The sequence below is a fragment of the Maricaulis sp. D1M11 genome, assembly GCF_047308265.1.
GTDB lineage: Bacteria > Pseudomonadota > Alphaproteobacteria > Caulobacterales > Maricaulaceae > Maricaulis.
Genome location: NZ_JBKQWY010000007.1, coordinates 114224 through 171063, shown reverse-complemented (window position 1 = coordinate 171063; position 56840 = coordinate 114224). Strand labels below are relative to the sequence as shown.

Genomic DNA, 56840 nt, shown 5'->3' with positions numbered 1-56840 from the left:
GGACCCACATATCCTCGAAAAACAGCTCGGACGTGTCCTGGCCTTTCAGCCCCACCTTGTCGAGCAGACGCCCGCGGCGGAAACCTTCCACTTCATCGGTCTCGACGAGGAAGAGCGAGGTACCCTTATACCCTTCAGACGGATCGGTCTTGGCGACCACAATGATCAGATTGGCGGTGCCACCATTGGTGATGAAAGTCTTCGAACCATTGATCCGATATCCATTGCCATCTTTCACTGCGGTGGTTTTCACACCCTGCAGGTCAGACCCGGCACCCGGCTCGGTCATGGCAATAGCCCCGACCAGCTCGCCCGACACCATGCGCGGCAGAAGGCGCTGTTTTTGCTCTTCCGAGCCATAGTGCCAGACATAAGGCGCGACGATCGAATTGTGCAGGGAGGCTCCCCAGCCTTCCACGCCCATGTCCGATCCGGCCATGTGGAACACATAATCATGGCGCCAGTCACCGCCGGCTCCGCCATATTCTTCCGGACAGGAGGGCACAAGAAGACCGGCTTCGCCGGCCTTGGTCCAGACCTCGCGGTCGACCATTCCGGCCTTTTCCCAGCGGTCTGCGTGCGGTTTGCATTCTTTTTCGATGAAGCCGCGCACGGCATCTTCAAAAATATTGACGTCTTCACGGTCGAGCCATTCCGGCTTCGGCACGCCAACAGGATCGTTCAACATGACCAACCTCCCCAGGTTTTGTTTTCGATCATTCAGGAGATAAAGGGCCGGCCGACTTGTTTTTCTATCCGGTCCGGCCCCTGTATTCTTTGCCTCAGAACGCCTCGGCTTCAAGCGCCATCATTGAATCGGCGCCGGCCTGCAGCTTGGAGAGGTGCATCGCGCCTTCCGGCAGCCAGCGTTCCAGGAAGTACTGGCCGGTTTTCAGCTTGGTGGCGTAGATCGGATCGGTCTCGCCCGCCGCAATTTTGGCTGACGCGACCTTTGCCATCTTGGCCCACATATAGGTCAGGCAGGTCAGGCCGAAGAGGTTGAGATAGTCGTGGCTGGCGGCACCGGCATGATCGAAATTCTGTAGGGCATTATTCATCAGCCAGTCGGTGCCCTCCTTGAGCTGGGCCTTGGACGCAGCCAAACCGTTGATGAAGGGCTGGACCGACTCGTCGCCACCTTCGGCAATGAAGGCGTCCAGCTCGTTGAAGAAGCTGGTGATCGGGCGCATGCCGTGCATGGCCAGCTTGCGGCCCACCAGGTCGAGCGCCTGCACGCCATTGGTGCCTTCATAGATCAGTGTGATGCGGGCATCACGCAGGAGCTGCGAGGCTCCCCATTCTTCGGTAAAGCCGGAACCCCCATGGATCTGCAGGCCATTAGAGACCATGTCATAGCCCTTGCCGGTGAGGTAGGACTTCACGATCGGGGTCAAAAGCGCCATGTAGTCGCCGGCCTTTTCGCGAACCGCCGGGTCCGAGGCCTTCTCCTCCAGATCGCCCTGCAGGGCCGTCCACAGTGCGAACGCCCGCGCCCCTTCCACGAAGGATTTCTGGTCCATCAGCATGCGCCGCACATCGGGGTGCACAATGATCGGATCAGCCGGACCATCCTGGTTTTTCGGTCCCGTCAGGGAGCGACCCTGGATGCGGTCCTTGGCGAAGGCTAGAGATTGCTGGTAAGCGGCTTCGGCCAGCGCATAGCCCTGCAGGCCAACGCCGAGACGGGCTTCATTCATCATGACGAACATGATTTTGAGACCCTTGTTTTCTTCACCCACGAGCCAGCCGGTCGCTTCATCGTAATCCATCACACAGGTGGCATTGCCGTGAATGCCCATCTTGTGCTCCAGACCCCCGCATTTCAGCGAGTTGCGCTCGCCCGGATCGCCGTTTTCATCGGGGATGAATTTGGGAACCACAAACAAGGAAATCCCCTTCACCCCTTCCGGTGCGCCCTCGATACGGGCGAGAACGAGATGGATAATGTTCTCCGTCATGTCGTGCTCACCGGACGAGATCCAGATCTTCTGGCCGGTGATCTTGTAGGAACCGTCCGCTTGCGGAGCCGCCTTGGTCCGCAACAGACCCAGATCGGTACCGCAGTGCGGCTCGGTCAGGTTCATGGTGCCACCCCACTGGCACGAGATCATCTTGGGCAGATAGAGCTCTTTTTGCTCATCGGAACCACCCGTGTGCAAGGCTGCCGCCGCGCCCAGGGTCAGTCCCGGATACATGCCAAACGCCATGTTTGAGGACGAGACCATTTCATTGATCGCCAGATTCAGGACGTGTGGCAGACCTTGACCGCCATACTCCGGATCAGAGGACAGAGCGGTCCAGCCGGCTTCAGCCATCTGGTGAAAGGCCTCTTTCCAACCGGTCGGCGTGGTGACATTGCCGTCCGCATCCCGCGTACAGCCTTCCACATCACCCACTTTAGAGATCGGTGCCAGAACGCCTTCGGCAAACTTCGCACCCTCCTCCAGGATGGCATCCACCGTATCGGTGTCGGCGTCAGCGAATCCCGGCAGGTCGGAATACTGGGCAATATTGAGAACTTCGTGCAGCACAAAACGCTGATCACGGACAGGGGCGCGATATTGGCTCATGTGGGTCTCCCAGGGAGGATGATCTTGGCGATCTTTTTGGTCAATTGGTTCAGGATTGGTCGGCGGGCAGGCCCGTCCAGGGTTCAAGACGCGCCGCAGCCAGGGCTTCGAAAGCCCGGGCCCGACGTTTGACTTCATCCGGCGGCTCGCGGTCTTCCAGACGTTCACGCATCCATTCAAGCCCGGCCTGAAGCTCGGCAATGGCGCGATCAACATCTTCACGCTGACGCTGGAGTACGCGGATACGCTCTTCAAAACGGGTGATCGCCGGCTCCAAACGCTCGCGCCCACCTCGATCAATGGCCTCGAGGTCAAGGATTTCCTTGATTTCGTCGAGGGCAAAACCGACACGTTTCCCGCGTAGGATCAGGTCAACCCGCGCTCGGTCCGAAGCCGAGTAAACCCGGGCTGCGCCCCGTCGCTGTGGATGGATCATGCCCTTCTGTTCATAGAAACGAAGGGTTCGCGGCGTCACCCCGAATTCAAGGGACAGCTCGCGGATGGAAAATTCGGCGTCGGGCGTCACTGGCTTGATCATGCCCGGCATGTAACCTCGCGCTTACGCGAACGTCAACGTCAAATTTGAGCCTTTCAACATTTTCATGGCCACACCGGCACGGCAGACTTTTGGTTTGGCGTAAGACAGGGCAAACTGAAGCCCAAATTCAAAAACCGGTACCCGTTCATGCGTCTGACTGCCCTCGCCTCCACCGTCATCCTGGCACTGACCCTGATTGCGCCCGGTTCGGGTACTGCCCAGAGCCTTGTCCCCGCGCCTCGCGACACCAGCCCGCCGGACGAACCAGACTGGCCCGATCTGAGCGACCTCATCCTGCTCCCGCAAGAAGAGGCCCCCGAGCCGGTCGAACCCACTCCTGAAGACACGGCACGTCCTCCGGCAGGCCCCCATCTGGATCGCGAACAATATCTCGCTCGACGCGGCGAAAGCGCCCCGACCCACCGCCTGCGCTGGCGTGTTACCAGTTATTCGCTCGACAGTGTCGCCCAGAGCGAAACCATTCGAGATGTCATTATCGGTCCGGGTTATATTGCCGAGTTAAACGCGGACGGGCCAATAATCCTGGACTTCGAACTCGGTCGCCAACTAACCGCACACACGCGCACATCGCTGGACGAGACCGGTCGCGAAGTGCGTCAGACCGTGATGACCAATACCGCGCTCGGCGCCATCACTCATCGCAAGCTGAACGTCTTCTCGCGCATCACCGCCAATGGGGAGCTGGACGAGATTTCCGTCGGACCGGGCCTCAGCTTCGAACGCTTCTGGCTGGAAGGCGGACTCGGCATCAGCCTGACAGACACGGCACTGCACGAGACCGTGCTAGATGACAGCGCCCGCGAATATCGGCGCTCCGAGACCGGCAGCGTCATCTTTTCCATAACACCTGAAACTGGCCCCCAGACCGATACCCCGCGCACATCCAGCCCTGAAGCAGCACGCATGCTGCGAAGCTGGGTTCGGCACAACACGTCCATCCACCCGGCAGCATTGGGCCAGTGGCGCGCAACAGATGGCATCCCGCGGGAATTCACACTCTTGCTTTTCAGCCCGGCCAGTCCCGATGGCCGACGTGAAGTCTGGGAAAGACTCGATATGGACGCCGTTATCGACGACGGGTTCCCCTGGCCTGAGAATCTGCCCCTAGCCGGGCCGGACGCCTATGACATGCCGCAATCCCTATTGATTGCAGGATTCAGCGCCCTTGAGGCCCCCGACACCAGTCCGAGCCCGCAGGACTTTCTCGATGAAATGGAACGTCTGACAGGCGTCACCGACAAATCCGGCGCCTATCTGACCCTGAATCACGCGATGCAACACTATGGTCCGTGCAATCCGGGCACAGATACCGAGCTTTGCCAAGCGTATCGTCGACTGACCGTCAGTGGTTTGGGTGACAACCGCTTCGAGGGCGTCTTCACGGCAATCAGCGAAATCGGTCGCGATAGCTCGGCCGCCATGAATGGTCTGCAACCCTATCTCTACCGCCGGGACCTGGCAGGCGCCTCTGCCAATCTCCACGCCGCCCAGGCCCTGACCAGCCTGCGTCAGTCCGGATCGCGCGAGTTTGAAACCCTCAATCCGCTGACCTTGTTCAGCGAAGCCGCAGAAATCGACCCTTACGCCCCGATGACTTATTGGCATGCGGGCCGCTTTGCTGCGTCGGTTGATGATGTTGAAACGGCGTGGATGCTGTTTGACATTGCCCGCAACCTGCCCAACGCGGGAAATCTGCCCGCAACGGGTGACACAGACCTTCTGCTTGAGCAGATGCAGCTCCTGGCACCGGATTTCTACGCCGTGGAAACGGCGGACGAGTCGTTTGAGCCACTGCAACCCTGATCGGCAGTTATTAACAGGTTTAAGCCGCTATTAACCGAGTCGCGGACTCATAAAACCCGAGTCCAGACAGGGAGATCCCCGCCTGGGACTGAAGAAGGGTGTGGAAACACTACATTTAGCGTCTGCACCCTTGCTTTACACTATATTAACGCCCCGATAGCTTCGGGGCACTTGGTTAAGAGCGGGCGAATCGCATGTCCACCTCAGGGGGTCCCTGGAGCGTCAAAGGCATTGATCCACGTGCAAAGGCACGTGCGAAAACGGCTGCGCGCAAGGCTGGCGTCACCATGGGCGAGTGGCTCAACCGGGTCATTCTGGACGAAAATGGCGAGGCGATCCCCGATTGGGACGAAGCGCTGACGGCCTATCCCGGATTTGGTGGTCGCCAGGCGCTGGATACCGAGGAAGATCGCCTTCTGCGCTCCATGGTCAACCGGCTTGCCGACAAGGTGGAGAGCTCGGAGAACCTGTCCACCCAGGCACTCACAGAACTGGATGGCACGATCAACCAGCTCGCAGAGAAGGTCGCGCGTGTCGAAACCGATCGCCTGGCCGCCCTGGACGAAGCCCAGGCCAGTGTTGATCGAGTCAAATCCGCCCAAGATGACCTTAACTCGCGCGTCCGTGCGCTGGAGGCCTCAGACACCGGATCCGGCCTGTCCAGCGAGACGGCCAAGGCCTTTGAAACCACGCTGATGAAACTGGCCCGGCGGCTCTATCAGCATGAAAACGAGGTCTCCGGCCGTTTCCATGACGGCGAGGATACCGCCCGCGAACAGGCTGACACCACGCGGCGCATGGCCGAGAGTTTTGACGAACGGGTCAAACGTCTCGAGGAACGGGCCGCAGACTTCCGCGATCTGGCGAAAAAGCGCGATCTGCAAACCGGCAATGCCCTCAATGGTCTCCAGGAAGTAACCGAAAGCCTTCGCCGCCGTGTCGAGGGGGCCGAACGCGTCTCCCAGGACGCCGCGCGCACACTCGAGGACAGCGTCGGACGACTGGATGATCGCTTGCGGTCGCTGGAAACACGCAACTCCACCGACACGGTAGAGCTGGAACGACGCTTTGATCGCCTGTCCGAGGAGGTCGCGCGCATTGTGGCGCAGACCCGCGGACAGGTTGCCAACGCGCTGGGACAGCTCGCCAGTGAAAGCCGTGTAGACGGCCTCGAGAAAAACCTGACGGAGGCCCTCCAGAAGGTCGAGCGTGCCGAGCTGCGCCAAACCGATGGACTGCAGCGTATCGGTGATGAAATCACCCGGCTGGCCGGTGCTATTGATCGGCGTCTCACCGAGAGTGAGGAACGGACCCTGGCTGAGGCTCGCAAGGCCCGGTCGGAAGCTGAACTGGACCGGCGTTTCGACAGCATTCGCGAAGAAAACGAAGCCGCGCTGAAAACCCTTCAGACAGACAGCGATGTCGCGCTCAAGCGCATGGGCGAGGAGGTCTCGCGCATGGGCAAGACCCTGGCCGACCGCATTGCCCGCTCTGAAGCGCGCTCCAACGCCGCGATGAGCGCCGCGACGGATCGTGTCACCGAAGCCCTGGAACGCCTTGAACGGCAGCGCCGCAGCGAAGACAGTGAGAACGAGCTGGATGATCGTTTGCGCGAATCCGAGACCCGGACAGCCGAGCGCATCGAAACCGCGCTTGCCGGCGTGCAGGACCGGATGAGTTCGATCAAGACGGACACGGAAAACGCGCTGACCCCCGTCCAACGGGCCCTGACAGCTCTCGCGGACCGACTCGAAACTATTGAGAACCGCGCGCCAGAAACGCTGGATCGGGCCACCCCCGACACTGAGGCCGACGCGGAAACGGCCGCGGATGATTTCTCGACTCCCCTGCCGCAAGCTCCGGGCGCAGAGATCACGATGACCGAAGCACCGGCTGCGGCGCCCGCCGGCACTGCCGATAGCGGCCTTGAGGACGATCCTTTCCTGGCGGCCGCTGAAGCGGCGATGACAGCGCCTCAGACGGTCCAGCCCGAACCGGTGGACGCACCCATTCTGAGGGCACCACAACAGGCCCAAACGGAAGCGTCTGCGGCCTCCATGCCCGCAACAGCTCCGGTCACAGCTTCGGATTCTGTCGATCCGGCCCAGATGATCCTCCAGCCTGCCGCTCCGGTCGATACGGCTCAGGTCAATACAGATCAGGTCGAGGCCCGCATGGGCGTTCAACAGGCAACGCCACCCCACATTCCGTCCTCCCGTCGTATGGGAGCCACGGCCGATGCCGACTTCCTCGCTGCAGCTCGTGAGCGCACACGCGCGCCCGGCCACGGGTCTCCCTACAATGCCTATGAGACGGACAAGTCCGGCGGAGGTCGCATCCTGCTGTCGATTCTGCTGGGTCTGGGGCTTTTGACCATGATCGCGCTGGTCGGCATGCTGATCTGGGAAAACCTGTCCGGTCCCGCAGCCTCCAGCGAACAGACGTCATCAGCACTCTCCCAGGAGGCTCTGGCCTCGGCCCTGAGCAACGAGACAACGCCCGCCGCTCCCGGAAACATCGTTGCCGACAATTCCGGCACCGTTCTGCCAGCAGAGACCGAAGTCGAGGAACCTCCAGCCTCCAGCATGTCTGGACGCAGCGACGAACCCGTCCAACGGATCGACGCCCCGGCGCAGTCTGAACCCCGATCCACACCGCCAACAACGCCCACGCAATCCTCTGCTCCCGCAGAAGCCTCCCCTGTTGCTACGGCCGCTGCCGCAACGCCCCCTGCCGAGACGGCCCCTATCGCGACGGCCGCAGATCCAGGACGCCCACCCGTCACGCTGGAAAGTGCGGCCTCGGATGGCAATCCTGTGGCCCGCTACATGTTGGGCGCGAACCTGCTCGAACAAGGCAATACGCAGGCCGCAGCGATTTTGCTGCGCCGCGCCGCCGAACAGGGCATTCCGGCTGCGCAATATCGCTATGGTATTCTGCTCGAAGACGGTGAGGGTGTAGACGCCAATGTCGACGAGGCCCGCCAGTGGGTTGAGCGTGCGGCCAACTCCGGACACCGTCGCGCCATGTATCGCCTGGGCGTGATGTATCATTTCGGACGCGGCACCGAGCGCAATGATGAAACGGCAGCCCGCTGGTTCGAAGAAGCCTCACTGCTCGGACTGGCGGATGCCCAGTTCAACCTGGCCATGCTGTTTGAACGCGGCCAAGGCGTTCCGCAAAGCCCTGCCGACGCCTTCGCGTGGTATACCATTGCCGCTGCCGGCGGTGATACTGAGGCCGCAGAGCGTGCCCGTATCATCGGCGAAACCCTGCCCCAGGGTGCCCGAGACGAAGCCGGTTCCGTCGCCAGCGGGTTCCAGCCGCGCCCGATCGATCCGGAAGCCAACGGGCTTTACACCGATCAACCCTGGGACCGGGTCGCTACCGCCGATCCGGAAATGGTACGCCGCGCCCAAGGCTTCCTGTCTGTGCTGGGTTATCAACCCGGAACAATTGACGGGATGATGGGAGATCGCACCCGCACTGCCATCCGCCAGTTCCAGGCAGACAATGCTATGCCCCGCACCGGCCGCGTCGATACAGTCCTTCTGGACCGTCTCGAACAGGCGGTCGCGGGCTAGGGCGGGGTCGTGCAGATCTACCTCCCGATCGCGGAAGTCTCTGTCAATCTGTTTGTCTTGTTGGGCCTGGGCGCAGGCGTTGGGTTTCTCTCCGGCATGTTCGGGGTCGGCGGTGGGTTCCTGATGACGCCCCTCCTGATCTTCATCGGCATCCCCCCTGTTGTGGCAGTGTCGACTGAAGCCAATCAGATCGTCGCCTCATCGGCGTCAGGCGCCCTCGTGCACTGGAAACGCCGAACCCTAGACGCCAAAATGGGCTCACTCTTGTTGGTCGGCGGGGCCTTGGGCTCGATCACCGGTGTCCAGCTTGTGGTTACTCTCACCCGACTGGGCCAGATCGATACGATCATCTCGCTGAGTTATGTGACGTTTCTGGGCGTCATCGGCGGTTTGATGATGGTGGAGAGCGCCCGTGCTATCCTGCGTCAGCGCGCCTCTGCTCAGACCGGTCAGCCGGTTCGTGCGCCTCGCCGGAAGCGCGGCTGGATTGATGCCCTGCCGTTCAAAATGCGCTTCCCGCGTTCCGGCCTCTACATCTCCGTGATCCCGCCCATTGCGATCGGCTTTTTTGTCGGCACGCTAGCGGCAATCATGGGCGTAGGCGGCGGTTTTGTGATGGTTCCGGCGATGATTTATCTGCTGCGCATGCCGACCAACGTCGTCATCGGGACCAGCCTGTTCCAGATCCTGTTTGTGACGGCTCTGACCACCGTACTCCAGGCCACCCAGAACCAGACCGTGGATATTGTCCTCGCGATGAGCCTGATCGTCGGCGGCGTGATCGGCGCCCAGTTCGGGGCCCGGGCCGGTCGCCACATCAAGGCCGAGGAATTGCGCGCTCTGCTCGCTGCCATGGTTCTGGTGGTGTGCGGCAAGCTCGTCTTCGATCTGGTTGTTACCCCGGAAGACCTGTTCGCGGTTATCCCGCGCGGCGGTGGAGGACATTAGATGCTCACCGCCCTGCTTTGCGCCCTTAGCCTGCAATCCGCCACACTCGACGAACCGCCGATGATCATGGCGGCCCTTACGCAGGAGACCGTCGAGATCCGATCAGACTTTGCCGGAGCTGAGCTGGTCCTGTTTGGTGCGACGCGCGGCCTAACCCTGCGTGACGAGATTATCGTGGTGCTGCGTGGACCGGAGGAAAACCTCCGCGTCATGCAGAAAGCGCGCAGTTTTGGCGTCTGGCTCAATCGCGACCCCATCGCCTTTGAGGATGTGCCCGGCTTCTACGCCATCGCAGCCACCCGTCCGCTCGACGAGTTTGCTGACCCGGCCGAGCTCATCGAAAACGAGCTGGGCATAGCCCCGGTTCTGGCGGCCCGTCAGTCTGAACCTCTGGAAGGCGGTGCGGTCGATGCCGCCCTGGCCAGCGCCGCGCTGGCGCCCTATCGCGAGGCCATTGCGCGCGCCATGAGCCGTGACGGTTTGTTCTCGGCCAATGAGCGCGGCGTGGAAGTTCTGGATGGTGGAATCTTTCGCGCCCGCCTGATGTTGCCGCCGCTCACACCGGTCGGGGATTACACCGCGGATGTCTATCTGTTTCGTGATGGCCATCGCGTGGCCTCGCGCTCGGTCTCCCTGCGCGTGGAGAAGGCCGGCATCGAACGGGTGCTCTACGGTTTTGCCCACGGCGCGCCGCTGATCTATGGCCTGTTCTGCGTCGCTCTGGCCATGCTGGCCGGCTATGTTGCATCGGCTATTTTCAACCGTGACTGACCCTGTTCCGCCGTCCGGCCCGCCCTATGTCTAATGACATGAATGATAATCGTCCCTCCCCGACAGACACGCCAAGAATGGCGCAATGGCTGGGCATGGGTGGCTGGATCCCGTTCTGGTTTCCCGTCGCCCTGTCCGTCCAGGCCTGGCTGAGCGATCGCAGTGCCGCAGCCGAAGAGGCACTCTTCACCATTTATGCCGCGCTTATTCTCAGCTTCCTGGGCGGGGTAAGATGGGGGCAGGCGGTCGCCCTTCCCGGTCCCCGACTGAACCGCACCCTGTTCCTCTCAGTGGGAGGGTGTCTGATTGGCCTGCTTGCGGCCTTTATACACTGGCTGGGCTATCCCATGATGGCCTGGGCCCTGCTGGCACTGGCGCTACTGGGCCATGCCCGCTGGGACCGGGACGCCGTCAAACGCGGAGATCTGCCAGACTGGTTCGGCCGCCTGCGCACGACGCTCACCCTGGGCGCGATCGTGTCCGCACTGGCGATGATGCTGGTCTATAATCTGGCGCGCAGCTGAGATCGATCCGGCAGGAGACGTCGGGCGCCGACCGGATAGAGCTTGTCGCGCCCCAGGATCACCACATCCGGGCGCTGTCCGAAGACGACACCAAAGGCCTCATCACAGACATTCAACCCGCCCGTATAGGCCCCGAAAGCCGGCAGTATGAGGCGGTCCGGCCCCAGCGCAAAACACCGTCGGCGCACGCTGCGTCCCTGCCCGCTTACCTTGGCGCATGGATGGAGATGACCCGCGATCTCGCCCGGGTGGTCTCCCTCGAGCGGTTCATGACGAAACCTCAGACCCTGCATCTCGAGTGTGTGCCGGACCCGTCCGCCCAGATGCGCGGGAGGATGCGGGTCATGATTGCCCTCGATCCACACCCAGTCCTCCACCCGGCCCACCAGCGCCTGCAGGGCCGCACGATCGTGCGCATCCATGCGAGCCTCGGCCGCGAGATCATGAAAACTGTCACCCAGCGCGATCACCTGTCGGGGGGTGTAATGCGCGATCAGCGCGCCCAGACGGCGTAATGTGGTGCGGCTGTCATAAGGCGGCAGAAGCTGACCGGTGGCCGCATAGGATGACCCCTTTTCGAAATGAAGGTCCGAGACAACCAGAGTCTGGCTGTCCGGCAGGACCAGGGCCCCGTCGACATCGGCCAACACTCGCACTCCAGCCAGTGTCAGCGCAGTCACCGCACGTCGTGTTGAGGCGCCGGGAGAGCGGGTTTCTGAAGAGGGTGCAGAGGGATTCGTCATGAACGGAATCTAGCGCTTTCCTGTCGCTTCGGCGATCAGATCTTCGGCATTCTCCTCGAGTATGCTCTCATGCCCCTCGCCGTGGATGGCTTCCTTGCCAATCTCCAGCATCACCGGAACAGCCAGCGGGGAAATACGGTCCAGATCCAGGTGCCGTATGCCAGCCTGAAACCGCGCAAGCGCATCCCCCAAACGATGAATATCCAGCAGGCCGCGTCCGGCATCACGCCAGGCCGCCTGCAGAACGACATGGTCGGGTTCGTGTTCGCGCAGGACATTATAGATGAGATCAGTGGAGAAGGTGACCTGACGTCCGCTCTTCTCCATGCCGGGCAAACGCCGCTCAATCAGACCGGCAATGACCGCACAATGACGGAAGGTACGCTTCATCAGGTCACTTTCTGCCAGCCAGGCGTCAAGATCATCGCCCAGCATGTCTTCGGCGAACAGGCTCGCCATATCGACCCCCGACAGGTCCCGCAACGCCCACACTGACACGGCGTATTCATTGGCGACAAAACCCATCGGCCGCAGGCCCAGACGTTCCAGACGTCGTGTCAGCAACATGCCCAGGGTCTGGTGCGCCAGCCGCCCCTCAAACGGATAACAGACGAGATAGTATTTCGCATGGCGTGGAAAGGTCTCCACCAGCAGGCCGGCCGCCTGTGGCAGGGCAGACACCGCCTTTTGCAGCTCCAGCCAGTCCTGGACCTGTGCGGGGAGATGCGTCCAGGCAGACGGATCCTGCACCATGTCTCGCACCCGTTCCGCCAGATAGGTAGAGAGCGGAAACTTGCCGCCATTATAGGTGGGGATTTTCGGGGTGTCGGAGCTGGACCGGGACACACGCACTTGCAGGGCGTCGATCGCCTCGAACGTCAGGATCTGACCTGCAAACATGAAGCTGTCGCCCGGCACCATCATCTCGACGAACCATTCTTCGACCTCTCCCAGTACCCGGCCGCCATAACTGCCCTTGCCCAGCACCACTTTCAGCATCGGTGCCTCGACAATCGTGCCGACATTCAAGCGGTGTTTCTGGGCGATCTGGGGAGTGCGCGGTTCCCAGAGCCCCTCCCGGTTTTTTACCAGTCGGCGAAACCGGTCATAGCTTTCCAGAGCATAGCCACCTGAGACGGTGAAATCGAAAATACGGTCGAAAGTCTCTCGCGAAAGATCGGCGTAGGGAGCAGCCTGCCGAACTTCCGTGAAAAGCGCCCCGGTCTCAAGGGGCGCGCCGCATGCCCGCCCCATCATATGCTGCGCGAGTACGTCCCAGGCTCCCGGCCCCAACGCTTCACCATCGAGCGCGTGTTCAGCCACCGCGGCCCGTGCCGCCTCACATTCGAGATGTTCAAACCGGTTCGTGGGCGCCAGCAACGCCTTTGACGGGCTGTCGAGCCGGTGATTGGACCGTCCCAGGCGCTGGATCAGACGCGAGGACCCTTTGGGCGCGCCCAGCTGGATCACCAAGTCCACATCACCCCAGTCAATACCCAGATCGAGGGTGGACGTGCACACCACCGCCTTGAGGCGCCCGGCAGCCATGGCAGCCTCCACCTTGCGTCTTTGCTCGACCGCCAAGGACCCATGATGAAGCGCGATGGGCAGCGAGTCTTCATTGATCGACCATAGCGACTGGAACGTCATTTCAGCCTGGGAGCGGGTATTCACAAAGATCAGGCTGAGCCGTGCCTGCTGGATACGCGCATAGATCTCCTCCAGCGCATGCTGACCACTATGTCCGGCCCATGGGATGCGCGTATTGGGCGAAAGGATCTCCACCTCGGGCCGTGCACCAGCGGCACCGCGTACGATCCGGGCCTGGTTCGTTCCCGTCGCACAGTGTTGGGGAACCAGCCAGCGCGCGAGTCCCGCCTCGTCCGCGATCGTCGCCGACAGGCCGACCCGCTGGGCCTCCGGTGCCCATTGCCGGATGGCGGCCAGACCCAGCGAGAGAAGATCACCACGTTTTTGCGGGGCCAGGGCATGGATTTCGTCAATGATGATCCGCTGTAGGTCCCCAAAAAACGCACCCGCGTTCGGCGACGCACACAAGAGCGCGATCTGTTCCGGTGTCGTCAGCAGGATATCAGGCGGTCTGGCACGCTGGCGCTGTCGCCGCGCAACCGGGGTGTCGCCCGTGCGGGTCTCGATCCGGATATCCAGCCCCATCTCCTCCACCGGCCCAGTGAGATTGCGGGCGACATCCACAGACAAGGCCTTGAGCGGCGAGATATACAGTGTGTGCAGGCTATGGGGTCGTTTGCGCCCGCCTTCCAGCGCCGACAATTCGGCCAGGCTCGGCAGGAAGCCCCCCAGGGTCTTGCCACCACCCGTTGGTGCTATCAGGAGGGCGTCTTCACCCGCATAGGCGGCCTCGATCATTTCGGCCTGGTGCGCCCGCACCTGCCAGCCGCGTGACGCAAACCAGTGCTCGATAACAGGGGGCAAGGACGGGGCGGAAACGGTCATGGGTCAAACCTAGCGTCACCCCAGCATCATACCACCCCCACTCAACACCCATAACAAGCTGAGCATATCTCCCTTGGCCCGAGCCCCGGGGGGACCGGTTCACAACTTGTCCCCCTGTTCCTGCCCCCCGGGCTCTGCCATGATTTCACCTCATTGAGAGGGAGTGCCCCATGGCCCATGCTGTGATCGAACGTTTCAAGGCGCTGGATAGTGCTTTCCATGCTCGCGCCAATCGCAGCGAACGCCTGGCCGCCCGGTTTGCCGCGCTGGCCTCAATCAATTCCGAACACGACATTGATGCGCATATCGAACGCAGTTTCGAACTTCGCCAAAAGCTGAACGAGCGCTTGGGCGCGTTTCGAGCCCCCTCTAGCACAATGAGGCTGGTCTATGCTGCCGCCCTGGCCAGCGCAGACCGGTCGGCGAAGGATTTCTTCCTGATGCGGGCCGCCCTGGCCTCAACGCGCAAGCAGAGAGGCGGGCGCGCGCTCTCACAGGGCGGATCTGTGGCTGCGCTTGCGCTCACCGTTACCCGGGGCGATCTCGATCAGACCGGCCGTTTTTTCGATACACTCGAAGCGGTCAAGGCCCCGTGGTGGCGCCGCGAGGCCACACGCGAGGAAGTGCTCGCTGCCACAACAACGGCGCTGGGCGAAACACCCGTCACCGCGCAAGCCCGTCTGAGCCAGGCCCGCGACACGCTGTCCGCGGCCGGTGTGCCTCGCAGTCATGCAGAAGCCGCCGCCTATGAAGTCGCCTGGCTCGCGCCGGATCCGGGCGAACTGGCTTCGGCATGGACGGTCCTGAACACGGCTGTACGAGGCCGGGGGGAATTGCGTCATGGCTTGGGGAAAACCGGCCTGGCTATTCTCGCCGCGCAGGGCCCGGGACATGCCACTGCGGATGCCCTGGTCGATAGCTTTGAGACCGTGCGCGCTCTTAAACCCAAGGCCACCGGCCAGGTGGCGGCTCGTATTGCCATGCGCCTGGCTCAGGCTCAGATCGGTCAAACAGGCCCGATCGCCGCAGCACGCGATCTGGCGGCTATTCTGGCCGCCCAGGCCGCAATGATTGCCGCCGTCACTGCGTCGACAACTGCAGCTACCGTGGCTGCAACCAGCTAGAGACGGTTCATTTGGTGTTCAGGCGAGAATAGCCTTAGTCTCCCGCTTTTCCGTCACACGTGACGCAAGCTGGGGACTATAATGGACACCGAAACCTGGTTGAATGAAGACACAACCGCCGCCCTGATTGAGATGGGCATGAACGCCGCCGTCAATGTGGTTCTGGCCGCGCTCATTCTGATTATTGGCCTGATCGTGGCCGGCCTTATCAAAGGGGCCGTTCGCAAAGCCGCCCTGAAGAGCGAGCGCATCGACGATACGCTGGGCAATTTCTTTGCGTCTCTCGCCTATTACGGTGCCATGGCGGTGGTGTTCATCGCCGTTCTTGGACAATTTGGCGTGCAAACCACCTCCATCGTCGCCGCATTGGGTGCTGCGACCCTGGCCATTGGCCTCGCGCTGCAAGGCACGCTGTCCAATCTGGCGGCGGGCGTCATGCTGATCCTCTTCCGCCCTTATCAGTTGGGCGACTGGGTTGATGTCGCGGGTCAGTCCGGATCCGTCAAAGATGTCAACCTCTTCACCACTGAACTGGCGACGGGTGACAACAAGAAGGTTATCATCCCCAACGGAGCCGCCTGGGGCGATACGATCGTCAATTATTCGGCCAATCCGACCCGGCGCGTCGATCTCGTATTCTCCATCGACTATGCCGACAATATCGACACCGCCATGGCCATCATCGAGGAAACGCTCAATGCCGATGAACGGGTTCACAAGGACCCAGCCGTCTTCACCGCGGTTGCCGCCCATGGCGGTTCATCGGTGGATATTGTGACGCGGGCCTGGTGTGACGCCGGCGATTATTGGGGCGTTCATTTCGACGCGCTCAAGAACGTCAAGGAAGCCTTTGACGCCAAGGGCATTTCCATCCCGTATCCGCACCAGGTCAATATCGCACGCAAGGCCTGATATCGGGCACACCGAACTCCTGTGGGGCGCATCCCGGTTTTGCCGTGTTTGCGCCCCATTCCATGGTAAGCTGTGCTCCAATGAGGGATGCAGGAAACGGGAAACCCCATGTCCAGTGATCAACCGGCCCAGCCGGAAAACGAGAACACATTCGCCAAGCGTCTGCTTCGTATCGGGACTGGCGACATTATTCGCATCGTTGTCATCAGTATTCTGGTCGGCATTATCCTGGCAGCGCTCAACGTCAATCCGCGGCGCTTGTGGGTCGATCTGTTCGGCACGATCGGTGAGGCCTGGGCCCGCTTTATCTCCCTGCTGGGAGACAGCGTCTTCTGGGCCATCGACTATTTCCTGCTGGGCGCCGTTCTGGTTGTTCCCATCTGGCTGGTCTATCGCCTGCTCAGCTCTGTCGGCAAACGCTGACACCTGTCTGGTTCTTCCCGTCGCCCGGGCCCGGCCTGCGCGTTAGAGTGCTCGCACACGGGTCGAACCGAGGATAAACATGAGTGATGATCTTCAGGCGCTGCTGGACGAGCTGGCGCCGCTTCTTGTGGACGGGTCTCCCCACGCCCAGGCGCTGGGCCTGTCTCTGGTCTCTATCTCGCCGGGCGAGGTGGTGCTCAAAGCCCCTTATCGTGAAGATCTGATTGGCGATCCGGAAACCGGAACGCTGCACGGAGGTGTTATTACGGCGCTGCTGGACCATGCGGCGGGGACGGCAGCCTTCGCCGGCCTGGGGGCCAAGGAAGCGCCTGCAACGCTGGATCTGCGGATCGATTACAGCCGCCCCGCCGAGCCGGGCAAGGATGTCATCGCAACCGCGCAATGTCTGAAATCCCATGGACTGATCGCCTTTGTGCGCGCCATCGCCCATGACGGGGATCCGGACGATCCCGTCGCGATCGCCCAGGCCGCCTTCATGATTTCAAAACCGTCCGTCGAGGCGCGAAAGCGGGTTCAATCTGACGCGAACCGGGGGACGTCCTCATGAGCCGCGATTTGATCGAGACCCTGGTCAACACGCCCTATGTTTCCCGCTTTGGTGTTCGGCTGGACTGTGCGGGGGACGAGCTGACCGGCATTCTGCCCTATGATGAAAGCCTGATCGGCAACCCCCTTCTGCCAGCGCTGCATGGCGGGGCCGTCGGGGCCTTCATGGAGATCGTGGCGGCCGGTGCCCTTCTGACCGAACAACCCCTCACGCGCCTGCCCAAACCCATCGATGTCGCAGTGGATTATTTGCGCCCCGGCCGGCCGCAAGACGTGTATGGCCGCGCCATAGTCAATCGCTCCGGACGGCGTGTCGCCAATGTCAGAGTCGAGGCCTGGCAGAACCGTCGCGGCTCGCCGATTGCCACATTACACGGGCACTTCCTCATCACGCCGACCTCGACAGAAGAATAATCGAAGCTTTTCAGAATATTCGATAAAGATTACCACGATTTCAGGATGACACGTTTATTAATCTCCTGAAAGGATTGCATTTTTGCATGATTATCCTGCCGAAAAGCGGGCGTTTTGTCACAGGATCGCCACACGAATAGGACACACAGCCCTCGTTGAACGACGGCATTTCCCGACACGATCGTCGTCAACACCACAGTGCCCCGTCGATCAAAAGGTTTTCACGATGTTCTCCCGTATTTTCACTGCCGCCGCTTTCGCCGCCATCGCATCCACCGCTGCTCTGGCTGACTCCCGTTCTGTCGAAATCGAGTACAACGTTGCCACCATGGCTGACGCCTCGGCTCGCGAAGCTCTGTACGCCGAGATCCAGGGCGCTGCCCGCTCTGTCTGCGAGACCCGTTCTGCCCGCACGCTGGTTGAAGCTCGCATCGCACGCCAGTGCGTTACCGAAGCTGTTGAAGGCGCCATGGACCAGCTGAACACAACGCTCGCCGCTCGCAATATCGAGACCGGCACGGCAACGGTTGAAGTCCGCTAAGCTTCAAACATACCCGTTTTGTCAGAGAGGACAGTTTGTCGCGCGGCAGACTGTCCTCTTCTTTTTGGGGCCTGCCCACCTACATTGTGGTCATGGCTCAGGCGTCACACACCCCTCCGCCAATCGGCCCTGTCATCGCGTATTTTGATGCGCAGTGTCCGATCTGTGTCGCCGAGATGTCGCGCTATGCCCGGCATGGCGAGGACAAGATAAAGCTGGTTGATGCCAATGGTCCGGACCTGCCCTCGGATGTTGACCGCGCCTCTGCCCTCGCCGCCATGCATGTCCGCCACCCCGACGGTCGTGTGATCACTGGATGGTCAGCTTTCATCACCATCTGGGACCACCTTCCGGGTTGGGGCTGGCTTGCCTCACTGACCCGTCCGGCTGTGATCCGCCTCCCCCTTGACTGGATCTATCGTCGGCTGGCGCCCTACCGGCCGCGCCGGACGTGTCAGAATGGCCAATGCACCCTCGACTGACCGAATGACACGCTTGCTCCGATGCCCGTCACGGTTTAGGCGCAGGGGATGGAACCTGCCTCCCTCTCCCGAACAGATGTTCATTTGCGCGCCTGGCCCCTGGTGTTTGCGAATGCCGCGATCCCACTCGCCGCAGCCGTAGACACGTTTGTTCTGGGCCTATCCGGCAATGCCAGTGAACTGGGTGGGGTCGCGCTCGGGGGCACGGTGTTCAGCGTGTTCTATTGGAGCTTCTATTTCCTGCGCATGGGTACAACGGGTCTGACCGCTCAGGCAGACGGGGCGCAGCGTCACAATTCCCTTATTCGCATTCTGGTGCGCGCCCTTTTAATTGGCACTCTGCTCGGCCTGCTGGTGCTCGTTTTCAGCCCGCTGATCGCCACGGGCGGTTTCATGATCCTGCAAGGCGGCCCTGATGCGGAGGCCATGGGCCGGGAATACTTCCTTGCGCGCGCCTGGGGCGCCCCCGCCGCGCTGGCCGGGTTTGCCCTGTCGGGCTGGCTGATTGGCCTCAATCGCAATCTCCAGACCACGATGATCTACGTGCTGTTCAGCGCCGTGAATATCGGGCTCGACCTCGTATTTGTCCTGATGCTGGAGATGGGCCCCGCCGGTGTGGGTTATGCGACGTCTATCGCTGACTGGCTGGCCCTGGCCCTGGCCCTGCTCCTGGCGTGGCGCACCATCCAGCAACGTGGCGGACTGGAGACGGATACGCTCTCAATGGCCCGTCTAAGAGATCCTGCAGCCCTGCTGGAACTGTTCCAGGTCAACATCAATCTGATGCTTCGCACCTGGAGCATGGTGATCGGGTTTTCCTGGTTCGCCAATGCGGGCGCGCGCCAGGGAGATGCCGTCCTGGCCGGCAATCACGTGCTCCTGCAGATCATATCGCTCTGGGCTTTTGTGCTGGACGCCTTCGCCTTTGTAGCCGAGAGCGAAGCCGGCCGTGCCTTCGGACGCGCATCCCGCTCGGCCCTGCGCCGTGCCATCCGCTTGACGGCCGAGCCCATGATCGTGGCAGGGACCGTGTTCGCCGTGTTGACCGCGATGTGGGGAGACGAAGTGCTGACTGTCCTCATTGCAAACGAGGAGGCGCGCACGGCGGCCATCCGCTATCTGCCCTGGTGCGCCATCGTCCCCTTGCTCGGCGTGCCGGCCTGGCTCCTCGACGGCGTCTTTATCGGCACCACCTCGGGCAAGGTCCTGCGCAATGCCGGTTTTGCAAGCCTGGCCATCTATCTGGCGCTGGATGCCGTCCTCGCCCCGCAGTGGGGCAATCAGGGCGTCTGGGCAGCCTTCGTTCTGTACTATATCGCCCGTGCGGGTGCACTGGCGGTGGCGTATCCCGGCCTGGAACGTCGACTTCAGAGCGTGCCGACCGCCTCGGAGACGGACGAGAAACCCTCTGCCTGAAGCCGGTCGACCAGGCCACGCTTGATCTCGCCAACCAGGCCCGGCCCCTTGTACACCAGAGCCGAATAGAGCTGGACCAGGTTTGCCCCTGCACGGATCTTGGCCCAGGCTGTCTCGGCGTCTTCAACACCCCCCACACCGATAATGGGCATGTCAGGTCCGGCGGCCTCGCGAAACGCCTTGAGGAGTTGTGTCGAGCGCTGAAAGAGCGGCCGCCCGGACAGTCCACCCGCCTCACCCGCATGGGATGAACACAGGCTGTCGGGACGGGCGAGCGTCGTATTCGACAGAATAAGGCCATCAAGACCGTGACGACGCACCGCTTCGACCATATCCAGGATCGAACTGTCTGAAATATCCGGCGCCAGCTTGAGGAAGACGGGGGCCTGGCCACGGGCGTCGGCCACCCGGGCCAACAACTCATCCAGGGCATCGGCCGATTGCAGATCACGCAGACCCGGGGTGTTGGGCGAAGAAATATTGACCGTGAAGAACTGGCATAGCCCGTCGAGGGCCTTGAGCGATTTCACATAATCGCCCGGACGATCCTCGCTGTCCTTGTTTGCCCCCAGATTCACACCCACAACTCCGCCGCGATCCGAGCGGGCCTGCATGCGCTGTGTGAAGACGTCCAGGCCGTCATTGTTGAAACCCATACGGTTGATCACGGCACGATCCGCACTCAGTCGGAAGACCCGCGGCTTGGGATTCCCGGCCTGCGGACGCGGTGTGACCGCACCGCACTCCACAAAGCCGAAACCGGTCGCCAGCATGGCATCGGCCACCTCGCCATTCTTGTCATAGCCAGCGGCCAGCCCTAGCGGATTGGAGACGGACAAGCCTGCAACCGAGGTCGCCAGACAGGCGTGATCGGGTGTGGTCTGTCTTGGACCGAGACCCGCCTTAAGCGCGGCGAGAGAGACGCCATGAGCGGTCTCACCATCAAGAACATGCAGGGCGCGCGTGGCCAGCCCGTAAAACCCGTTGATCATCGATCCAGCTCCGCCGGCAAAACCCAGTCACCGTCTTCATTGCGCAAAAGGTGGCGCACACCGCGCACGGCACTCATGGGAATCTCGCCATACACATGCGGAAAGAGAGCTCCGCCGCGGCTTTTTTCCCATTTCACCGTATCGCCCAGCTCATCCAGATCAATCGCGGCCAATATCAGCCGGGGGTGATCATTATAGTGTTTGATCAGAGTTCCCTCGACCTGGTCTGCGGCAGAGAGATGGATAAACCCATCCGCCACGTCATGGGGTTCGCCGGCAAACACTCCGGAGAGCATGATCTCGGCCCAGCGATCGGGCGTGGACAAGCGGTAGGCAATGGTCTGGCTCATAATCCACGCTGGGTAAACTGCTGCGCGCGACAGGGCAAGCAATGCAGGTCAGCCCGCCTGACGGGAAAAGGCATAACAGGAAAATTGTCCCATACTGCGAACCTGCCTATAACACAGCCCCATGTTGACCCATGCACAGATCTGGCAGGGCATTGACCGGTTGGCTGCGCAGGCAGAAACCAGCCCGTCCGGTCTCGCGCGCCGGGCCGGTCTTGATCCGACCACCTTCAACCCGTCCAAACGGATCTCGCCGGACGGCCAAAAGCTGCGCTGGCCTTCCACGGAAAGTCTGGCGAAGGCGTTGAGCGCGGCCCATGTCACATTCGACGATTTCGCCCGACTGGCCTCCGACCGCCCCGCTCGCCCTGCCATGCCGCTCGCCCGCCTGTCGGAGCCCCGAACCCGGACCTTTGACCGGTCAGGCTTGCCACGCCAGGGGCAATGGCTTGAGATCGATACGCCCGATTTCGGGTCACGTCCTGCCTGGGCCCTCCAGATCGACACGCAGGACTGCCTCCCGGTCTACAAACCCGGCACACGATTGGTGATGGATCTGGACAGTCCGCCGCGAACGGAGGACAGAGTAGTGATCGAGCTGGAAAACCAGGACTTGCTCATCGGGGAGATGGGGCTGAAATCGGTTCAGTCCCTGGAGCTCTTGCCGCTCAATCCCAATCAGGCCCGGCGCCAGATCCGGCTGCTCGACCTACGCTGGATCGCCCGCATCATCTGGGCCAGCCAGTAGTCAGATCTGCATGCGTTGATTGGCCCAGCGCTGGGCCTGGCGCGGCCTATCCATCAGAGCGGACAAGCGACGCGCCTCGTCCAGTATGCCGGCCTCAAATGCATCACGCGGCTGCAGTGCCAGAGCTGCATCCAACGCGCTCCGGGCATCCGCCGCATAATCTGTGTCGATCGCAATCAAACCGACCGCTTTGAAATAGTGAGGCGATGGATTGTCAGGATCGAGCGCGATCGCGGTCTCATAGGCGGCCAGACCTTCCTCGATCGAGGCATCGAGCGCGCGCATGCCCCGCCGACCACCGCGACGAGCCACTTCCAGGTTCCAGGCGCCCCACATGCCCCAGGCCCAGGCATTGTCCGGCTCGGCATTTAACGTGTCCTGGAGCAGGTCTCGACCGCGTTGCGGCACACCGCGCAGATAGGCACGCCAACCGCTCATATACCGACCCTGAAACCCCAACGCCCCGGCCAGCCGCCAACGGGCCTCAATGGAATCAGGATCGAGGCGCAATGCCATCTCACCATGTTCCACAGCCTGTTCTGCAAGGGTTTCACGGTCGGGGTAATCGGCCTCAAGCATCAGCTGGGCGACCAACGATCCGGCAGCCCAGGCATACCCCTCCGCCCCGCCTGCCTCGCCTGCAAGCCGCGCCGCCTCCTGCCAATCGCCAGCCTGATAGGCCTGGCGCGCCTGATCCATTGGATCGGCTTCGGCAGGTGCCGCCCAGAGCAGGGCAAGGATCGTCAAACCGAGCAAGGTGAGTGTGGATCGCATAGGGCCAACCTAGCGCGGACCCGCGGCAGGACAAAGGCAGGCTGCGACCAAACTTCGCCTTATATGAGGATTGAAATTCCGCTAGACCAGACGGGAGAGGAGCCTTCATGACCGCCTTCACACCGCCCATGCCCCCGATGGCCCAGTACAGCGAGATCGGTCGCATGACGCTGTCGGACTACCGCGTCTATTTCAGGGCCATGCGGAATAATCCGCTCGAAATCTGGGGTGAGCGTCATTTCCACCTGCGTGTGGCACCGTTTCAGTTTCTGGGGCGCTCCAGCGTTATCACCAATGATCCCGACTGCATTCGCCATGTTCATGTCAGTCATGCCGATAATTTCGAGCTCAATCCCCTGCGCCAAGCGGTGCTGCGCCCCATCCTGCGGGACGGCTTGCTGACAGCCGAGGGTGAGATCTGGAAGACGGTGCGCCATGCGGTCGCCCCCGTTTTCACACCGCGCAAGGTCAATGCCTTTGCTCCACAAATTCACACTATTGCCGAGGCGGCAGCCGACTCATACGCAAACCGCATCGGGGAGGTCGTACCGGCCAGTCAGGATATGGTCGATCTGACCCTGAACATCCTGATGGACACGCTCTTCTCCGGTGATGATGCGCTCGACACCGCCCGGTTCACGGACAATATCCACCAGCTCTTGCTGATCAGCGGCATTCCGCACCTGTTTGATCTTCTGGGGATGCCCGCATTTGTACCGCGCATCGGCCAGGGCAAGTCTCGTCGGGTGGTCGCGGATATCCGTCGCCAGGTCGGCGAGTTGGCCACATCGCGCCGCGCGCGCCCAGGTCCCGAAGCCGAGGGGCGCTTGCCGGACTTTCTAGACCTGCTGCTGGGTGCCGGGCTCGAAGATGATGCCGTGATCGACAATCTTCTAACCTTCCTGGCGGCCGGTCATGAAACCACGGCCCGCTCGCTCACCTGGACCCTCTATCTTCTCTCCCAGGCCGAGGACGTTCGCGAGCGTCTGGAGAGTGAGATCGACACGGCCCCGCTTGACGCGACAGCGCCGCAGGACTGGAGCGAGATCCTGCCGTTCACCGAAGCCGTGCTCAAGGAGAGTATGAGGCTTTACCCGCCTGCCCCCATCCTGGCCCGCACTTCGATCGAGGGTCAGATGATGGCGGGCATCCCCCTGCCACCGCGGTCTGATGTTCTTGTCTCGACCTGGCTTTTGCATCGCCAAAGAGAGATGTGGCGTGAGCCCGACGCGTTTATTCCGGATCGGTTTCTGGGAGAAGAAGCCCAATCTATTGGACGGTTCGCCTACCTACCCTTTGGTATCGGGCCACGCGTGTGCATCGGGGCCCGGTTCGCCATGATGGAGATGGTGATTGTTCTGGCCTGTCTGCTCCGCCGTGTCCGGTTTGACTTTGCCGGGGATCGCCATCCTGTTCCGGTGCAGCGTGTCACGCTGCAGCCGGACATCGAGGTTCCACTCACGCTTACTCGACGCTGATTTCGGGGTACTGGAACACGGCTTCCAGCGGCACCGCAAATACACGGGCAATCTTGAACGCCACTTCCAGCGACGGCGAATACTTGCCCTGTTCGATAGCGATAATGGTCTGGCGGGTCACGCCCACCCGCCGCGCCAGTTCGGCCTGGGTCATTTCACGCGCATGAAAGCGCAGGGTACGGATCTCGTTGGTGATAGCTGTCTGTTTCGCCATGTCACACTCCTGTCCGATAGTGGATCAGCCGAAGGACGATGCCAAAACCACCCGATACGATCACACCGACATACAGGCTGCTTGCGATCCAGACCGGGGCCCATCCCAGCATCAGGCCGATAATCGCGACCACGGCAAATACCTGCATGACATGACCACTCCAGGCATCGCCCCGACGTTCGATATCCCGATCCCGCTCATCATCCAGGCGATCGATCTCCATGATGTGTTTGCGGTCCTTGATCACCGCAAGGGACACCAGACCGATCAGAACCAGCAAAAAGACGATGAAGCTGGTGATCATGGCCCCGACCCATACGATCTCCACCCCTGACCCGACAGGGCCTTGCCGGACGATCAGGAACACATACAGCGCGAGGGAGAGGCCGCCCGCGATCAGGGCGGCCAGGTTCAGTCTTTCCATAATCGCCATGATCACACTCCCCGGCGCCAGGCAATCTGCTTGACGATGGCCTCGTACAGCGAGCTCAGCCACAGACCGACAAACAGGATATGCGCGACCCAGAAACGATCATGCTCCAGCAAGATGGCTCCCAGGGCGATCACCGTGAACAGAGCCAGCAACTGACCACCGCGCGCTTCGCCCAGACGGGACACCTGCCGGTCGCGTTCATCTTCCTGGCTCATCGTCTCGTCGACGCGGTCATACCCTTCAGTGCGCCCGACCCAGATGGCCGTCAGAACGCTGATCGTGATCGACAGAACAACAGAGAGCACGATACCGGCTACCACGGCGACAATCATGGACCGGCCAAAGGCAATGTCTTCCACAGCCCGGGTATCGAATTGCGGAATGATCTGCAGACCATACCAGATCATCACGGCCAGGCCTGCGGGGATCTGGGCCAGATTCATCCGTTCCAGAAAACTCATGTCAAACGCTCCAATCTTCATGTCTAATTTCTTTGACACAGCAGATGTAAGAACGACCCGACCTGATGTCAATATTTTTTGACTCGAAAATAGTCACGTCCACGATCGGAGAGGTTTGCACCGCTCGGAGGGTCTGGCAGTTTCACAAGTGGTCAGAGATTCCAGCGCAGGCGAATATTGAAACTAGGAACATTGTCGATATCGACCCGGGCCTCGTCGAGCAGGCCGCCGCCAAGGTCCTCGACAGCTGTATACCCTTCACGCCCGCGGCCAGACCTGACATTCAGGCGCAGGTGCACCTCGTCCTGGATCTCGTATTCGCTCCACACAGAGAGGAAATGCCCGTGTTCGCGCTTGATGCGATTGAAGATCACAGGGCCCGTGTCCGGCGTTCGCACCCCGTCATAGATCTCTCGCTCGTCCTCGACGGACATGGGTAATCTCCACCAAAATCCCGTCCGCCAGCGCGCAGAATGACGCCATTCGCCGTTTAGCCGGATTTCCAGCTCCCGGTCTTCACGCCGGATCTGGGTCAGCCAGTAATGGGTCGACGGCGCATCTCGCTCCAGGACCGCACCGAGCACATACTTCCCCTCGGCAAACTCCTGGCGCAGGTTCAACTCCCAGGAATAGTCCTGATGTCCGGATGTATTGCGCTGAAAGCCCTGTTGCGGATCGATGCGGCCTGAATCCCGCAGAACCGCTATCCCCTCCACGAACAGGTCCGGCAGACCGATCCGGGCGAAGTCAAACTCGAACACGCCCTCCAGGCTGTCATAGGTCTCCGGCCCGATATTAGCGGGTGTAACGTCCCCGTCCGGGGTCAGAATACGTGAAATCGGATTATCGACTTCCACCCGCTGAGCCACAAGGCGGACCAGACCCCGATCGCCAAAGCGTCGTTCCAACTCGCCCCGATAGGTCCACTCCCGAACAGGCTCCAGGGTCGCCGCACCGGCCGTATTGAGGGCGTTGTCAAGATTGGTCTCGGCGAGAAAGAGGTCGAGATTGAGCTGCCCTACCTCGCGCTCAGCCGAGACACGCGCCACCCAGCCCGTGTCGAGGGTCCAGGTCAGATCGGCACGCGGGACAAAATCCGTCAGCGTCAGATCACCGCCCGCATTGGAACTGCTCAGCGAGAATTGTTCGACACGCCCGCCAAAATTGACCGACAGATCCGGGCGGGGTGTCCAACTGGCCACGGCCAGAGCCGCGATGCGGGTTTCCTCCACCGAGACGGCAGAGCCATCAATGTCCTGGACCAAGCCGTCAATTGTCGCGCTGGATGTGCCATCCAGCGTGTTCAACGCCCAGGTCCCTCCGGCTTCCACGGCCCAGCGGTCAGACATGCGCCAGCGTATCGTCGCGCGAGTCGCGGTTTCACTCGTCTCCTCGCCGGAGGTCGACTCGCTGAACACACCGTTCTGGACCAGGGTCGAGGCGCCTTCTTCTTCACCATCCGTGCGCGTCAGAATGGCCTGGAGCTCAAAACGATCCGCCAGGGGCGAGGTGTATTCAACACCGAAACTCGTCTCGTTTTCCTCAAAAGCACTGGTTTCCTGTAGCGCCGCACCGGAGGTCACAGCCTCCCGGGTCGGACGGGCGGAGTTTTCCTGACTGTCATAGGCTGTCGACAGGGTCAGACGACGCCCCTCCCCCAGCGGGACACGCACTGAGCCCTGCCCCTCACGACGCGACAGGCTGGTATCTCGATCCGGTGTCACGCGCGCAACCGGCGTTCCTGCTGTTGCCGAACGAACATCCTGTTCCGAGATCAGGGCTTCATCATAAAGCTCGATATTCCCCTCGGCTTCAAAGCGGGAGCCGGACACAGACCCGCCCAGCGCGAGCTGGGTTTCATCGCCGCCATTGTCTCGCGGCTCGACCTCCATCCGCCCGTTGAACCGCCGGGACGTCCCGCTGCGAAGCACCAGATTGAGCAGGACCGGATAACCCTGCATATCAATATCGCGCGCGCCGGCTTCGATCAGTTCAAGGCGCTCAACATCTTCAACCCGTACGGAACTGAGGCGCGCATCCAGCGATCCCGAACGCGGGGGCGGGCGACGGCCATTGATCAGGACATTGCCCTGGGCGCCGGAGAGTCCACGCACATTATCTCCCTCATCAACCTGGAAGCCGGGGAGGCGACGCACTAGATCATTGGCGTTTTGCGGCAAAAACTCGTCGAAAGCGGACGGTAGATAGACTTCCACGCCCGGCTCGTCGACCGTTTGGGCATGTGCGGTGACTGCGTACAGACTGAACGCCAGCGCAAGGCCGACCATGCTGCCAAAACCAAATTTCACGATTGTCCTACGCCCCGCACTCTGTGTTCAGACCCGCATGTCGGTAGACATGGTTCAACCGCGTTCGGGGACAATGCCCCCGGTCAAAACGCAGCACACCGAACGAACGCGGATTTGGCCTGTCCCTCTCGACCAGAAGTCTTAAGGAAGGCTGAAACAGGTCGCAACGTAAACTCGCCACTCGATCGCACTGCAACAGAGCTGAGCCACAGCTCAGCCCCGCAAGCTGGATCTAGGGGAGCAAATCTCCGGAGAGACCTTTTTCCACCAGCGCGATGGTTTCAGGCACGCCGTAAATCGCCGCGAATGATCCAAAACGCGGCCCCTGGGACTGCCCGAGCAGGACTTCGTAAAGCGCCTTGAACCAGTCGCGCAGATTGTCGAACTCCTGCGATTTGCCGGCCGAGAAGACCTCGGTCTGGATCACTTCGGCGTCCCGCTCGTTCGGATCGAGCGCCTTCAGGCGGGCCACAAGATCTTCCATCGCTGCCCGTTCCTGATCGCTGGGCGCCCGGAAGGATTTGGTCGGTTCGACAAAATCCTTGAAATACTGGACGGCGAAGCCCGCCAGCTGGTCGAGCACCGGATGGGTTTGCGGCGACGCACCCTCGACATAACGACCGATGAACCCCCACATTACGTCCGTATTGTGGGCGCTTGCGGCTGAAGCCAGGTTGAGCATCAAGGCAAAGGAGATCGGGGACCCACCGGCGGGCGGTTGACCTGCATGGATATGCCAAGACGGATTTTCCAGCTGTTGTTTGGGTTCCTGACCGCCATAAGCGCCCAGATGCTGGAGGTATTCGTCCACAGCTTTCGGGATGACGTCGAAATAGAGTTTCTTCGCCTGGCGCGGCTTCACGAAGTTGTAATAGCTCAGGCTTTCCTGGGGAGCATAGGTCAACCACTCCTCAACCGACAGGCCATTGCCTTTCGACTTGGAGATCTTTTCGCCCTTTTCGTCCAGGAAGAGTTCATAGACAAACTGCGTCGGTGGCTCCCAGCCGAGGATCCGGCAGATCCGCGAATAGACCGGAGCATTGGCCTGGTGGTCCTTGCCGAACATTTCGAAATCAACGCCCAGGGCCGCCCAGCGCATGCCGAAATCCGGCTTCCATTGCAGCTTCACATGGCCACCTGTGACCGGCACGGTGAAGGTCTCGCCTGTTTCATCGTCAAAGGTGACGGTGCCTGCGACCGCATCCACCTGTTTCATGGGTACATACAGAACATGCCCGGTCTTGGGGTGGATCGGCAGGAAAGGCGAATAGGTCGCCTGGCGCTCCTCGCCGAGCGTCGGAAGCATCACCTTCATGATATCATCGTATTTTTCCGCGGCCTTGAGCAGCATCGCGTCAAACGCACCGGATGAATACAGTTCCGTTGCTGACTTGAAGTCATAGCTAAAGCCGAAACTGTCCAGGAAAGCCTGAAGGCGCGCATTCATATGGGCGCCAAAACTGTCATGGGTGCCGTACGGATCCGGTACCTTAGTCAGGGGTTGCTGCAGATAACCGGACAGCATCTCCTGCTGGGGCAAGTTATCGGGAACCTTGCGCATGCCATCCATATCATCGGACACGCAGATCAATTGCGTCTCATAGGCTCCGCCAGTCAGCTCTTCAAAGGCTCGGCGGACCATCGAGGTCCGCACGACTTCACCAAACGTCCCCATATGTGGCAAGCCGGACGGGCCATAGCCCGTCTCGAACACCACGGGCCCCGATTTTCGTCCAAGCTTGTCCAGACGCTTCTTCAGCAGGCGCGCTTGTTCAAACGGCCAGGCTTTTGCGTTTTGGGCAAGATCGATGGACATGGGATCGGGTCTTTCTGTTCAAGTAACGGGAAGCTCCGCCACCTAGTGAGAATATGGCCACGGGTCAAGCATGCGCGACGCGCGCATGCCCGCTGTCGAAGCGTATCGCGCCCCGTGAATGCCGCTATTCTGCCTGGATGAGTTCGATCGCATACCCATCGGGGTCTCGCAGAAAGGCGATCTCCTCGCGACGTCCACTTCTCGGCTTCACTGACATCGGTCCCGGCTCGCGATAAATCATGATGTTTGCCCGGCGCAATCGTTCGACCATTTCATACAGATCGCTCACCCAGATGGCGATATGGCCCCAGGCCTGGCCCGGATCGATGGGATGCGGATCCCAGTTGTGAGTGAGCTCGATCAACGGGTGATGATCCTCATCCCCGTATCCGAGAAAAACGAGGGAGAAACGTCCCTCGGGGTATTCTTCGCGTCGCTGGATACTCATGCCCAGATGCAGGGCGTAAAAGTCGATGGACGCCTGGAGATCGCTGACACGGATCATGGTGTGAGCGAGGCGCGGCAAGGTTATGGGCATTGTGCCCTCCTGTTCGTCAAAAAGGACCAGTCCCGGTCAGGAAAAAGCGCCGGACCGGCTCTACCGGCCCGGCAAGTCTCATCAGGAGATGGGGGTGCGACTAGCGGCAGATCTCACCGCTGTAGCGAACAAGACCCTGGAAGTTCGCGGGATCACGCATATCCACCAGTCCATAGCTTCGGAACTGGCCGTCATATCCCGCCAGACTGCCGCGGGAGACCTCCTCCTGGACGTCATAGGTGATCTCGATCATATAGCGCCCGGCCTTGCCTGGTACGGACGTCAGCACCGCCTGGTCCTGGGTGTACAGAGCACTGCCATCGGCGCGGCCGAAATAGTGTTCGATATCCAGTTCCAGTCCGGTTTCGGTCTCACGCTGAGCCAGGATCCGTCCCGCCGCATTGTGAAAAGAGCCCATCAGACCGCCGGAAATGACCAGGGGCTGGTCCTCGCCCTCGAAGAAGAAATTGGCGACAGCAACACCGCCGAGTTCAATACATTCATCGGCCAGAGCCGGCGTAGCCAGTGCCAAGGCCGCCCCCAGCGCAACGACGCCATGGGTCAGGGTTTTTGTGATAGTCAGCATGATAACATTCCTGTCGTGGATGACATGTCGGGGGTTAGGCAAAGAAGGGCGAACGCAGCTCACGTGAGGCCGTCTCAACCACAGCGGCGTCAAACACCCGCGTGTAGAAAGCCGCGTTCAGGCCGCGGGCCTCGGTCGGGAAGTATCCGGTGGCAAAGGCGCGGGCATTGTCGATCGTATCGAAGGCATACAGACCGCCCGGGGTTTTGGTGTGCAGACCGGACAGCCAGGTTTTGGCCAACAGGCCGGGCTGCTGTTTCAGAACCGGGTTCATCTCACGCCAGGGCGCCTCATCGAACGGCACGTGCAATTGCACTTCCGTGTAGACGAAAGCTCCGGGTTTTTGCGCGAGCCGACCATCCCAGTGAACCGAATTCATGTCCCGGCTCGCCTCTTCCGTGGCCAGTCGGTCAAAAATCCGGGTCGTTTGTGCCACACCAAATTTTGCGGCTTCCGAGGGGAAATATCCCGTCACGAAGCCCTGGGCGTCTTCGATGGTGGCGAACGTATACAGTCCCCCCAGGGATTTGTTGGTCGTACCCGCCAACCAGGTCTTGTTCACAAAACCGGGCTGTTCGAGCAGCGTCTTGTTGATCTCCTTCCAGGGCGCGTCCTCGAAGGGAACGGAGATCTGGAGCTCCGTGTAGACAAAGGCTTGATCCGCCATATTGGCATCCTCTCAATTCATATAACGATCGCTATTTGTCGATCGCATGGCTATATGGATAGCGATCGCTATATATCAAGGCGCGTAACGTTCGTTATCTGAAGAAATCTGAGTCATGACCAAAAAACAGGAACAAAAGGAGCGGACCCGCGTCCGCATTCGCGCAGCAGCCGGACAAGCCTTCAAGACCCATGGATTTGGGGGCGTTGGTGTGGATGCCATCGCGAAGACCGCAGAGGCGACCTCCGGGGCGTTTTATGCCCATTTCGGCTCCAAGGCCGGAGCTTTCGATGCCGCCGTCGAGGACGGATTGCAGGACGTGCTGGACCGCCTCCCTATTTTCCAGCGTGACAATGGCCTTGAATGGGTGAAGGCGTTTGCCGACTATTATCTGGGGCGCGAGCACCGTGAGGATATCGCATGTGGCTGCGCCATGACCGGCCTGTCGCCCGATGTCGTCCGGGCGCAGGACAAGACCCGTGACCACTACGGCACGCAGATGAACCGCATCGCCGAACGCATTGCCGAGGGACTGGACGAGCAGCAAGGCGGAGATGACCGGGTGGCTCGCGGATGGGCATTGTTGAGCACGCTGATCGGCGGCCTGACCATGGCCCGCGCCGTTCCCGACGAGGCGACAGCCTCGCGTATTGCGCGTGCAGCGCATGCCGCAGCGCTGGCGGCAGCCGGTCCAACACGTGATGTCACACTCTAACGCACTGATAGCGCTCCCTCACCTTCACCCAATGCCGGTTCTGTCGTAAGGGTTGCAAAGGGAAAGGATCCGACAGGATCAAACGGGGGACCGCGATGTCGAAAACACTCATCCTGATCCGTCATGCCAAGGCTGTCGACCGTCTGGAGGCCGAGGATGATTTCGAACGCGGTCTGACAGAACGCGGTCGGTCGGACGCCAGCCTGTGCGGAGAGACCATCGCCGCAATGGTAGACAGGATCGACCTGGCCCTGGTCTCACCGTCTCGCCGCACCTTGCAAACCTGGACCAAGATTAAGCCGGCCTTCGAAGAGGTCCCGGTGGAAGATCCGATGGCCCTCTACCACGCCTCAACAGACATGTTGATGCGTGCAGCCAAGGACGCGCTGGCACGCGCCGACACCGTCATGATGATCGGCCACAATCCCGGTATTGGTGGGTTCGCCCAAGGGCTGGCTGTGAAAGCCGGTGCACGGGACCACATGCCACTGGGCTATCCCACTGCAACCGCGACTGTGTTCGAAACCGCCGAGGGTCAGCCGATCGAAGCCCTATTCGAGACGCCGCGCTTCGTCGGGATTTTCAATCCGAAACCTCAATAGAGCCAATCGACCCCAGACTGCACCCCTGATATACTCAACCCTTGACTGTGCTGCCCCCTTGAACCTGCGTGGGAGGTGTGAATGGCACATCCAGACTGGTTGCATCGGTGGGGGCCGCGCTCGCTGTTCCAGGCCGGGGCTTCAAGTGCCCGCATTCTGCCGACACCGTCGGAACGAATGGGCCTGTCCTGGCGTGACTGGTATGAGCAGAAACAAAGTGCCCACTGGCTGGACGACGCGGCCCACGCACTCTACCGCCAATACCCCGAGCTCAGTGCCCGCAGCGGCCTGACCCACAGCCAGGCTCGAACGGTTCTGGCGTTCACCGCGTGTATGGCCCTTGGTTTTGCCCTGGCTCCGGTTGGGTGGCTGATCGGATTGGCCGGGTTTGCCGGGGGCCTGGTTCTCATCCTGAGTGGCCTGCGCCTGGCCGCCGCGCTCACCGCGCCCGCCTTTGCTCCTCGCCAGGCCCTGCCAGATGTGGCTTTGCCCGTCGTCAGCGTCCTCGTTGCGCTCTACCGGGAAAGTGCCATCCTGCCTCATCTCGTCGAGGCTCTGCGCGCGCTCAACTATCCTGCAGACCGGCTGGACATCAAACTGGTCATCGAGGCCGATGACAGAGAGACGCTCAGCTGTGCCCACGCCCTTGGCCTGGAGCGGCAGTTCCAGATTGTTGAAGTGCCACCCGGCTCCCCCCGGACCAAACCCAAAGCGCTCAACTATGCCCTGCATCAGGCCCGGGGCCGGTTACTCGCCCTCTATGATGCCGAAGATCGCCCGCATCCCGACCAGATCCGCCAGGCGGCCGAGAGTTTCGCCGCCGCCGGACCGGATATCGCCTGTCTGCAAGCCCCGCTCAATTGGTACAATGCCAATCAGAACCGATTGACCCGACAGTTTGCCCTGGAATACGCGGCCCATTTTCTGACGCTGCTCCCGTTTTATCTGCGGATGGGATGGCCCCTGCCCCTGGGCGGTACGAGTAATATCTTCCTCACCCGGACGCTGCGCGAAGTGGGTGGCTGGGACCCGTTCAACGTGACCGAGGATGCGGATCTGGGCCTGCGTCTGGCCCGGCATGGATACACCACGGGACTGGTCGCGCCCCCGACATTGGAGGAAGCGCCCACGCGCGTGGGCCATTGGACGGCGCAACGCTCCCGCTGGATCAAGGGCTATGCCCAGACATTACTGGTGCATCTGCGCCAGCCCGCCCGCCTCTTGAGGCGCGACCCGGCCTTGTTGACGGGACTGATCGTGACGCTGGGCCTGCCGGTTCTCAGTGCGCTGTTGCACGGGCCTGCGCTTGTGGGAGTCTTGATCTGGTTCATTCTCCCGTTCGCACCCTGGACCACCAAGGCCCTCATTCTCGGCCTCGCCCTGGCCGGCTACACCGGCGCCCTCTCCATCCTGGTCTGCGGCGCGCGACGGGCGGGACTGGAGCTGCGGGTATCAGACCTGATGCTCTCCCCCCTCTACTGGGCCTTACAAACACCGGCTGCAGTGCGGGCCTTGTGGGAACTCGTCTGGCGTCCCTATTACTGGAGCAAGACACCTCACGGTCACAGCCTGGGTGTCACCGATCATCCAGGGACCAGCCCGCCATGTATCTCGACCTCACAGCGACACTCATTGGCCTCACGCTTGCCGCGGCGCTCTTTGCCCTCGCGGCCTGGCGTACCAGTCGGCCGTACGACCCGCTCAAGGGTAAAAGCGCGGTCCCGTGGACGCTGATCGCCATTACCGCAGGCGCTGTCGCCCTGTTCATGGTCGTGCATTTGATGAATCTCGCCGGTATTGAAACCGGACAGGGTCGCTCGCCCATGTGAGCCTTAATCTTGCCCTCAAGTTTTCGGCCTATAGCGTGAGCAAGCCGGACCATGAAGGGGGACAGAATGCGTTACGGATATTGGGCTCTTGTGCTGGCGGGCGTGACCGCTCCGGCATTCGCACTGCAGGGTGAACCGCAAACGGTCAGTGGCGAACTGATTGACGAGAGCTCGCGCTGGACCCATGCGTTCACACTCAGCGCAGATGAGATCGTTACCCTGACAACACGCTCCACGGACGATCTGGACACGATCCTGTCCATCGCACGCGAGGGCGGAAAACCGCTCGCGGAAAACGACGATATGGGCGATGGACGCCTTCAGTCCCGGATCGTCTTCCAGGCCCCGTCCAGTGGAACCTACGTGGCGAGTATTACCGGGTTTGGCGGCGAGACCGGCGTGTTCGAACTCGATATCCAGCCCGGACTGGATGCAGGACTGTCTCCGGCAGCCGAACGGCTCGAGGACCGCATCTACACACTCTCCGCTGGCCAGCCGTCACGGGACATCACGATCGAGCTCGCTGCCGAAGACGTTCTGGTCGCAACCACATACGCGCTCTCCGACACACTCGACACGGTCTTAAGCCTGAGCAATGCGCGCGGTGACCAGCTCGCACAAAACGATGATTATGTGTTTGGCGAGCTTAACTCTCAGCTGATCTACCAGGCCGAAGAGGCCGAGATTGTGACCTTAACCCTCGGCAGTTTCAGTGGTGTCGATGAGGGAGAGGTCTTGCTGTCGCTCGCCCTGGACCCCAATGCCGATATCCCGTTCGACTTCACCTCGATTGAAGGCGAACCGCTGGCCCAGTTTGAGGGCGAGCTGAATAATGACAACCCGGAAACGAGCTATCCCGTGGAACTGGAAGCCGGCCAGACGCTGTTTGCCATGGCCGATGCCCTGAGTGGCGAGCTGGATACACTTCTGCGTCTTGAACATCCGGACGGATACCCGGTCGCGCTCAATGATGATCGCGGTGATGGGTCCCTCAACTCGGCCTTCGCCTATACAGTCTCCGAAAGCGGCACCTATACCCTGCGCATGCAACGATACCAGGGCAGTGAAACCTCCGGGCTCTATCGCCTGGAGACATCATTGGTCGATGCTTCCCTGGTCGACGTGCTCCAGGCCCTGCGCGAAAACGTAGTGGAACTCAGCGGTGACCCGCAATCATTGCGGGCCGGCGATTTTGTTGTGCACTATACGCTGGATGGTCGGGATGCCTCATCTCTGGAGTATGCCCAGTCTGTTGGCGAGGCCCTCGAGGAGATCTATGCCATCCAGATCGAAGACATGGGCTGGGCCGCTCCCGTGCGAGACGATGATGGCCTCTATCATGTTTACATCGGTGATGCAGACGGTTCCATGGGCGTGGCCTATCCGGTCGAGACTGTGTTCGACAATCCGCAAAGCGCTGATCGTCGCGAGATCACAGCAGCCCGCGCGGTCTTCCAGATCGAAAACGACTTTGCTGGCCTCGACAAGGACGCCCCGGTCCACAGCCTGATGCGCGCCACCGCAACACATGAATTCAATCACGTCATCCAGTTCGGCTATGACGAGGCGGAAGCCTTAGACTGGCTGTATGAGAGTACGGCGTCGTGGATCGAAACCGTGACGGTTGGCAGCGATCAGGATGCGACAGATTATGTCGAAACCGACTTTGACGCGCCGCATCTGTGCTGGACCACCTCGGAGGGCGGGCACGACTACTCCCAGTGGACCCTGCTTCAATCCATGGCGGACCAATACGGCAACGGCTTCATCGTCGATATCTGGGAAAACACCGTTGAGCTGGACGGATTTGAAACCGTTGAAACAGCCTTGCGCGCCCAGGACAGCACAATCGCGAACGCCATTCGTCGCTGGCGGGCCCAGAATTTTGCCCGCGATTACGATCTGGCGCCCCATTTCGACGCAACGGTCGCCCAGCATTCCCGCCTCGATGAGCCGGGTTCACTGACCATCAAGGGCGGGCTGGAACAACTCGGCGCCCACTACTTCCCCGTCGATCTGAATGGTCGCTACACGGTTTCGCTCGACGGTCCGGACAGTCTTGAACTGGTGCTGATGGGGCGCGATGGCGATGAAATCGACATTCTCCACGCCGGACAAACCGCGGTGATCGAGAGCGAGCGCTGGCAGGACACGACTTTGATGGTGTTCAACGCCACAATGCCTGAGGCGCCCGGCCTGTGCGAGGGCACGGGCTACACCCTCAACATCAACAGCTCGAATGACCGGATCAGTAATCCGCACACACGCTTCAGCGCGCGCCATTTCGAGCCGCTGGGCGCGGGATCAGAGGATGATATCGAGTAGAGCGTGGAGCGGGTGAAGGGAATCGAACCCTCGTCTTAAGCTTGGGAAGCTCCTGCTCTACCATTGAGCTACACCCGCATGCCCTCAGGACTATCTAGGCCGAGCGAGCTTGTACAGGGCGAGCCTGCACACGGTCCAGCCAGCCGCGTTCGCGTGCCTCCACCACCCGTGAGCGCGCAAGGGGAGCGACGACACCGTTGGTGAGAACCAAGTGCCAGTCGCGGCCACTCTTGCGTGCTTCCACAACCGCCTCGTCCGCGACCCACCACGAACGGTGGATCTGGACGCCGCGCTCGCTCGGATCCGCATCCACCAGAGCCTTCAAGCGTCCGCGCACGAAACGTTGCCCATGCGGGGTGACAATTTCCAGATAGTGATCCTGCGCTTGAACGCTCAAGGCCGTCGCGAGGATCGAAACCACTGCGTTCGACGGTTCTGCCTGGGCCGCATTCTGAGACTCGGCGTCTGTTGTCTCCGCCGAGGCCAGATAAAGCTCTTCCCAGGCGACACGCAGAAAAAAGACGAAGAGCGCAATGGTTAGGACCGGGGGTGCGAGAAACCCCATAAACGCCAGCCAGGGGTCGGGGTCCTTGGGCAAGAGGGGTGTACGTTTGAGAGCCTCCAGCTGGACGGCGATGAGCGGAATGGACATCACGGACGCCAGGCCAATACTCACGGCGGCGCCCAGACGGTTCGGGGGCAGAAACCGCCCCACGACCACATCCAGACAAACCGGTTGCACCACCATCAAAGTAGCCACGCTCATCCAGAGAAGCAGGCGATGCCAGAGCGGCAGGCCGTCGGTGGAATAGCCCCCGGAGAAGGAAAACGTCAGCCCGAGAAAAACGATCAATCCCAGCAGCAAGCGTCCATTGTGGTGCCAGGGCGCGCGATACCGCGGGTTCGGACCCTTCACGACAGATAAGGACATATGGCGACACTCCGCTGGGAAATCGCGAGAATGTGCGCAATTCGGACTGGGTTCAAGGTCGCCCTCCACGGGACGACTGACAGTGACCAAAGGAGTTGAAATGTCCCTGTCCAAATCTTTGATCCTGCCCGCTCTGCTCGCAAGCCTGTGCACCAGTGCCGCCGTGTCCCAGGAACGGCGCGAAGTCCCGGACTACCGCATCACCGCAACCGCGGAACAAACTGACCGGGTGGCCGAGCTGGATCGTTTCTTTGCCGCGTATTCCGACGCCTGGGCCCGGCAGGACACGGCCGCGCTCATGGCCTTGCACAGCGGCGACACGGAATGGATCAATGCCTATGCCCGCATGTTCCAGGATCGCGACACACTCGGCCGCTTCCTGGAAGAGCGCCTGTTCCCGCAATTCCCGGCGGCAACATCGCGGATGGAAGTTGAAAACATGACGGCCGTATCGACCCGGCTGGTGACGGATGATGTCGCCGTACTTCACCTGTACACCGACGGAGATCGCGGGATGTCCCGCAATGACGGCGAAACACTCCGGCGCACTCATTTCCACTTTGTGCTTCACCGCACCTCAGACGGCTGGCGGGTTGTCCACACCGCGATCATGGATGCACGCAACTAGGCCTGTTGACTGGCCGTGTGGGACAGGCGCGATCTCAGTGAGGTCGCGTCTGTGTCAGACAAAAAACTTCGAGAGTTTCAGTCCCTGAGCCTGATAATTGGAGGCGACCTGTCCATAGGCTTTTGACGGGCGCTCGGCCATGGCTTCATAAACCAGCCGGGCCACAGGCTGACCGTGTTCGAGGATGAAGGGCACATCGCGTCCACGCACTTCCAGCACAGCGCGTCCACCTGTACCGCCCGCCTCGGCCACGCCGAATCCGGGATCAAAGAAACCGGCATAATGCGCGCGAAACTCGCCGATCTCTGGCGCGATAGGCGCCATTTCAGCCGCCTCATCCAGACCGATCACCACAGCCTCGCGCGAAGCGAGAATATAAAACTCGCCCGGGTCCAGCACGAGCTGGCCTTTTTCAGACCGAAGCGGTTCCCAGAACTGAGCGCGGGGATGCTGACCAATTCCGGCCAGGTCGACCAGACCGGCATGACGACGCGCGCGGTATCCGACAATTCCCTCGTCAAATCCCATCAGATCCACACTGACGGTGACCTCACGTGTGGGTTTGAACGCATCGGCACGAAAACGGATCTGGCTCAACCGATCGCCGGGACGGGCCAGGATAGAGAATGTCCGCGGACAGATTTCCGCATAGAGCGGTCCCTCATAATCGACCGGTGCCTGGTCAAAGGCCTCCCCGCCATCCGTGATCACCCGTGTGAACACATCGATCCGCCCGGTGGAGCTCTTGGGATTCATCGCGGCCGTCAGCCCCGGGCGCAGGGCCAGGCTTTCCTGCAGCGGCACGAGATACACACAGCCCGTTTCCAGGACGGCCCCTCCGCGCAGATCGATCTGGTGCATGACCACATCCCCGGCCAGACGTTCAGACACCCGGCGCCCTCCTCCCGGCAGGAAGCTCGCGCGGAGCCGATAAGCGCGCTCACCCAGTCGCAGATCAATGGAGGCGGGCTGGACCTGACCATCTGCCAAAGGCGTGTCCGGACGTACCACCCCTTCATCAACAAGCGCATGCAGGGCGTGATCAGGCAGAATACCGGTCTGGGTCATGGTCTGGTCCTCGTGTGGGGCGCGCATTTTCACGAGTTGTCGCGACTTGTCCAGTCATGCTGACCGCCAGACTTGAGGGAGATGGCAAGACACGGGAGTATAAGGCGCTATCGCCGGGCGACGGACCGGGTTAGACGATGCCAGACAGACTGAGCGAAGCCCATGTATGAGAACGAAACGGACGGTGTCCGGATCAGTGTCGAACCGGAATTCCTCGAGGATGAAAGCATCCCCGAAGACCATCGTTATGTCTGGGCCTACACCATCGAGATCGAGAACAAGTCGGCGGAAACCCTCCAGCTCCTCAATCGCTACTGGGAGATCATCGACAGTCAGGGACGCAAGGAAGTGGTTCATGGCGCCGGCGTGGTCGGCGAACAGCCCGTCCTGCGCCCGGGTGAGCGTTTCAGCTATACCTCAGGCGCCCCCCTCACAACGCCCTCCGGCTTCATGACCGGTCACTATGAAATGCAAACGGAGAAGGGGCGCCGTTTCGACGCGGTCATTCCTGCCTTCTCCCTTGATCGCCCGGATGATCACTACAGTCTTCAATAGGCCACCCGCCAGGATCTGACGTGTCCCACTCGCTGCGCCCTATTCTCTACACGATCGGCATCATGGTGTCCGTGCTTTCGGCCGCCATGTTCCTGCCCGCCGGTGTGGATGCAGCAGCGGGAGCCACCACCAGCGCACAGGCCTTTTTCATGTCCGCCATCGTCGGGCTGAGTGGCGGTGTTCTGCTGGCCCTGGTCACCCGCACCCCCCTGTCCGAATTGTCCGCGCGCGGTGCATTTGTGCTCACAGTGGGCAGTTGGCTGGCGCTCAGCCTTGTGGCCGCATTGCCGCTGCGCCTGGCCGGGGAAGGACTGGGATGGACCGATGCCCTGTTCGAAAGTGTTTCCGGATTGACGACAACCGGCTCGACCATCCTGACCGGGCTGGACACACGTCCGCCGGGCCTCTTGCTCTGGCGCGCGATTTTGCAATGGATCGGCGGGATCGGGTTGATCGTGACCGCCATGGCATTCTGGCCGACCCTGGGTATCGGCGGCATGCAGCTCTTTCGCCTGGAGAGCTCGGACAATTCCGACAAGGTGCTCACGCGCGCCCGGGAATTGGCAACCGCCATTTCCCTGATTTATCTGGTGCTGACAGCCGCCTGCATGTTTGCCTATCTCTTTGCCGGACTGAGCTGGCTTGATGCCATCGCACACGCGATGACTACTGTGGCAACAGGGGGATACTCGACATCAGACCAGTCGCTTGGCGCCTTCATGGGACAGGGTGCCGACCTTGTGGCGCTGGTCTTCATGGTCCTCGCCGCCCTGCCGTTTGGCGTCTATCTCATGGCATCACGCGGCCGGTTCGGCGGGTTCTGGCGCGATGCCCAGATCCGGGCCTTCCTGTTCCTGATTATAGCCGTCTCGATCATTCTCGCCTGGGTCCTCGCGGCCACCGGGGTACACGGCGACCTGCCAGCCTGGCGTGTCGCCAGCTTCAATGCGGTGTCGATCATCACCGGAACGGGTTTTGCGACGACCGACTATGCGGCCTGGGGCGCGGGTGCCGAAGCCCTCTTCTTCATCTTCATGTTTATCGGCGGATGCGCCGGCTCCACGACCTGTTCCGTCAAGATTTTCCGGTATCAGATCGCCGGAGCTGCGCTCCGCAAATACATGGCCGGCCTGTTGCGACCCAATGCGATCACGCCGATGCGCTATAACGGACGCCCGGTCCCGGTGTCGGCGCTTCACGGGGTTCTGGGCTTCTTTTTCGTGTTTTTCGCGATCTTTGTGTTCAGTGCCATCTTGCTGTCCACTCTCGGCTTGGACACCGTCACCGCACTCTCTGGCGCCGCGACCAGCCTGGCTAATGTGGGGCCGGGCCTGGGCGATATCATCGGCCCGTCGGGCACTTTCCAGCCACTGAGCGATCCCGCCAAATGGGTGCTCACCGCCAATATGTTTATCGGCCGCCTGGAAATCCTGACCGTGCTCGTGATGCTGACGCCCCGCTTCTGGCGTGGCTAGGCCTCACGCTCCAAATGCAGGATCGGGAAGGGTCGGCCGACCTCATCGGCATCCGCTTTGAACGAAGCCCGAAAGACCAGCTCAGACATTGGGAATTTGCGCTTCGCTGAACCGGTATTCCGACTTGCAATACTCGCAGGTCATGGTGATCTGACCGTCTTCCATCATGTGGTCGATATCGTCCTGGGTGAACGACTTCAACACCGCAGCCAGCCGCTCTCGGCTGCACGAACAGTGACGTGTCAACGGTACGGGCTCAAACAGGCGTGCGCCATCCTCGTGGAAGAGACGATAGACAAGCTCGCTCGTCTCCAGAGCGGGATCGAGAATTTCTGCATCGGAAATGGTCTCGAACAGCGCCCGCGCATGATCCCAATCATCCTCGGCCGAGCCCCGGCTTTCATCCGCGGCGATCAGCTGGATCATCGCACCTCCGCCCCGCCAGGCCTTGGGAGTGTCTTCATTCCAGATCTCGCCGACGGCCAGATGAATGCGCGTTTCAACCTGTTCTGACTGAGAAAAATAGGCCTCGGCGCAATCAGACAGACTGTCGCCTTCCAAAGCCACAACCCCTTGATACTGGTCCATATCGGACCCCTGATCGATGGTCATGGCAAAGGCGCCCTTGCCCAGCAGCGTCTCCAGGATGGACTGGCCTTCCGGTTGCTGCTCGAGCGCGGTGGCAACCGCCTCGGCGTCATACTGCGCCATGCCGCGCACCGAACCGGTTGTCAGGTATTCGGCGACGACAAAACGAACCGGCCCATCCCCATTGGCCTGGAGAATGAGCCGACCGTCGAATTTGAGCGCATTGCCCACAAGAGCAGCCAGCATGACCGCCTCACCGACAATGCGGGCCAGTGGCAGCGGATAGACATGAGGACCCAGGATCTCGTTCATGGTGTCACCCAGTCGGATCATACGGCCACGCACAGCCCGGCCCTCCAACTGGAAGGTTGCCACCAGATTGTCACCGTGTGCCGTCATGCCCGTCTCTACCGCCATGTGTCCTAACCTGCTTCAGGAAGCTCGCTGAGCGCCTCATCAAGAATGGACACTGCCTCGCTGGCATCATCTCGCGTGATGATCAGGGGCGGAGCCATCCGGGCGACATTGTCACCCGCAGCGCCGATCAGCAGATGGCGATTGCGGGCCAGTCCTGCAAGCTGTTTGGGATTATAGCCCTCTTTCAGCTGCAGTCCGATCAGCAAGCCCTTGCCGCGCACTTCTTCGATCTTGTCCGCATGACGATCTGCGAGACCCTGCAATTGCTGGTTCATGAAATTCGCCACGTCCACGACCTGGTCCAGGAAACCCTCTGCGGTGAGTTCATCAAAGACCACATTGCCCACAGCCATCGCCAACGGACCGCCGCCATACGTCGAGCCATGAGTTCCCACGACCATGCCTTGCGCGGCCGCTTCTGTAGCCAGGCAGGCCCCCATCGGGAAACCGCCGCCAATGCCCTTGGCACTCGCCATGATGTCCGGTTCTGCGCCGTCGACCCACTGATAGGCAAAGAGTTTGCCCGTCCGGCCCGCGCCACACTGGACCTCGTCATAGATGACCAGAAGACCGTGTTCGTCAGCCAGCTCGCGAATGCCCCGCAAGCAGGATTCAGGGACAGCGCGAACACCGCCCTCGCCCTGGACCGGTTCGATCAGGATTGCGGCGGTCTCCTCGGTGATCGCGGCCTTGAGCGCGTCGTGGTCACCGAACTCAACCTGGTCGAACCCTTCCATCGCCGGACCAAAGCCTTCGAGATATTTCGGATTGCCACCAGCATTGATCGCACCATAGGTCCGACCATGGAACGCCCCGGTGAAAGTGATGATCCGGTAGCGATCCGGACGTCCATTGATGAAGTGATAACGACGGGCCGTCTTGATGGCGCACTCGATCGCCTCGGCGCCGGAATTGGTGAAGAAAACGCGGTCGGCGAAAGTGGCCTCGGTCAGCTTCTTCGCCAGCTCGATCCCTGCCGGCACTTTGAACATGTTGGACAAATGCCAAAGCTTTTCGGACTGGTCCTGCAGGGCGGCCACCGCCTTGGGATGGGCATGGCCCAGACAATTCACTGCGATACCGGAAATGAAGTCCAGGTATTTATCGCCACCCTCTGTAACCAGGCGCGCGCCCTTGCCGTGATCAAAAACCAGATCTGGCGGGGCATAGGTATCCATCATCGGTGCAGGCATGTCTCACTCCGTCGATTGCCCCGAGCCGGGGCGAATTATTATCCTCAATCGCCCGTTTTTCGGGTTCTTCAATCCCGGTCTAGGCCGCGCAGCTCAGCTCTTCAAGCGCCAGCCTGCACGCAGGAGGATGTAGCATGCAGCCGCCAGCCCCAGATTGATCACAGCCACGACGATCACGCCCACCAGGATCGATCCATCGGCATGACCGATAAAGCCGTAGCGGAAGCCGTCAATCATGTAGAAAAACGGATTGAACAGGCTGATAATCCTGAAGGTTTCCGGCAGAACGCTCACTGAATAGAACGTACCCGACAGGAAGGTAAGCGGCATGATGAAGAAGTTCGTCACGACCGCGAGATGGTCAAACTTCTCGGCCCAAAGGCCTCCGATCACGCCGATCATGGACAGCATTGCAGCAGCTCCGAGACCAAAATAAAGGACCGCCCAGACATGGTCCGGACGCATGTCCACGAAGAAGACCAGAACGGCCAGACTGGCCAGCGCGACAACCAGTCCGCGCGTCATGGCCCCACCGATAAAGGCAATAGCCAGTTCGAGCGCTGAAAGCGGCGGCATCAGGAAATCGACCGTATTGCCCTGCACCTTGGAGACGAGCAGTGACGAGGAGGAATTGGCAAAGGCGTTGTTGAGCACACCCATCAGCATGAGGCCCGGCGCCAGGAATTCCGCAAAGCCCACACCGCCCAGACCGGCCCGGCGCTCACCGAATGCCAAGGCAAAAACAGTCATGAACAACAAGGTCGTGGCCACCGGGGCCAGCACCGTCTGGGTGATCACCTTCATGAAACGGCGGACCTCTTTTTTGTACAGGGTCCACAATCCCAGCAGATTGATCGGGCCAAATTCGCGCGGCTCCGGCGGGATCGTTAAGTCAGTCTTACTCATAAGGAATTACCTTTAAGGTCTGGGTAACCATCTGCATTAACCATTACGCAAGCTACAGCTTTCCACAGGTGAGGTCATCCGTGCATCTTGTGGCGAGCGGAGCGTCGGATACAATATGTAGTGTAATTAATCATGAATTGAGCACTGCGCCTTTTACCGCCAATTAGGTAGGGAGCGCACCCCAACCGGGAGACTAGGATGGCGTGGACAGACGAACGCGTTGAGCAACTGAAAAAGCTCTGGTCCGAGGGACTCAGTGCGAGTCAGATCGCCAAACAATTAGGCGGTGTGACGCGAAATGCCGTCATTGGCAAGGTCCATCGACTGGGCCTGTCAGGACGTGCAACGCCGTCACGCCCGGCCCGTCGGACGACCAAACCGTCCCGGCCGCGCACCGCAACACCGGCGGCCTCGCCAACGGCCCGGGCACCTGCTGCGCGTCAGGCACCGCAAGCTCCGGCCCCGTCTGCGGCTCCGCAAGCCCCGGTCGAACCGGCCGTCTTGCCTTCGGGCGAGTTCGCGACGGTCCTTACTTTGCGCGATTGCATGTGCAAATGGCCGATCGGCGATCCCTCCTCTGCAAACTTCCGCTTCTGCGGCCGCAAGACAGAAGCGGGCGAAGCCTATTGTGAAGCGCATGCTCACATGGCTTATCAGCCCAGCCAGAAGCGCAAGCGCCGGGCCGGTGCTGATGCCACAGCTGCTCTGGACGCGATTGCCGCAACACGCCGCTTCAATTTCTAGAACACTCTGGTCTGGCGACCCTCACCCACCGCTGGACCAGAAACGGCCGCCCCTCGGGGCGGCCGTTGTGTTTTTAACCGGGAAACCGGATCTCACCGGTAAGCCTGTCTGATCGGGAAACAGGCCTCACACGGCCTCGAAATCAAATGCGTAACCGGCCGAACGCACCGTCCGGATCGGATCATGCTCGGAATGACGGTTGAGCGCCTTTCGCAGGCGACCGACATGCACATCCACCGTGCGGGCCTCGACATAGACATCCGCGCCCCAGACCGCATCCAGTAATTGCTCGCGAGAGAAGACCCGCCCCGGGTGTTGCATGAGATAGTCGAGAAGCCGGAACTCGGTGGGCCCGAGATGAATATCGTGATCGCCGCGCTTCACGCGGTGGGCCCCCCGATCCACCATGATATCGCCCGCCTTGACGACATCTTCCGCCAGCCCCGGACGAATTCGGCGCAGGACCGCGCGGATGCGGGCGAACAGCTCGGTCATCGAGAAAGGCTTCACCACATAATCATCCGCCCCGGTGTCCAGGCCACGAATGCGATCACTTTCCTCACCGCGTGCAGTGAGCATGATCATAGGCACATTCGCTGTTTCCTGGCGCGAGCGCAGACGACGACACACTTCGATGCCCGACACTTTGGGCAACATCCAGTCGATGAGAACCAGGTCCGGCGTGTTCTCCTCGGCCAACATCAGGGCCTCTTCCCCGTCACTGGCAAGTGTCACGCCATACCCTTCCTTTTCCAGATTGTACTGGAGCAGGGTCGAGAGCGCGTCCTCATCTTCAACAACAAGAATTTGCGGCTTCATTTCAGTCTCCTCAGCGGGATCAGGCGTCGCTCTGGTCGAGCTGGTCAACGGACTCAAGGACAATGCCGGTCACCATATAGTGTACGGCTTCGGCGATGTTCGTGGCGTGGTCCCCGATACGTTCAAGATTCTTCGCCACAAACAGGATGTGAGCACCCGGCCCCACCAGATTGCCATCGGCGCTCATGCCGCCGAGCATCTCCTGGATCAGGCTGTTATAGTGCTCATCAACTTCATCATCACTGCGCCACACGCGGATGGCCGGCTCGATATCCATGGCCGACATTGCGTCCAGCACTTCACTCAGCTGCTTGCGGACGATCGCGCCCAGCCGGTCGACCAGGTGCAGGACCGCCACAGGCTCAGCGTCTTTCAGATCTGTCGCGCGATACGCGATATTCTTGGCCAGATCCCCCATACGTTCGAGATCACTGGCAATCTTCAGCGCTGAGATCGTCTGCCGCAGATCGGTCGCCAAGGGTTGTCGCAACGCAAACAGGCGGATGACCCGTTTCTCGATCTCGGCCTGAAGGGCGTTGACCTGGTCTTCGCGGGTCCGAACATCCGCCGTCACCGACATGTCCCGGCGCACAACGGCAGCCAGGGCATCTGTAACCTGGGTTTCGACCAGCCCACCCATGCGGGCCAGATCATCGGCAAGCTGGGTCAGCTCGTCTCCGTACGCGCTCACGATGTGGTCATGGTTTGAAACAGCCATGAATCCGCCTTTCTATCCCCGGCTCTAACCGAACCGTCCGGTGATGTAATCCTGAGTCCGTGTCTCCCGGGGAGTGGTGAAAATATTTTCTGTCGGCCCGTATTCGACCAGATGGCCCAGATGGAAAAAGGCCGTTTGTTGCGAGACCCGCGCAGCCTGCTGCATGGAATGGGTCACGATGATGATGCAGTAATTCGACCGTAAGTCGTCAATCAATTCTTCGATTTTTGCGGTTGCAATCGGATCGAGTGCAGAACACGGCTCATCCATCAGGATGACTTCCGGGTTCACCGCAATCGCGCGTGCGATCACCAGACGTTGTTGCTGCCCGCCCGACAAGCTTGTGCCCGGGTGCAGAAGGCGGTCTGACACCTCATCCCACAGCCCCGCCCGGCGCAGGCTGGTTTCCACAATATCGTCCAGCTCGGCGCGGGACGTGGCAAGACCATGGATGCGCGGTCCGTAGGCGACGTTGTCGTAAATGGATTTCGGGAAGGGGTTCGGCTTCTGAAACACCATGCCCACACGCGCACGCAGGATGACAGGGTCAACGGCGCGATCATTGACGTCTTCGTCATCCATCAGCATCTGTCCGGTGACACGAGCGCCATCGATCGTGTCATTCATCCGGTTGAGACAGCGAAGAAACGTCGATTTGCCACACCCCGACGGACCGATGAACGCGGTGACACTGCGGTCGGGAATATCCATGGAGACATGGCGCAGGGCATGTTCCTTGTCGTAATACACATTGATATCACGCGCCCGGAGTTTCACCGAGTCCAGCACGAGATCTTCGTGGTATACGGTCTGATTGGCCTGGTCGGTCACGCCTACCACCTCCGTTCGAACCGGCGACGCAGATACACCGCCAGCGCATTAAATCCGATCAGCACCACCAGAAGAATGATGATGGCCGCTGCTGTTTTGGCCTCCCACGCACGCTCTGCGCTGTTGGCCCAAAGGAAGACCTGGACCGGCATGGTCGTAGCGGGTTCGACAAAGCCGTCGAGGCTGAGGTCCGGCGCGTCCGCGATGAACGCCACCATGCCAATCATCAAGAGCGGAGCGGTCTCCCCCATCGCCTGGGCCAGACCGATGATAGAGCCGGTCAAGATGCCGGGCGCCGCAAGCGGAAGCACATGGTGGAATACGGTCTGCGTCTTTGACGCACCCACACCCAAAGAGGCATCACGAAGCGAGGAGGGCACAGCCTTGAGCGCGGCTCGGGTCGCAATAATGACCGTCGGCAGCGTCATCAGGGACAGGACCAGCCCGCCCACAAGCGGCGTCGATCGCGGCACCCCGAATATATTGATAAACACAGCCAGTCCGAGAAGACCGAACACAATCGACGGCACAGCAGCCAGATTGTTGATATTGACCTCAATCAGATCGGTGACACGGTTTTTCGGCGCAAATTCTTCCAGATAGATCGCCGTAAACACACCCAGGGGAATGGAGAGCGCCATGGTGATGATCATGGTCAGCAAAGTACCGAACAAGGCCCCCTTGATGCCGGCGAGCTCGGGCTCGCGGGAGTCGGCGCGCGTGAACAGATACGTATTGAAACCGCGCTCAATCACCCCCCGCTCAACCAGAGCCCGTGTCCAGACCAGCTGGAGATCGTCCAGGCGGCGACGCGATTGCGGTGTATCAGCGATATAGATACCCCAGCGCTCAGCGTCCCGTGTCTCGCTTTCCGAGACAAGCACCTCACCCCAGGCTCGATAGCCATCAGCACTGATCCGAGTCAGGCGGATAGTGCCCCCGGCCCGCTCGATGAAGACGCTCGGTGTGGTGGCCGACAGAATGCGGTCAGTGCTCGTGTCTTCAGACACCGGCAGCGCCTCCACCAGGTTGGAAAGCACAGGCGATTGAAAGTCCAGACGTACGGCGTCAGCCTCCGGCGAGACAACGAGTTCGCCGTCTCCGGCCCATTCCCGATCTTCAACCAGTTGCCCCTTGAGATAGAGGTCGAGATCATCCGAGAGCGGCATGGTGAACACATAAGATTCACCAATGAGTTCGGGACGGCGCATCACCTCGCGCATCAGGGTCGCGGAGTTCAACGGGGTGTAAAGCGCAAACAGGTCCCGCAATTCCCGGCGATCGCGAACCTCGGGAAACTGATCGCGCAGGCCCTGTTGCAGAACACGGTTATACCGACCGTCCCGAAGCGAAGCTTCGGACCGTGTGCTTTGTGGATCCACCCAGTCAGCGCGAAGCTCCACCGGCAATTTCATCCAGTAGGCGGTAAATGCGGGGACACCCTGCCCGAACACGGAAACCAACAGGCTCAGCAGAATCAGCATCGCCGTGAAGATTGCGGCAAGGCCAGCAGCGCGAAAGCGCAATTCCGCCCGGTAACGCCGTGCAAGACGCGCGGTGACGGCTTCCTTGATGGTCTGGGATTTGTGCGGCTCAGTCATACTTTTCCCGGTATTTCTGGACCACGCGAAGGGCGATCACATTCATGATCAGCGTGACAACAAACAGGACCAACCCAAGAGCAAAAGCTGACAGAGTTTTGGCGCCCTCGAACTCCAGATCGCCCGTCAAAAGAGTATGGATCTGGACGGTGATGGTGGTGACCGCTTCCAACGGATTGAACGTCAGGTTCGCCCCCTGTCCCGCGGCCATCACGACGATCATGGTCTCACCCACCGCCCGTGAGACCGCCAGAAGGACCGCGCCCATGATACCCGGCAACGCCGCCGGCAGGATCACCTTACTGACTGTTTCGGAACGGGTGGCGCCCATGGCATAGGACCCGTCCCGCAAGGATTGCGGCACAGCATTGATCACATCATCCGACAGCGAGGAGATGAAGGGAATGATCATCACCCCCATCACCAGACCTGCGGACAGGGCGCTTTGGGTCACCACATCCTCGAAACCCAGAGCGTTAAACAGCCCCCGGATCGCCGGACCGACGGTCAACAGGGCGAAAAACCCGTAAACCACGGTCGGGATACCGGCCAGGACTTCCAGAAGGGGTTTGAAAACCGCCCGGAAACGCGGACCGGCATATTCAGACAGATAGATCGCTGACAACAGACCAATGGGAACAGCAATGATCATCGCGATGAAGGTGATCAGGGCCGTACCTGCAAACAGCGGAACCGCACCAAAAGCGCCCGATTGCCCGACCTGGTCACTGCGAATGGCGACCTGTGGGCTCCACTGCAGGCCAAACAGGAAGTCAAGCACCGGCACTTCGTTGAAGAAGCGCAGGCTTTCGAACAACAAGGACAACACGATGCCGATCGTGGTCAAAATGGCGATGCCCGAAGACAGGAGCAGGACCGCCACCACCAGGCGTTCGACATGGGTGCGGGCCCGGAAAGCCGGCTGAACCTGGTGGTTCGATCGCAACAGGCCCAGGGCCGAGAGCAACATGGCCGCAATCGCCACGGCCCACGTCGCCCAGGTCCTGTAACCTTCCATCCGCGCACTCACCTCGCTGCGTTCCGGCGTTATACCGCTGGCCGTACGGCCGATGGACAACTGATAGACATCTGACATGAACAGGGTTTGCTGCTCCCGAGGTGCCAGGGAAAAGCGAAATCCGGCCAGTGCCAGTGGATCCGTGCCGTTGGCAACGGCCTCGTCATACATCGCGTCGAACACGATCTGTCGCGCCTCGCGCGCATCGTCATCGAGACCGGCAAGACGATTGATCGCCGACACCTGATCGGCCTCCACTGCTTCCAGCGCCCCAGAATCGATACTCGCAGAGAGGTTCTGCCGCAGCCGGTCCAGCTCTGCTGTCAGGACGTCTACTTCAACCTGGGCCTCCGCTAGCTCATGCAGCAGATCCTGATAGGCGGGGTCCTGGGCAATGCGGTCTTCAAACTCGACCACAAGTCCGCGGCCATCGGACTGGATAGACTGGATCGTGAATTGTTCGATCACCGGTCGGGACAGCAAACCCGCTGTGATGAGCAATAGAAGCGCAGGCAGACCGGTCCACAGGGCGACATAATACCCGTAATAATTCGGCAGGGAGTGCAGAGCGCTTCGAGGACCCGGAAAACGGCTCAGAATCCGAAAGCGCCCCAGATAGAATCCGGTCGCGATCAGCACCAGGAGCGCTAGAGCCGTAAATGACAGTACCGACATGCAGCTAGGCCTTCCATGCGACCGGCTTACCCGATTCGCAGTCTCTTCCCGTCGGGATAACCGCGGGCCGCTCCCCATTTATGACAGTCACGATACAGTTTTGTGACGCTCGAGAGCAGCTTTACACAATACCCAACCTGCTGCGGTTAATTTTGGGTGTCGGTGATGTCTTCCGACTTCAGTTCTGAGCACAGGGGAACAAATACACTGAACACCGAACCCACGCCCATGGCACTTTCCACTGTGAATCCGCCACGGTGGCGATTGATAATGTGCTTGACGATCGCCAGTCCCAGTCCCGTCCCCTCCTTGGGACCACTCTTCTGCCCATCGACACGATAGAAGCGCTCGGCCAGACGCGGCAGAAAGCGACGATCAATTCCCTTACCCTCGTCGCGCACACGTACAGCCACATAGCTTGCGCCCGTTTCGGAGGCTGGAGCCGCGAGCGTCAAACGACTGGATCCCTCACCGAGGATCGCCTCGGGGCGCTCAGCCTGGTCGCGGGTCAAACCACCCTCGACCTTTACGTCAACGCGGGACTGGCTAGGCGAGTATTTGATGGCATTTTCGATGAGGTTCTGGATCACCTCGGTCAACTGGTCCCGGTCACCGGATGCACACAGCCCGGCACCGGCCTCCAGCTGCATATCGATCTGCTTCTCCTCGATCTGCGGGCGCAGAAAGGCAATGACATCCTCTGTGACCTTGTCCAGGCTGGCTGTCCCATCGGGCAGGACGTGCTCGTCCATCTCGACCCGCGACAGCGAGAGCAGGTCATTGATTAGGCGCTGCATGCGTTCGGCCTGATCTTGCATGATCCCGAGAAACCGGTCTCGCGCGACCGTATCGTCCTTGGCATGCCCCCGCAGGGTTTCAATGAAACCGCTGAGCGATGCCAAGGGAGTGCGCAGTTCATGACTGGCATTGGCGAGAAAGTCAGCGCGCATCCGATCCGCGCGCTTGACCGAGGTTTCATCGAACAGCACAACCATGGCCCACCAGCCATTGGGGTCGTCCGGTCGGAAGGCCAACGGCGCCACATGAGCGCGAACATGGCTCTCGACCGGGTCGAGCATGGAATACTCCACCGGACGTGAGGCCTCCCCGCGCAGGGCTGCGCCGACGCCTTCAAGAACCTTGGGCTGGCGCAAGACGGACGACAGTGAGACCCGCTCCTGCCCCAACCCCAGAAAATCACGCGCGGCCGGGTTGGCGCGCTCCACACGCCCACCTGCGCCTATCAGAAGAACGGGAACCGGAAGCTCCTCCAGCATGGTCAACGCGACATGATCCGGAGCACCGGGCGGGACACCGACAACATCTCCTTCCGGCTGCGCGTCCAGATCCTGCGCCTCCAGTTCCAAAGATGTCCGCACAACGAGATAATAAATGGTCGCGATCGCCGCGATTGTAGCCGTGCCGACAATAGCGGCGGCAATCTCAAGCCCCCCCGAAAAAGCAAGGACAAGGAGAACAACGCCGCCAATCGACGCCACCGCCGCAATATCGCGACGGCGGATCAAGGCTGCCGGTTCAGAGCTCGTCGTTACCTTTCTCAAGTTTCATTCGCCTTATTGCTGGAGTGGAGTCATATTCCGCTTTACCGGATCGCAGTGATTTAGCAGCGATTTATGGCAATTCCTTTTCCCTGTCACGACACCTGCAAAACGGGCGCCCACCGAGGCGAGCCCGCGAGACATCACGTTTTTCGATAGTAATTTCATGCTTTTCGGTATGCGTTTAGTGTTTTTCGATAAATTTCTGTTGACTTTCGCTAAATGGTTCGTAGAGTGCACCATCGAAAGAAAACAAAAGGGTACAGGGACAGTTCATGTCTAAGCGTTTGTTCGTCCTCGCGACGGCTCTTGGCACAGCCTCCTGCGCCAGCTTGCCGGACTACACACCGCAAGCCGGTCTCCCGGACATGCCAGAGCGTTTTGCAACGGCTCACACCGATGCTGGTACGGTCGCCGCTATTGACTGGGTTACCGAGCTGGGTGACGCACAATTGCAGGCACTGATCCTGGAAGCTGCCGACAATAACCCCAGCCTGGCCGTGTCCCTGGCGCGCTTTGAGAGTGCCCGTGCCACCGCCCGCATCTCCGGTGCCAACCGCCTGCCCAGCCTGAATGGGGGGCTGGACTATACGCGCCGTGAAGCCGATGCCGGCGGATCTGACAGTTTCGGTCTCGGCCTGTCTGCCTCCTGGGAAGCGGATCTTTGGGGACGTGTTGCGGATGGTGCGCGCGCCAGCACAAACGACGCCCTCGCCGCTGAGGACGACCTGCGCGCCTCGCAATTGTCGATCGCAGGCCTGGTGGCCAAGTCCTGGTTCAACCTCATAGAAGCCCGTGAGCAAACCGAGCTGGCAGTGCGGAATGTAGAGACCAACCAGAACTCCCTCAATCTGACAGAACGCCGTTTCGCACGGGGCCTCGTCCGCAGCTCGGATGTTCGCACGGCCCGCAGTGCCCTGGCCTCCGCTGAAGCCGCTCTCGCCTCCCGCGAGCGGGTGGAAGCGGCCGCGGCCCGTACCCTGGAAACCCTGCTTGGACGCTATCCCTCCGGCCAGATTGCCCATGATGCCGACTTGCCCGAACTCGTCGCCATCGTTTCCGTGGGCTCGCCTGAAAGTCTCCTCTCTCGGCGTCCGGATGTACGGGCCGCGGAACGCCGCCTTGAAGCTGCGGGACTGCGCGCCGACGCGGCCGCCAAGGCACTCTATCCCAGCTTGTCGATCACCGGATCCACGGGCACCGGGGGTGCGGATGTGTCGGATCTCACGGATCTGGACAGCCTCGTTTCCTCCCTCGCAGGGAGCCTCACGGCGCCGATCTTTCAGGGCGGCCGTCTGCGTGCTCAGCGCGATCAGGCCCGGGCGAGCGCCGAAGCAGAAGTCGCCAACTATGTCTCCACGGTCCTGAACGCGTGGCAAGAAGCGGAAGACGCCCTGCATGGCGATGAGATCCTGGAACAACGCGTCGAACGGCTCGGTCAGGCCTTTGAGGAAGCCGCTGCCGCCGAAGCGCTGGTGATCCGCCAATACACAAGCGGCGTAGCCACAATTTTCAACCTGCTGGACGCCCAGTCGCGGCGCATCAGCGCCGAAAGCCAATTCATCTCGGCCCAACGCGAACGCGCGACCAATCGGGTCGATCTTTATCTTGCTATTGCGGGTGAGTTGCCCGCTGCGGTCCAAAACGCACAGCCGACCGCCCAAACCGGAGAGTAGTCATGAAAGCCCTGATTGGTCGAGTTATCGCTATTGGCGTGCCCGTCGGCATCATTGTCGGTGGTGTCTTGATGATCGGTGTCATGGGTAGCATGCGCCCGGAACCCGAGCCTGCAGAACAAGGCCCGGAAGGGGTCGCCGTGTTCACCACGACAGCCCGGTCCGAGCCGGTGTCGCTCTCTGTCACAACGAATGGTGAAGTTCGCCCGCTGACCGAGATCAACCTGGTCCCGCAAGTGAGCGGCCGCATTACCTATGTAAACCCGAACTTCATCGAAGGCGGTTTCTTCGAGGCTGGCGAAACCCTGATCCGGATCGAAGACGCCGATTATCGTCTCGCCGTGACCCGCGCCTCTGCTCAGGTCGCGCAGGCCGAACAGGCCCTGTTGCGTGAACAGGCGGAAAGCGAACTGGCCCGCGAAGAATGGGACGAGCTCGGCGAAGGAGAGGCCTCTGCCCTGACTTTGCGTGAACCGCAAATGGCCGAGGCCCGCGCCCAGCTGGCCGCCGCCCGCGCCAGCCTGCAATCCGCTCGTCTGGATCTACAGCGCACACAGGTGTCCGCACCTTTTGCGGGCCGGGTTCGCACCAAAAACGCCGATCTTGGCCAATTCGTCACAACCGGTGCCACGCTGGGTCAGGTCTTCTCGACCGACCGTGTGGAAATCCGCCTGCCGCTGGCCGATCATGAACTGGCTCTGCTGAACCTGCCTCTGGCCTATGCGGCAGACAGCGCTGAAACGGCTCTGCCGGTCACACTCTCGGCCACGGTTGCGGGCACACAGTACAACTGGGAGGGTCGCCTGATGCGGACCGACAGTTCGATTGATCCGCGCACCCGTGTTTTGTCCGCCATTGCAGTGGTCGACGATCCCTATGGCGTGGGCGCTGATCGCGGCATGCCTCTGGCTGTGGGCCTGTTCGTGGACGCTTCGATCGACGGCACCCAAGTGGACAATGCCATCGTTCTGCCCCGCTCGGCTCTGCGCGGCACGTCAGACGTCTATGTCATGGGCGATGACAACCGCCTGGAGATCCGTCCGGTCGACGTCATCACCTCCGACACCGACCGCGTGATCATCTCCGGTGGTGTCAGCCGGGGCGAAGAAATCATTACCTCCGCCGTCCGGGCTGCGTCCGACGGCATCCTGGTCCGCGCCGTCAACCTGGTCGCCGAAGGCGAATCCGAGACGGGCTCACAAGACGCACAGCTGGCTTCGGCTGCTGAGTAACGGAGGCTCTCATGAGCGACGATACGGAACACAAGGGTTTCCTGGCATGGTGGGCGCGCAACTCTGTTGCCGCCAACCTGTTGATGGTCACCACGATTGCCCTGGGCATTCTCGGCTTCTTCCGCATGGAACGGGAAGTCTTCCCGACCGTAGCCTTCAACGGCGTGAGTGTCGGTGTGTCCTGGCCCGGCGCCTCTCCCCAAGAGGTTGAGGAACAGATCATCCTGCGCATCGAGGAAAGCCTCGTGGATGTCGGCGGGGTCGAGGAAATCACCGCCACCGCCTTCGAGGGCTTTGCGTCGGTCAATGTGGAAGCCAATACCACAATTGACATGAACGCCTTCCTCGACGAGGTGCAGCTGCGGGTGAATGCCGTCTCCAACCTGCCCCGCGACAGTTTCCCGCCCCGGGTGACACGCTGGCGCAACCAGGAACAGCAATTCATTATTGCGGTCCACGGCGCAGCTGAGCGCCGACAGCTCCAGCGCATGGCCGAAGAGGTTCGTGACGAGATCTCGGCCCAGGTCTGGGGCGCATCGCTGACGGAAACCATGGCGGTTCTGGGCGAAGAAGTCTCGATCGAGATCTCCGAAGCCGATCTGCGTCGTTATGGCCTGAGCCTGAATGAAGTCGCGTCAGCCATTCGCGCCTCTTCGCTGAACTCTTCGGGCGGCACTGTGCGCACGAGTATTGGCGATGTTCCGCTGAATGCTCGGGCCCTGGCTGATTCGGCCGAAGAATTCGGCGAGATCATTGTTCGCCAGGAAGCCGGCGGCGCTACCATTCGTGTCCGCGACATCGCCACTGTAGTTGATGGTTTTGTCGACGCGAATATGGACGCCACCTATGATGGCGAGCCGATGGCCATGGTGCAGGTTCTGTCGACCGAAGTGATGGACATCTCCCGCACAGCCCGCGATCTGCGTGAATACATCGAGGAAAAGAACGAGGCGCTGCCGCCTGGCATGACGGTCTCGCTGTGGCTCGACCAGTCCGAAGCCTTTGATGCCCGCATGTCCACCATTTCCAGCTCGGCCATGATCGGTCTGGCGCTGGTTCTGATCGTGCTGGTGCTGTTTCTGCGCCCCATCGTCGCCTTCTGGGTCACGATCGGGATTTTCACGGCCTTTGCCGGAGCCTTTGCCTTCCTGCCTTATTTGGGCGTATCCCTAAACATGCTCTCGACTTTCGCCTTCCTTCTGGTGATCGGAATCGTCGTGGATGACGCGATCATTGTGGGCGAGAACATCCACAATCAGGTGGAGAACGGCAAACGCGGCATTACAGCTGCCACACTGGGTGTGCAACTGGTCGCCAAACCGGTCGTCTTCGCTGTCATCACAACGATCATGGCGTTCGCGCCCTGGGCGATGCTGTCCGGTCCGGAAGTCGAGTTCACCCGCGGCATCACGCTGGTCGTGGCCTCAGCTCTCTTCTTCTCACTGGTGGAATCGCTGCTGATCCTGCCCGCTCACCTGGCTCACATGAAGCCGCAGAGCACGACCGGTGTCGGCGG

53 protein-coding genes and 1 tRNA gene (2 of these 54 running past the window's edge) are annotated in these 56840 nt (G+C 60.9%); 26 read left to right on the top strand and 28 right to left on the bottom strand.

Annotation, left to right across the window (positions count from 1 at the left end):
- The 3 genes from RMQ97_RS11775 to RMQ97_RS11765 all read right to left on the bottom strand — a co-directional run.
- Positions 1 to 688, bottom strand: partial view of an acyl-CoA dehydrogenase family protein gene (locus tag RMQ97_RS11775; protein WP_413661078.1) — the 5' portion only. 479 nt of this gene lie to the left of the window's left edge; the window shows 688 of its 1167 coding nt (coding positions 1-688); its start codon is at positions 686 to 688; the stop codon falls past the left edge of the window.
- Between the two features lie 94 nt (positions 689 to 782).
- Entirely contained in the window at positions 783 to 2570 is a 1788-nt protein-coding gene (locus tag RMQ97_RS11770) for an acyl-CoA dehydrogenase C-terminal domain-containing protein (protein WP_413661077.1), read from the bottom strand.
- 49 nt (positions 2571 to 2619) lie between these two features.
- Positions 2620 to 3108, bottom strand: a complete 489-nt coding sequence (locus tag RMQ97_RS11765; RefSeq protein ID WP_413661076.1) for a MerR family transcriptional regulator — start codon at positions 3106 to 3108, stop codon at positions 2620 to 2622.
- Positions 3109 to 3255: 147 nt separating this feature from the next.
- On the opposite strand from RMQ97_RS11765, the gene RMQ97_RS11760 reads away from it, so the two are divergent.
- The 5 genes from RMQ97_RS11760 to RMQ97_RS11740 all read left to right on the top strand — a co-directional run bounded on the left by RMQ97_RS11760 (position 3256) and on the right by RMQ97_RS11740 (position 10759).
- Positions 3256 to 4932 carry a hypothetical protein gene (locus RMQ97_RS11760; protein ID WP_413661075.1) on the top strand — a complete coding sequence of 559 codons (1677 nt, stop codon included), beginning with the start codon at positions 3256 to 3258 and terminating at the stop codon, positions 4930 to 4932.
- Positions 4933 to 5126: 194 nt separating this feature from the next.
- Positions 5127 to 8516, top strand: a complete 3390-nt coding sequence (locus RMQ97_RS11755; protein ID WP_413661074.1) for a peptidoglycan-binding protein — start codon at positions 5127 to 5129, stop codon at positions 8514 to 8516.
- A 9-nt stretch (positions 8517 to 8525) separates the two neighbouring features.
- Entirely contained in the window at positions 8526 to 9464 is a 939-nt protein-coding gene (locus RMQ97_RS11750) for a sulfite exporter TauE/SafE family protein (protein WP_413661073.1), read from the top strand.
- Positions 9465 to 10235, top strand: coding sequence for a TIGR02186 family protein (locus tag RMQ97_RS11745; RefSeq protein ID WP_413661072.1), 771 nt, complete (start codon positions 9465 to 9467; stop codon positions 10233 to 10235).
- 26 nt (positions 10236 to 10261) lie between these two features.
- Positions 10262 to 10759 carry a DUF3429 domain-containing protein gene (locus tag RMQ97_RS11740; protein WP_413661071.1) on the top strand — a complete coding sequence of 166 codons (498 nt, stop codon included), beginning with the start codon at positions 10262 to 10264 and terminating at the stop codon, positions 10757 to 10759.
- Here the strand turns inward: RMQ97_RS11740 and pdeM are convergent.
- Together pdeM and RMQ97_RS11730 are read right to left on the bottom strand one after the other, a co-directional pair.
- Positions 10738 to 11502: a ligase-associated DNA damage response endonuclease PdeM gene (gene pdeM / locus RMQ97_RS11735; RefSeq protein WP_413661070.1), complete on the bottom strand. Its 765-nt coding sequence runs from the start codon at positions 11500 to 11502 to the stop codon at positions 10738 to 10740. The genes RMQ97_RS11740 and pdeM overlap by 22 nt on opposite strands.
- A gap of 9 nt (positions 11503 to 11511) precedes the next feature.
- The gene (locus RMQ97_RS11730; protein WP_413661069.1) at positions 11512 to 13977 is read right to left on the bottom strand and encodes a ligase-associated DNA damage response DEXH box helicase; all 2466 of its coding nucleotides are present in this window, start codon (positions 13975 to 13977) and stop codon (positions 11512 to 11514) included.
- 170 nt (positions 13978 to 14147) lie between these two features.
- Here RMQ97_RS11730 and RMQ97_RS11725 point away from each other — a divergent pair, with 170 nt between their 5' ends.
- The 8 genes from RMQ97_RS11725 to RMQ97_RS11690 all read left to right on the top strand — a co-directional run bounded on the left by RMQ97_RS11725 (position 14148) and on the right by RMQ97_RS11690 (position 19856).
- The gene (locus tag RMQ97_RS11725) at positions 14148 to 15101 is read left to right on the top strand and encodes a hypothetical protein (protein WP_413661068.1); all 954 of its coding nucleotides are present in this window, start codon (positions 14148 to 14150) and stop codon (positions 15099 to 15101) included.
- A gap of 81 nt (positions 15102 to 15182) precedes the next feature.
- On the top strand, positions 15183 to 16013 hold the full coding sequence (locus RMQ97_RS11720) for a mechanosensitive ion channel family protein (RefSeq protein ID WP_413661067.1): 831 nt from the start codon (positions 15183 to 15185) through the stop codon (positions 16011 to 16013).
- A gap of 108 nt (positions 16014 to 16121) precedes the next feature.
- Entirely contained in the window at positions 16122 to 16436 is a 315-nt protein-coding gene (locus RMQ97_RS11715; RefSeq protein ID WP_413661066.1) for a DUF6460 domain-containing protein, read from the top strand.
- A gap of 79 nt (positions 16437 to 16515) precedes the next feature.
- Entirely contained in the window at positions 16516 to 17004 is a 489-nt protein-coding gene (locus RMQ97_RS11710) for a PaaI family thioesterase (protein WP_413661065.1), read from the top strand.
- Positions 17001 to 17417 (top strand): PaaI family thioesterase, encoded by a 417-nt coding sequence (locus tag RMQ97_RS11705; protein ID WP_413661064.1) that lies wholly within the window; start codon positions 17001 to 17003, stop codon positions 17415 to 17417. The genes RMQ97_RS11710 and RMQ97_RS11705 overlap by 4 nt, the downstream gene beginning before the upstream one ends.
- 226 nt (positions 17418 to 17643) lie before the next feature.
- A complete protein-coding gene (locus tag RMQ97_RS11700; RefSeq protein WP_413661063.1) occupies positions 17644 to 17958 on the top strand; it encodes a UrcA family protein in 315 nt (104 codons plus the stop codon).
- 92 nt (positions 17959 to 18050) lie between these two features.
- Positions 18051 to 18440 (top strand): thiol-disulfide oxidoreductase DCC family protein, encoded by a 390-nt coding sequence (locus tag RMQ97_RS11695; protein ID WP_413661062.1) that lies wholly within the window; start codon positions 18051 to 18053, stop codon positions 18438 to 18440.
- A gap of 48 nt (positions 18441 to 18488) precedes the next feature.
- Entirely contained in the window at positions 18489 to 19856 is a 1368-nt protein-coding gene (locus RMQ97_RS11690; RefSeq protein ID WP_413661061.1) for an MATE family efflux transporter, read from the top strand.
- On the opposite strand, the gene RMQ97_RS11685 is transcribed toward RMQ97_RS11690, so the two are convergent.
- Both RMQ97_RS11685 and RMQ97_RS11680 read right to left on the bottom strand, forming a co-directional pair.
- Positions 19808 to 20848 carry a quinone-dependent dihydroorotate dehydrogenase gene (locus RMQ97_RS11685; protein ID WP_413661060.1) on the bottom strand — a complete coding sequence of 347 codons (1041 nt, stop codon included), beginning with the start codon at positions 20846 to 20848 and terminating at the stop codon, positions 19808 to 19810. The two genes, RMQ97_RS11690 and RMQ97_RS11685, sit on opposite strands and share 49 nt — an antisense overlap.
- Entirely contained in the window at positions 20845 to 21198 is a 354-nt protein-coding gene (locus RMQ97_RS11680; RefSeq protein WP_413661059.1) for a DUF952 domain-containing protein, read from the bottom strand. Before RMQ97_RS11680 ends, RMQ97_RS11685 begins: the two co-directional genes overlap by 4 nt.
- 121 nt (positions 21199 to 21319) lie before the next feature.
- Between RMQ97_RS11680 and RMQ97_RS11675 the strand changes: the two genes are divergently transcribed.
- On the top strand, positions 21320 to 21943 hold the full coding sequence (locus RMQ97_RS11675) for a helix-turn-helix transcriptional regulator (protein WP_413661058.1): 624 nt from the start codon (positions 21320 to 21322) through the stop codon (positions 21941 to 21943).
- Here RMQ97_RS11675 and RMQ97_RS11670 read toward each other — a convergent pair whose 3' ends face one another.
- Positions 21944 to 22717 (bottom strand): hypothetical protein, encoded by a 774-nt coding sequence (locus RMQ97_RS11670; protein ID WP_413661057.1) that lies wholly within the window; start codon positions 22715 to 22717, stop codon positions 21944 to 21946.
- Positions 22718 to 22824: 107 nt separating this feature from the next.
- Between RMQ97_RS11670 and RMQ97_RS11665 the strand changes: the two genes are divergently transcribed.
- A complete protein-coding gene (locus RMQ97_RS11665) occupies positions 22825 to 24195 on the top strand; it encodes a cytochrome P450 (RefSeq protein ID WP_413661056.1) in 1371 nt (456 codons plus the stop codon).
- Here RMQ97_RS11665 and RMQ97_RS11660 read toward each other — a convergent pair.
- From RMQ97_RS11660 to RMQ97_RS11625, 8 genes are all read right to left on the bottom strand, one after another.
- Positions 24182 to 24409, bottom strand: coding sequence for a helix-turn-helix transcriptional regulator (locus RMQ97_RS11660; RefSeq protein WP_413661055.1), 228 nt, complete (start codon positions 24407 to 24409; stop codon positions 24182 to 24184). The two genes, RMQ97_RS11665 and RMQ97_RS11660, sit on opposite strands and share 14 nt — an antisense overlap.
- Position 24410: 1 nt before the next feature.
- A complete protein-coding gene (locus RMQ97_RS11655) occupies positions 24411 to 24842 on the bottom strand; it encodes a hypothetical protein (RefSeq protein WP_413661054.1) in 432 nt (143 codons plus the stop codon).
- Positions 24843 to 24844: 2 nt separating this feature from the next.
- Positions 24845 to 25303, bottom strand: a complete 459-nt coding sequence (locus RMQ97_RS11650) for a hypothetical protein (protein WP_413661053.1) — start codon at positions 25301 to 25303, stop codon at positions 24845 to 24847.
- A 152-nt stretch (positions 25304 to 25455) separates the two neighbouring features.
- Complete coding sequence (locus RMQ97_RS11645) at positions 25456 to 27612, bottom strand: TonB-dependent receptor plug domain-containing protein (protein ID WP_413661052.1); 2157 nt, start codon at positions 27610 to 27612, stop codon at positions 25456 to 25458.
- Positions 27613 to 27844: 232 nt separating this feature from the next.
- Entirely contained in the window at positions 27845 to 29428 is a 1584-nt protein-coding gene (locus RMQ97_RS11640) for a lysine--tRNA ligase (protein WP_413661051.1), read from the bottom strand.
- 124 nt (positions 29429 to 29552) lie between these two features.
- Positions 29553 to 29966, bottom strand: a complete 414-nt coding sequence (gene gloA, locus RMQ97_RS11635) for a lactoylglutathione lyase (protein ID WP_413661050.1) — start codon at positions 29964 to 29966, stop codon at positions 29553 to 29555.
- 100 nt (positions 29967 to 30066) lie between these two features.
- A complete protein-coding gene (locus RMQ97_RS11630; protein ID WP_413661049.1) occupies positions 30067 to 30552 on the bottom strand; it encodes a hypothetical protein in 486 nt (161 codons plus the stop codon).
- Positions 30553 to 30586: 34 nt separating this feature from the next.
- Positions 30587 to 31219 carry a YdhR family protein gene (locus RMQ97_RS11625; protein WP_413661048.1) on the bottom strand — a complete coding sequence of 211 codons (633 nt, stop codon included), beginning with the start codon at positions 31217 to 31219 and terminating at the stop codon, positions 30587 to 30589.
- Positions 31220 to 31334: 115 nt separating this feature from the next.
- On the opposite strand from RMQ97_RS11625, the gene RMQ97_RS11620 reads away from it, so the two are divergent.
- The 4 genes from RMQ97_RS11620 to RMQ97_RS11605 all read left to right on the top strand — a co-directional run bounded on the left by RMQ97_RS11620 (position 31335) and on the right by RMQ97_RS11605 (position 36690).
- Positions 31335 to 31934 (top strand): TetR/AcrR family transcriptional regulator, encoded by a 600-nt coding sequence (locus RMQ97_RS11620; protein WP_413661047.1) that lies wholly within the window; start codon positions 31335 to 31337, stop codon positions 31932 to 31934.
- 95 nt (positions 31935 to 32029) lie between these two features.
- Positions 32030 to 32536, top strand: a complete 507-nt coding sequence (locus RMQ97_RS11615) for a SixA phosphatase family protein (RefSeq protein WP_413661046.1) — start codon at positions 32030 to 32032, stop codon at positions 32534 to 32536.
- Positions 32537 to 32617: 81 nt separating this feature from the next.
- The gene (locus RMQ97_RS11610) at positions 32618 to 34270 is read left to right on the top strand and encodes a glycosyltransferase family 2 protein (RefSeq protein ID WP_413661045.1); all 1653 of its coding nucleotides are present in this window, start codon (positions 32618 to 32620) and stop codon (positions 34268 to 34270) included.
- A 161-nt stretch (positions 34271 to 34431) separates the two neighbouring features.
- Positions 34432 to 36690: a DUF6055 domain-containing protein gene (locus tag RMQ97_RS11605; RefSeq protein WP_413661044.1), complete on the top strand. Its 2259-nt coding sequence runs from the start codon at positions 34432 to 34434 to the stop codon at positions 36688 to 36690.
- Between the two features lie 4 nt (positions 36691 to 36694).
- Here RMQ97_RS11605 and RMQ97_RS11600 read toward each other — a convergent pair.
- Together RMQ97_RS11600 and RMQ97_RS11595 are read right to left on the bottom strand one after the other, a co-directional pair.
- A tRNA-Gly gene (locus tag RMQ97_RS11600) sits at positions 36695 to 36768 on the bottom strand.
- 16 nt (positions 36769 to 36784) lie between these two features.
- Positions 36785 to 37621, bottom strand: a complete 837-nt coding sequence (locus RMQ97_RS11595) for a LytTR family DNA-binding domain-containing protein (RefSeq protein ID WP_413661043.1) — start codon at positions 37619 to 37621, stop codon at positions 36785 to 36787.
- A gap of 100 nt (positions 37622 to 37721) precedes the next feature.
- Here RMQ97_RS11595 and RMQ97_RS11590 point away from each other — a divergent pair, with 100 nt between their 5' ends.
- The gene (locus RMQ97_RS11590; RefSeq protein WP_413661042.1) at positions 37722 to 38249 is read left to right on the top strand and encodes a YybH family protein; all 528 of its coding nucleotides are present in this window, start codon (positions 37722 to 37724) and stop codon (positions 38247 to 38249) included.
- Positions 38250 to 38303: 54 nt separating this feature from the next.
- Here RMQ97_RS11590 and RMQ97_RS11585 read toward each other — a convergent pair whose 3' ends face one another.
- Entirely contained in the window at positions 38304 to 39344 is a 1041-nt protein-coding gene (locus RMQ97_RS11585; protein WP_413661041.1) for a 2'-deoxycytidine 5'-triphosphate deaminase, read from the bottom strand.
- Between the two features lie 135 nt (positions 39345 to 39479).
- On the opposite strand from RMQ97_RS11585, the gene apaG reads away from it, so the two are divergent.
- Together apaG and RMQ97_RS11575 are read left to right on the top strand one after the other, a co-directional pair.
- The gene (apaG, locus tag RMQ97_RS11580; protein WP_413661040.1) at positions 39480 to 39872 is read left to right on the top strand and encodes a Co2+/Mg2+ efflux protein ApaG; all 393 of its coding nucleotides are present in this window, start codon (positions 39480 to 39482) and stop codon (positions 39870 to 39872) included.
- 20 nt (positions 39873 to 39892) lie between these two features.
- Positions 39893 to 41347, top strand: a complete 1455-nt coding sequence (locus RMQ97_RS11575; RefSeq protein ID WP_413661039.1) for a TrkH family potassium uptake protein — start codon at positions 39893 to 39895, stop codon at positions 41345 to 41347.
- A gap of 81 nt (positions 41348 to 41428) precedes the next feature.
- On the opposite strand, the gene RMQ97_RS11570 is transcribed toward RMQ97_RS11575, so the two are convergent.
- From RMQ97_RS11570 to RMQ97_RS11560, 3 genes are all read right to left on the bottom strand, one after another.
- Entirely contained in the window at positions 41429 to 42352 is a 924-nt protein-coding gene (locus tag RMQ97_RS11570; protein WP_413661038.1) for an Hsp33 family molecular chaperone, read from the bottom strand.
- A 5-nt stretch (positions 42353 to 42357) separates the two neighbouring features.
- Positions 42358 to 43545 (bottom strand): aspartate aminotransferase family protein, encoded by a 1188-nt coding sequence (locus tag RMQ97_RS11565; protein WP_413661037.1) that lies wholly within the window; start codon positions 43543 to 43545, stop codon positions 42358 to 42360.
- Positions 43546 to 43638: 93 nt separating this feature from the next.
- Complete coding sequence (locus RMQ97_RS11560; RefSeq protein ID WP_413661036.1) at positions 43639 to 44451, bottom strand: ABC transporter permease; 813 nt, start codon at positions 44449 to 44451, stop codon at positions 43639 to 43641.
- Positions 44452 to 44649: 198 nt separating this feature from the next.
- On the opposite strand from RMQ97_RS11560, the gene RMQ97_RS11555 reads away from it, so the two are divergent.
- Positions 44650 to 45195, top strand: coding sequence for a GcrA family cell cycle regulator (locus RMQ97_RS11555; protein ID WP_413661035.1), 546 nt, complete (start codon positions 44650 to 44652; stop codon positions 45193 to 45195).
- 126 nt (positions 45196 to 45321) lie between these two features.
- On the opposite strand, the gene phoB is transcribed toward RMQ97_RS11555, so the two are convergent.
- The 6 genes from phoB to RMQ97_RS11525 all read right to left on the bottom strand — a co-directional run bounded on the left by phoB (position 45322) and on the right by RMQ97_RS11525 (position 52383).
- Entirely contained in the window at positions 45322 to 46014 is a 693-nt protein-coding gene (gene phoB / locus RMQ97_RS11550) for a phosphate regulon transcriptional regulator PhoB (protein WP_413661034.1), read from the bottom strand.
- 19 nt (positions 46015 to 46033) lie between these two features.
- Positions 46034 to 46705 (bottom strand): phosphate signaling complex protein PhoU, encoded by a 672-nt coding sequence (gene phoU / locus RMQ97_RS11545; protein WP_413661033.1) that lies wholly within the window; start codon positions 46703 to 46705, stop codon positions 46034 to 46036.
- Between the two features lie 51 nt (positions 46706 to 46756).
- Positions 46757 to 47521, bottom strand: coding sequence for a phosphate ABC transporter ATP-binding protein PstB (gene pstB, locus RMQ97_RS11540; protein ID WP_413661237.1), 765 nt, complete (start codon positions 47519 to 47521; stop codon positions 46757 to 46759).
- A gap of 44 nt (positions 47522 to 47565) precedes the next feature.
- Positions 47566 to 49164 carry a phosphate ABC transporter permease PstA gene (gene pstA, locus RMQ97_RS11535; protein ID WP_413661032.1) on the bottom strand — a complete coding sequence of 533 codons (1599 nt, stop codon included), beginning with the start codon at positions 49162 to 49164 and terminating at the stop codon, positions 47566 to 47568.
- Positions 49157 to 50857, bottom strand: coding sequence for a phosphate ABC transporter permease subunit PstC (gene pstC, locus RMQ97_RS11530; protein WP_413661031.1), 1701 nt, complete (start codon positions 50855 to 50857; stop codon positions 49157 to 49159). The genes pstA and pstC overlap by 8 nt, the downstream gene beginning before the upstream one ends.
- Before the next feature lie 146 nt (positions 50858 to 51003).
- Positions 51004 to 52383 (bottom strand): sensor histidine kinase, encoded by a 1380-nt coding sequence (locus tag RMQ97_RS11525; RefSeq protein ID WP_413661030.1) that lies wholly within the window; start codon positions 52381 to 52383, stop codon positions 51004 to 51006.
- 308 nt (positions 52384 to 52691) lie between these two features.
- Between RMQ97_RS11525 and RMQ97_RS11520 the strand changes: the two genes are divergently transcribed.
- The 3 genes in view from RMQ97_RS11520 to RMQ97_RS11510 are tightly spaced (at most 11 nt apart) and all read left to right on the top strand, a layout consistent with a single transcriptional unit that may run on beyond the window.
- Entirely contained in the window at positions 52692 to 54092 is a 1401-nt protein-coding gene (locus RMQ97_RS11520) for an efflux transporter outer membrane subunit (RefSeq protein ID WP_413661029.1), read from the top strand.
- Positions 54093 to 54094: 2 nt separating this feature from the next.
- Complete coding sequence (locus tag RMQ97_RS11515; RefSeq protein WP_413661028.1) at positions 54095 to 55324, top strand: efflux RND transporter periplasmic adaptor subunit; 1230 nt, start codon at positions 54095 to 54097, stop codon at positions 55322 to 55324.
- An 11-nt stretch (positions 55325 to 55335) separates the two neighbouring features.
- A protein-coding gene (locus RMQ97_RS11510; RefSeq protein ID WP_413661027.1) for an efflux RND transporter permease subunit crosses the window boundary here: on the top strand, positions 55336 to 56840 show its 5' portion. The gene runs 1699 nt beyond the window's last position; 1505 of the gene's 3204 nt are visible here — the first part of the coding sequence; its start codon is at positions 55336 to 55338; its stop codon lies off the right edge, out of view.

What these genes read in the sequence shown, in the direction of transcription:
- RMQ97_RS11770 (WP_413661077.1), bottom strand. Translation starts at nt 2,570, where the DNA reads ATGAGCCAATATCGCGCCCCTGTCCGTGATCAGCGTTTTGTGCTGCAC.
- RMQ97_RS11765 (WP_413661076.1), bottom strand. Translation starts at nt 3,108, where the DNA reads ATGATCAAGCCAGTGACGCCCGACGCCGAATTTTCCATCCGCGAGCTG.
- RMQ97_RS11760 (WP_413661075.1), top strand. Translation starts at nt 3,256, where the DNA reads ATGCGTCTGACTGCCCTCGCCTCCACCGTCATCCTGGCACTGACCCTG.
- RMQ97_RS11755 (WP_413661074.1), top strand. Translation starts at nt 5,127, where the DNA reads ATGTCCACCTCAGGGGGTCCCTGGAGCGTCAAAGGCATTGATCCACGT.
- RMQ97_RS11745 (WP_413661072.1), top strand. Translation starts at nt 9,465, where the DNA reads ATGCTCACCGCCCTGCTTTGCGCCCTTAGCCTGCAATCCGCCACACTC.
- RMQ97_RS11740 (WP_413661071.1), top strand. Translation starts at nt 10,262, where the DNA reads ATGTCTAATGACATGAATGATAATCGTCCCTCCCCGACAGACACGCCA.
- pdeM (WP_413661070.1), bottom strand. Translation starts at nt 11,502, where the DNA reads ATGACGAATCCCTCTGCACCCTCTTCAGAAACCCGCTCTCCCGGCGCC.
- RMQ97_RS11730 (WP_413661069.1), bottom strand. Translation starts at nt 13,977, where the DNA reads ATGACCGTTTCCGCCCCGTCCTTGCCCCCTGTTATCGAGCACTGGTTT.
- RMQ97_RS11725 (WP_413661068.1), top strand. Translation starts at nt 14,148, where the DNA reads ATGGCCCATGCTGTGATCGAACGTTTCAAGGCGCTGGATAGTGCTTTC.
- RMQ97_RS11720 (WP_413661067.1), top strand. Translation starts at nt 15,183, where the DNA reads ATGGACACCGAAACCTGGTTGAATGAAGACACAACCGCCGCCCTGATT.
- RMQ97_RS11715 (WP_413661066.1), top strand. Translation starts at nt 16,122, where the DNA reads ATGTCCAGTGATCAACCGGCCCAGCCGGAAAACGAGAACACATTCGCC.
- RMQ97_RS11710 (WP_413661065.1), top strand. Translation starts at nt 16,516, where the DNA reads ATGAGTGATGATCTTCAGGCGCTGCTGGACGAGCTGGCGCCGCTTCTT.
- RMQ97_RS11705 (WP_413661064.1), top strand. Translation starts at nt 17,001, where the DNA reads ATGAGCCGCGATTTGATCGAGACCCTGGTCAACACGCCCTATGTTTCC.
- RMQ97_RS11700 (WP_413661063.1), top strand. Translation starts at nt 17,644, where the DNA reads ATGTTCTCCCGTATTTTCACTGCCGCCGCTTTCGCCGCCATCGCATCC.
- RMQ97_RS11695 (WP_413661062.1), top strand. Translation starts at nt 18,051, where the DNA reads ATGGCTCAGGCGTCACACACCCCTCCGCCAATCGGCCCTGTCATCGCG.
- RMQ97_RS11690 (WP_413661061.1), top strand. Translation starts at nt 18,489, where the DNA reads ATGGAACCTGCCTCCCTCTCCCGAACAGATGTTCATTTGCGCGCCTGG.
- RMQ97_RS11685 (WP_413661060.1), bottom strand. Translation starts at nt 20,848, where the DNA reads ATGATCAACGGGTTTTACGGGCTGGCCACGCGCGCCCTGCATGTTCTT.
- RMQ97_RS11680 (WP_413661059.1), bottom strand. Translation starts at nt 21,198, where the DNA reads ATGAGCCAGACCATTGCCTACCGCTTGTCCACGCCCGATCGCTGGGCC.
- RMQ97_RS11675 (WP_413661058.1), top strand. Translation starts at nt 21,320, where the DNA reads ATGTTGACCCATGCACAGATCTGGCAGGGCATTGACCGGTTGGCTGCG.
- RMQ97_RS11670 (WP_413661057.1), bottom strand. Translation starts at nt 22,717, where the DNA reads ATGCGATCCACACTCACCTTGCTCGGTTTGACGATCCTTGCCCTGCTC.
- RMQ97_RS11665 (WP_413661056.1), top strand. Translation starts at nt 22,825, where the DNA reads ATGACCGCCTTCACACCGCCCATGCCCCCGATGGCCCAGTACAGCGAG.
- RMQ97_RS11660 (WP_413661055.1), bottom strand. Translation starts at nt 24,409, where the DNA reads ATGGCGAAACAGACAGCTATCACCAACGAGATCCGTACCCTGCGCTTT.
- RMQ97_RS11655 (WP_413661054.1), bottom strand. Translation starts at nt 24,842, where the DNA reads ATGGCGATTATGGAAAGACTGAACCTGGCCGCCCTGATCGCGGGCGGC.
- RMQ97_RS11650 (WP_413661053.1), bottom strand. Translation starts at nt 25,303, where the DNA reads ATGAGTTTTCTGGAACGGATGAATCTGGCCCAGATCCCCGCAGGCCTG.
- RMQ97_RS11640 (WP_413661051.1), bottom strand. Translation starts at nt 29,428, where the DNA reads ATGTCCATCGATCTTGCCCAAAACGCAAAAGCCTGGCCGTTTGAACAA.
- gloA (WP_413661050.1), bottom strand. Translation starts at nt 29,966, where the DNA reads ATGCCCATAACCTTGCCGCGCCTCGCTCACACCATGATCCGTGTCAGC.
- RMQ97_RS11630 (WP_413661049.1), bottom strand. Translation starts at nt 30,552, where the DNA reads ATGCTGACTATCACAAAAACCCTGACCCATGGCGTCGTTGCGCTGGGG.
- RMQ97_RS11625 (WP_413661048.1), bottom strand. Translation starts at nt 31,219, where the DNA reads ATGGCGGATCAAGCCTTTGTCTACACGGAGCTCCAGATCTCCGTTCCC.
- RMQ97_RS11620 (WP_413661047.1), top strand. Translation starts at nt 31,335, where the DNA reads ATGACCAAAAAACAGGAACAAAAGGAGCGGACCCGCGTCCGCATTCGC.
- RMQ97_RS11615 (WP_413661046.1), top strand. Translation starts at nt 32,030, where the DNA reads ATGTCGAAAACACTCATCCTGATCCGTCATGCCAAGGCTGTCGACCGT.
- RMQ97_RS11610 (WP_413661045.1), top strand. Translation starts at nt 32,618, where the DNA reads ATGGCACATCCAGACTGGTTGCATCGGTGGGGGCCGCGCTCGCTGTTC.
- RMQ97_RS11605 (WP_413661044.1), top strand. Translation starts at nt 34,432, where the DNA reads ATGCGTTACGGATATTGGGCTCTTGTGCTGGCGGGCGTGACCGCTCCG.
- RMQ97_RS11595 (WP_413661043.1), bottom strand. Translation starts at nt 37,621, where the DNA reads ATGTCCTTATCTGTCGTGAAGGGTCCGAACCCGCGGTATCGCGCGCCC.
- RMQ97_RS11590 (WP_413661042.1), top strand. Translation starts at nt 37,722, where the DNA reads ATGTCCCTGTCCAAATCTTTGATCCTGCCCGCTCTGCTCGCAAGCCTG.
- RMQ97_RS11585 (WP_413661041.1), bottom strand. Translation starts at nt 39,344, where the DNA reads ATGCGCGCCCCACACGAGGACCAGACCATGACCCAGACCGGTATTCTG.
- apaG (WP_413661040.1), top strand. Translation starts at nt 39,480, where the DNA reads ATGTATGAGAACGAAACGGACGGTGTCCGGATCAGTGTCGAACCGGAA.
- RMQ97_RS11570 (WP_413661038.1), bottom strand. Translation starts at nt 42,352, where the DNA reads ATGGCGGTAGAGACGGGCATGACGGCACACGGTGACAATCTGGTGGCA.
- RMQ97_RS11565 (WP_413661037.1), bottom strand. Translation starts at nt 43,545, where the DNA reads ATGCCTGCACCGATGATGGATACCTATGCCCCGCCAGATCTGGTTTTT.
- RMQ97_RS11560 (WP_413661036.1), bottom strand. Translation starts at nt 44,451, where the DNA reads ATGAGTAAGACTGACTTAACGATCCCGCCGGAGCCGCGCGAATTTGGC.
- RMQ97_RS11555 (WP_413661035.1), top strand. Translation starts at nt 44,650, where the DNA reads ATGGCGTGGACAGACGAACGCGTTGAGCAACTGAAAAAGCTCTGGTCC.
- phoB (WP_413661034.1), bottom strand. Translation starts at nt 46,014, where the DNA reads ATGAAGCCGCAAATTCTTGTTGTTGAAGATGAGGACGCGCTCTCGACC.
- pstA (WP_413661032.1), bottom strand. Translation starts at nt 49,164, where the DNA reads ATGACTGAGCCGCACAAATCCCAGACCATCAAGGAAGCCGTCACCGCG.
- pstC (WP_413661031.1), bottom strand. Translation starts at nt 50,857, where the DNA reads ATGTCGGTACTGTCATTTACGGCTCTAGCGCTCCTGGTGCTGATCGCG.
- RMQ97_RS11520 (WP_413661029.1), top strand. Translation starts at nt 52,692, where the DNA reads ATGTCTAAGCGTTTGTTCGTCCTCGCGACGGCTCTTGGCACAGCCTCC.
- RMQ97_RS11515 (WP_413661028.1), top strand. Translation starts at nt 54,095, where the DNA reads ATGAAAGCCCTGATTGGTCGAGTTATCGCTATTGGCGTGCCCGTCGGC.